This window comes from Bacteroides sp. AM41-16 (genome assembly GCF_003603495.1).
GTDB lineage: Bacteria > Bacteroidota > Bacteroidia > Bacteroidales > Bacteroidaceae > Bacteroides > Bacteroides uniformis.
Genome location: NZ_QTNE01000028.1, coordinates 1 through 57,671, shown reverse-complemented (window position 1 = coordinate 57,671; position 57,671 = coordinate 1). Strand labels below are relative to the sequence as shown.

At 46.3% G+C, this 57,671-nt stretch carries 56 protein-coding genes, 2 tRNA genes and 1 pseudogene (1 of these 59 running past the window's edge); 25 read left to right on the top strand and 34 right to left on the bottom strand.

Going from position 1 to position 57,671, the window contains the following annotated elements; all coding sequences use genetic code 11:
• The 8 genes from arsB to DW896_RS19615 form a co-directional block, all read right to left on the bottom strand.
• A protein-coding gene (arsB, locus tag DW896_RS19650) for an ACR3 family arsenite efflux transporter (protein WP_007216076.1) crosses the window boundary here: on the bottom strand, nt 1–88 show its 5' portion. 959 nt of this gene lie to the left of the window's left edge; the window shows 88 of its 1,047 coding nt (coding positions 1–88); the start codon lies at nt 86–88; its stop codon lies off the left edge, out of view.
• A 12-nt stretch (nt 89–100) separates the two neighbouring features.
• On the bottom strand, nt 101–529 hold the full coding sequence (locus tag DW896_RS19645) for an arsenate reductase ArsC (RefSeq protein ID WP_119993719.1): 429 nt from the start codon (nt 527–529) through the stop codon (nt 101–103).
• A gap of 4 nt (nt 530–533) precedes the next feature.
• A complete protein-coding gene (arsA, locus tag DW896_RS19640; RefSeq protein WP_119993717.1) occupies nt 534–2,246 on the bottom strand; it encodes an arsenical pump-driving ATPase in 1,713 nt (570 codons plus the stop codon).
• A 25-nt stretch (nt 2,247–2,271) separates the two neighbouring features.
• Entirely contained in the window at nt 2,272–2,598 is a 327-nt protein-coding gene (gene arsD / locus DW896_RS19635) for an arsenite efflux transporter metallochaperone ArsD (protein WP_005655270.1), read from the bottom strand.
• A gap of 34 nt (nt 2,599–2,632) precedes the next feature.
• Entirely contained in the window at nt 2,633–3,340 is a 708-nt protein-coding gene (locus DW896_RS19630) for an aromatic aminobenezylarsenical efflux permease ArsG family transporter (RefSeq protein WP_115484103.1), read from the bottom strand.
• Nucleotide 3,341: 1 nt separating this feature from the next.
• Nucleotides 3,342–3,785, bottom strand: coding sequence for a nitrophenyl compound nitroreductase subunit ArsF family protein (locus DW896_RS19625; protein ID WP_007665414.1), 444 nt, complete (start codon nt 3,783–3,785; stop codon nt 3,342–3,344).
• Between the two features lie 9 nt (nt 3,786–3,794).
• A complete protein-coding gene (locus DW896_RS19620; protein WP_005800948.1) occupies nt 3,795–4,028 on the bottom strand; it encodes a thioredoxin family protein in 234 nt (77 codons plus the stop codon).
• A 76-nt stretch (nt 4,029–4,104) separates the two neighbouring features.
• Nucleotides 4,105–4,431 (bottom strand): helix-turn-helix transcriptional regulator, encoded by a 327-nt coding sequence (locus DW896_RS19615; RefSeq protein ID WP_007216081.1) that lies wholly within the window; start codon nt 4,429–4,431, stop codon nt 4,105–4,107.
• A gap of 553 nt (nt 4,432–4,984) precedes the next feature.
• On the opposite strand from DW896_RS19615, the gene DW896_RS19610 reads away from it, so the two are divergent.
• The gene (locus tag DW896_RS19610; protein ID WP_009038164.1) at nt 4,985–5,521 is read left to right on the top strand and encodes a flavodoxin; all 537 of its coding nucleotides are present in this window, start codon (nt 4,985–4,987) and stop codon (nt 5,519–5,521) included.
• 29 nt (nt 5,522–5,550) lie between these two features.
• Nucleotides 5,551–6,626 (top strand): annotated as a pseudogene (locus DW896_RS19605) (alpha/beta hydrolase).
• Between the two features lie 6 nt (nt 6,627–6,632).
• Here DW896_RS19605 and DW896_RS19600 read toward each other — a convergent pair.
• Nucleotides 6,633–7,688 carry a winged helix DNA-binding domain-containing protein gene (locus tag DW896_RS19600; protein WP_005832513.1) on the bottom strand — a complete coding sequence of 352 codons (1,056 nt, stop codon included), beginning with the start codon at nt 7,686–7,688 and terminating at the stop codon, nt 6,633–6,635.
• Between the two features lie 188 nt (nt 7,689–7,876).
• On the opposite strand from DW896_RS19600, the gene DW896_RS19590 reads away from it, so the two are divergent.
• The 4 genes from DW896_RS19590 (at nt 7,877) to DW896_RS19575 (ending at nt 10,927) form a co-directional block, all read left to right on the top strand.
• Nucleotides 7,877–9,019, top strand: a complete 1,143-nt coding sequence (locus DW896_RS19590) for an NEW3 domain-containing protein (RefSeq protein ID WP_008664984.1) — start codon at nt 7,877–7,879, stop codon at nt 9,017–9,019.
• A 2-nt stretch (nt 9,020–9,021) separates the two neighbouring features.
• Entirely contained in the window at nt 9,022–9,765 is a 744-nt protein-coding gene (locus DW896_RS19585; protein ID WP_008664982.1) for an ABC transporter ATP-binding protein, read from the top strand.
• On the top strand, nt 9,758–10,714 hold the full coding sequence (locus tag DW896_RS19580; protein ID WP_008664980.1) for an ABC transporter permease: 957 nt from the start codon (nt 9,758–9,760) through the stop codon (nt 10,712–10,714). Before DW896_RS19585 ends, DW896_RS19580 begins: the two co-directional genes overlap by 8 nt.
• 125 nt (nt 10,715–10,839) lie before the next feature.
• Nucleotides 10,840–10,927, top strand: a tRNA-Ser gene (locus tag DW896_RS19575).
• A 226-nt stretch (nt 10,928–11,153) separates the two neighbouring features.
• On the opposite strand, the gene DW896_RS19570 is transcribed toward DW896_RS19575, so the two are convergent.
• Nucleotides 11,154–12,053 carry an AraC family transcriptional regulator gene (locus DW896_RS19570; protein ID WP_117706959.1) on the bottom strand — a complete coding sequence of 300 codons (900 nt, stop codon included), beginning with the start codon at nt 12,051–12,053 and terminating at the stop codon, nt 11,154–11,156.
• Between the two features lie 136 nt (nt 12,054–12,189).
• On the opposite strand from DW896_RS19570, the gene DW896_RS19565 reads away from it, so the two are divergent.
• The 4 genes from DW896_RS19565 to DW896_RS19550 are packed head-to-tail and all read left to right on the top strand — an operon-like array spanning nt 12,190 to nt 15,031.
• Entirely contained in the window at nt 12,190–12,969 is a 780-nt protein-coding gene (locus DW896_RS19565; RefSeq protein WP_005924041.1) for an MBL fold metallo-hydrolase, read from the top strand.
• 33 nt (nt 12,970–13,002) lie between these two features.
• Complete coding sequence (locus DW896_RS19560) at nt 13,003–13,467, top strand: cupin domain-containing protein (protein WP_005924039.1); 465 nt, start codon at nt 13,003–13,005, stop codon at nt 13,465–13,467.
• A gap of 23 nt (nt 13,468–13,490) precedes the next feature.
• Nucleotides 13,491–14,159 (top strand): radical SAM mobile pair protein A, encoded by a 669-nt coding sequence (locus DW896_RS19555; RefSeq protein WP_117706960.1) that lies wholly within the window; start codon nt 13,491–13,493, stop codon nt 14,157–14,159.
• Nucleotides 14,156–15,031, top strand: a complete 876-nt coding sequence (locus DW896_RS19550; protein ID WP_005924033.1) for a radical SAM mobile pair protein B — start codon at nt 14,156–14,158, stop codon at nt 15,029–15,031. The genes DW896_RS19555 and DW896_RS19550 overlap by 4 nt, the downstream gene beginning before the upstream one ends.
• Before the next feature lie 146 nt (nt 15,032–15,177).
• On the opposite strand, the gene DW896_RS19545 is transcribed toward DW896_RS19550, so the two are convergent.
• From DW896_RS19545 to DW896_RS19515, 7 genes are all read right to left on the bottom strand, one after another.
• Nucleotides 15,178–16,581, bottom strand: a complete 1,404-nt coding sequence (locus DW896_RS19545) for a mobilization protein (protein ID WP_117706961.1) — start codon at nt 16,579–16,581, stop codon at nt 15,178–15,180.
• Nucleotides 16,582–16,862: 281 nt separating this feature from the next.
• Nucleotides 16,863–17,819, bottom strand: coding sequence for a toprim domain-containing protein (locus DW896_RS19540; RefSeq protein WP_117706962.1), 957 nt, complete (start codon nt 17,817–17,819; stop codon nt 16,863–16,865).
• Between the two features lie 207 nt (nt 17,820–18,026).
• A complete protein-coding gene (locus tag DW896_RS19535; RefSeq protein ID WP_117706963.1) occupies nt 18,027–19,103 on the bottom strand; it encodes an AAA family ATPase in 1,077 nt (358 codons plus the stop codon).
• A gap of 14 nt (nt 19,104–19,117) precedes the next feature.
• Nucleotides 19,118–19,426 carry a DUF3853 family protein gene (locus DW896_RS19530; protein WP_008145895.1) on the bottom strand — a complete coding sequence of 103 codons (309 nt, stop codon included), beginning with the start codon at nt 19,424–19,426 and terminating at the stop codon, nt 19,118–19,120.
• Between the two features lie 223 nt (nt 19,427–19,649).
• Nucleotides 19,650–20,669 carry a hypothetical protein gene (locus DW896_RS19525; RefSeq protein ID WP_117706964.1) on the bottom strand — a complete coding sequence of 340 codons (1,020 nt, stop codon included), beginning with the start codon at nt 20,667–20,669 and terminating at the stop codon, nt 19,650–19,652.
• 7 nt (nt 20,670–20,676) lie between these two features.
• Nucleotides 20,677–21,972, bottom strand: coding sequence for a YhcG family protein (locus DW896_RS19520; RefSeq protein WP_117706965.1), 1,296 nt, complete (start codon nt 21,970–21,972; stop codon nt 20,677–20,679).
• A 69-nt stretch (nt 21,973–22,041) separates the two neighbouring features.
• Complete coding sequence (locus DW896_RS19515) at nt 22,042–23,325, bottom strand: site-specific integrase (RefSeq protein WP_117707019.1); 1,284 nt, start codon at nt 23,323–23,325, stop codon at nt 22,042–22,044.
• 617 nt (nt 23,326–23,942) lie between these two features.
• Between DW896_RS19515 and DW896_RS19510 the strand changes: the two genes are divergently transcribed.
• Entirely contained in the window at nt 23,943–26,480 is a 2,538-nt protein-coding gene (locus DW896_RS19510; protein WP_009038168.1) for a glycoside hydrolase family 2 protein, read from the top strand.
• A 243-nt stretch (nt 26,481–26,723) separates the two neighbouring features.
• On the opposite strand, the gene DW896_RS19505 is transcribed toward DW896_RS19510, so the two are convergent.
• Nucleotides 26,724–27,119 carry a hypothetical protein gene (locus tag DW896_RS19505; protein ID WP_117713543.1) on the bottom strand — a complete coding sequence of 132 codons (396 nt, stop codon included), beginning with the start codon at nt 27,117–27,119 and terminating at the stop codon, nt 26,724–26,726.
• 214 nt (nt 27,120–27,333) lie between these two features.
• Here DW896_RS19505 and DW896_RS19500 point away from each other — a divergent pair, with 214 nt between their 5' ends.
• The 3 genes from DW896_RS19500 (at nt 27,334) to DW896_RS19495 (ending at nt 29,228) form a co-directional block, all read left to right on the top strand.
• The gene (locus tag DW896_RS19500) at nt 27,334–28,248 is read left to right on the top strand and encodes an IS1595 family transposase (protein WP_117713590.1); all 915 of its coding nucleotides are present in this window, start codon (nt 27,334–27,336) and stop codon (nt 28,246–28,248) included.
• The gene (locus tag DW896_RS21560; protein ID WP_165852979.1) at nt 28,241–28,399 is read left to right on the top strand and encodes a hypothetical protein; all 159 of its coding nucleotides are present in this window, start codon (nt 28,241–28,243) and stop codon (nt 28,397–28,399) included. Before DW896_RS19500 ends, DW896_RS21560 begins: the two co-directional genes overlap by 8 nt.
• Before the next feature lie 274 nt (nt 28,400–28,673).
• On the top strand, nt 28,674–29,228 hold the full coding sequence (locus tag DW896_RS19495; RefSeq protein ID WP_117969056.1) for a hypothetical protein: 555 nt from the start codon (nt 28,674–28,676) through the stop codon (nt 29,226–29,228).
• 79 nt (nt 29,229–29,307) lie between these two features.
• On the opposite strand, the gene DW896_RS19490 is transcribed toward DW896_RS19495, so the two are convergent.
• Nucleotides 29,308–32,421 (bottom strand): ATP-binding protein, encoded by a 3,114-nt coding sequence (locus DW896_RS19490; protein WP_009038169.1) that lies wholly within the window; start codon nt 32,419–32,421, stop codon nt 29,308–29,310.
• Nucleotides 32,422–32,601: 180 nt separating this feature from the next.
• Nucleotides 32,602–33,306, bottom strand: coding sequence for a NigD-like protein (locus tag DW896_RS19485; protein WP_005832500.1), 705 nt, complete (start codon nt 33,304–33,306; stop codon nt 32,602–32,604).
• 181 nt (nt 33,307–33,487) lie between these two features.
• Here DW896_RS19485 and DW896_RS19480 point away from each other — a divergent pair, with 181 nt between their 5' ends.
• The 4 genes from DW896_RS19480 (at nt 33,488) to bglX (ending at nt 40,236) form a co-directional block, all read left to right on the top strand.
• Nucleotides 33,488–34,036, top strand: coding sequence for an RNA polymerase sigma factor (locus tag DW896_RS19480; RefSeq protein WP_009038170.1), 549 nt, complete (start codon nt 33,488–33,490; stop codon nt 34,034–34,036).
• Between the two features lie 12 nt (nt 34,037–34,048).
• Nucleotides 34,049–35,362, top strand: coding sequence for a porin family protein (locus DW896_RS19475; protein WP_369739474.1), 1,314 nt, complete (start codon nt 34,049–34,051; stop codon nt 35,360–35,362).
• Nucleotides 35,363–35,538: 176 nt separating this feature from the next.
• Nucleotides 35,539–38,001 (top strand): glycoside hydrolase family 3 protein, encoded by a 2,463-nt coding sequence (locus DW896_RS19470; RefSeq protein ID WP_005832495.1) that lies wholly within the window; start codon nt 35,539–35,541, stop codon nt 37,999–38,001.
• A gap of 30 nt (nt 38,002–38,031) precedes the next feature.
• Nucleotides 38,032–40,236, top strand: coding sequence for a beta-glucosidase BglX (gene bglX / locus DW896_RS19465; protein WP_005831660.1), 2,205 nt, complete (start codon nt 38,032–38,034; stop codon nt 40,234–40,236).
• 68 nt (nt 40,237–40,304) lie between these two features.
• Here the strand turns inward: bglX and pflA are convergent, their stop codons facing one another.
• Both pflA and pflB read right to left on the bottom strand, forming a co-directional pair.
• Nucleotides 40,305–41,030 (bottom strand): pyruvate formate-lyase-activating protein, encoded by a 726-nt coding sequence (pflA, locus tag DW896_RS19460; protein WP_005831659.1) that lies wholly within the window; start codon nt 41,028–41,030, stop codon nt 40,305–40,307.
• Nucleotide 41,031: 1 nt separating this feature from the next.
• A complete protein-coding gene (gene pflB, locus DW896_RS19455; RefSeq protein ID WP_005831658.1) occupies nt 41,032–43,260 on the bottom strand; it encodes a formate C-acetyltransferase in 2,229 nt (742 codons plus the stop codon).
• Nucleotides 43,261–43,814: 554 nt separating this feature from the next.
• Here pflB and DW896_RS19450 point away from each other — a divergent pair.
• The 7 genes from DW896_RS19450 to DW896_RS19410 all read left to right on the top strand — a co-directional run bounded on the left by DW896_RS19450 (nt 43,815) and on the right by DW896_RS19410 (nt 48,188).
• A tRNA-Ser gene (locus tag DW896_RS19450) sits at nt 43,815–43,899 on the top strand.
• 273 nt (nt 43,900–44,172) lie between these two features.
• The gene (locus tag DW896_RS19445) at nt 44,173–45,402 is read left to right on the top strand and encodes a site-specific integrase (RefSeq protein WP_007478215.1); all 1,230 of its coding nucleotides are present in this window, start codon (nt 44,173–44,175) and stop codon (nt 45,400–45,402) included.
• Between the two features lie 84 nt (nt 45,403–45,486).
• A complete protein-coding gene (locus DW896_RS19440) occupies nt 45,487–46,017 on the top strand; it encodes an ORF6N domain-containing protein (RefSeq protein ID WP_007754106.1) in 531 nt (176 codons plus the stop codon).
• A 634-nt stretch (nt 46,018–46,651) separates the two neighbouring features.
• Nucleotides 46,652–47,185 carry an antirestriction protein ArdA gene (locus DW896_RS19425; RefSeq protein ID WP_007754113.1) on the top strand — a complete coding sequence of 178 codons (534 nt, stop codon included), beginning with the start codon at nt 46,652–46,654 and terminating at the stop codon, nt 47,183–47,185.
• Nucleotides 47,186–47,237: 52 nt separating this feature from the next.
• Entirely contained in the window at nt 47,238–47,450 is a 213-nt protein-coding gene (locus DW896_RS19420; RefSeq protein WP_007754115.1) for a hypothetical protein, read from the top strand.
• Nucleotides 47,451–47,472: 22 nt separating this feature from the next.
• Nucleotides 47,473–47,694: a DUF3873 domain-containing protein gene (locus DW896_RS19415; protein ID WP_007754116.1), complete on the top strand. Its 222-nt coding sequence runs from the start codon at nt 47,473–47,475 to the stop codon at nt 47,692–47,694.
• A gap of 11 nt (nt 47,695–47,705) precedes the next feature.
• The gene (locus DW896_RS19410) at nt 47,706–48,188 is read left to right on the top strand and encodes a hypothetical protein (protein WP_028728958.1); all 483 of its coding nucleotides are present in this window, start codon (nt 47,706–47,708) and stop codon (nt 48,186–48,188) included.
• A gap of 203 nt (nt 48,189–48,391) precedes the next feature.
• Here DW896_RS19410 and DW896_RS19405 read toward each other — a convergent pair whose 3' ends face one another.
• The 12 genes from DW896_RS19405 to DW896_RS19350 form a co-directional block, all read right to left on the bottom strand.
• On the bottom strand, nt 48,392–48,712 hold the full coding sequence (locus DW896_RS19405; protein WP_007754121.1) for a hypothetical protein: 321 nt from the start codon (nt 48,710–48,712) through the stop codon (nt 48,392–48,394).
• Between the two features lie 12 nt (nt 48,713–48,724).
• Nucleotides 48,725–49,183 (bottom strand): DUF3872 domain-containing protein, encoded by a 459-nt coding sequence (locus DW896_RS19400; protein ID WP_007754124.1) that lies wholly within the window; start codon nt 49,181–49,183, stop codon nt 48,725–48,727.
• Nucleotides 49,184–49,196: 13 nt separating this feature from the next.
• Nucleotides 49,197–49,778 carry a conjugal transfer protein TraO gene (locus DW896_RS19395; protein ID WP_007754126.1) on the bottom strand — a complete coding sequence of 194 codons (582 nt, stop codon included), beginning with the start codon at nt 49,776–49,778 and terminating at the stop codon, nt 49,197–49,199.
• Nucleotides 49,779–49,781: 3 nt separating this feature from the next.
• On the bottom strand, nt 49,782–50,717 hold the full coding sequence (gene traN, locus DW896_RS19390) for a conjugative transposon protein TraN (RefSeq protein WP_007754128.1): 936 nt from the start codon (nt 50,715–50,717) through the stop codon (nt 49,782–49,784).
• Nucleotides 50,718–50,750: 33 nt separating this feature from the next.
• Nucleotides 50,751–52,064: a conjugative transposon protein TraM gene (gene traM, locus DW896_RS19385; protein ID WP_007754131.1), complete on the bottom strand. Its 1,314-nt coding sequence runs from the start codon at nt 52,062–52,064 to the stop codon at nt 50,751–50,753.
• Nucleotides 52,042–52,338, bottom strand: coding sequence for a TraL conjugative transposon family protein (locus tag DW896_RS19380; protein ID WP_007754134.1), 297 nt, complete (start codon nt 52,336–52,338; stop codon nt 52,042–52,044). Before DW896_RS19380 ends, traM begins: the two co-directional genes overlap by 23 nt.
• Nucleotides 52,339–52,342: 4 nt before the next feature.
• The gene (gene traK, locus DW896_RS19375) at nt 52,343–52,966 is read right to left on the bottom strand and encodes a conjugative transposon protein TraK (protein WP_004325451.1); all 624 of its coding nucleotides are present in this window, start codon (nt 52,964–52,966) and stop codon (nt 52,343–52,345) included.
• 20 nt (nt 52,967–52,986) lie between these two features.
• The gene (gene traJ / locus DW896_RS19370; RefSeq protein ID WP_028728967.1) at nt 52,987–53,982 is read right to left on the bottom strand and encodes a conjugative transposon protein TraJ; all 996 of its coding nucleotides are present in this window, start codon (nt 53,980–53,982) and stop codon (nt 52,987–52,989) included.
• A gap of 19 nt (nt 53,983–54,001) precedes the next feature.
• Entirely contained in the window at nt 54,002–54,628 is a 627-nt protein-coding gene (locus tag DW896_RS19365; protein WP_007566703.1) for a DUF4141 domain-containing protein, read from the bottom strand.
• Between the two features lie 11 nt (nt 54,629–54,639).
• Nucleotides 54,640–57,153 (bottom strand): TraG family conjugative transposon ATPase, encoded by a 2,514-nt coding sequence (locus DW896_RS19360; RefSeq protein WP_007478204.1) that lies wholly within the window; start codon nt 57,151–57,153, stop codon nt 54,640–54,642.
• Nucleotides 57,150–57,512 carry a DUF4133 domain-containing protein gene (locus DW896_RS19355; RefSeq protein WP_007566699.1) on the bottom strand — a complete coding sequence of 121 codons (363 nt, stop codon included), beginning with the start codon at nt 57,510–57,512 and terminating at the stop codon, nt 57,150–57,152. Before DW896_RS19355 ends, DW896_RS19360 begins: the two co-directional genes overlap by 4 nt.
• 10 nt (nt 57,513–57,522) lie before the next feature.
• The coding region (locus tag DW896_RS19350) for a DUF4134 family protein (RefSeq protein ID WP_118326110.1) at nt 57,523–57,671 on the bottom strand (149 nt) is incomplete at its 5' end.

Sequence of the window (57,671 nt, the reverse complement as noted above, 5' to 3'; positions counted from 1 at the left end):
GTCCCACAGCAATTCCAATAATGATGCACAATGCAACCCAGATAGTCAGATATTTTTCAAAAAATCCAATTCCTTGTTTCTTTTCCATAACAACAACTATTTAGCTTAATTGTGGTTTTAATTCGTTCAGGTAGAAATCATAGAAACGGGATTTTATTTCATCCCGTACCCGATGAAATTCACTATTTATAAACTCCGATGTTCCGGTTGCTTCCGAGGGGTCGTCAAATCCTATATGCAGCCTGTTTCTTACTTTACCCGTAAACATAGGGCAGCTTTCGTTTGCGCCACCACAGACCGTAATAACATAGTCCCATTCCTGCCCTATATATAGGTTTACACTTTTAGGGGTATGGCGGGTTAAATCTATACCCATTTCATCCATAACCTTTACTGCCATCGGATTAACCTTTTCAGCAGGTTTTGTTCCTGCTGAAAAGACATCCAGTTTATTGTCAAATGATTGTAAAAAGCCATGTGCCATTTGACTACGGCAGCTATTCCCTGTACAAAGAATTAAAATCTTCATGTTTTTAATTATTTTTCCAAGCTATCAGGGCAGCATTTCCCTTTGACAATTCTTCTACTTTCTTAATCCAAATCAATTCATTTTGCGCCTTTGCCCGCAAGAAAGAATTTTCGGTGTCAGTTAATGACAAGCAAGCATTCACTACCCACCATTTATTATTAATCCCGGCACGTTGTAAATCCATTTGCAAGCGTTCGGCTTCAAATACGGGGGTTGCTTCGGGCAGGGTCACAATAACGACTTCTGTTTCCTGCTGGTTTCTCAAACGTGGCAACAGTTTTCTAACCGAAGCGGGGGTATCGCCATGTGTACGTTGCACTTCTTTATGGTAACTTTCCGTTGCATCCAGCAATAACAAAGTGTGTCCGGTGGGTGCGGTATCAATTACTACGACTTCATTTTCCGCTTTATCGACAATTTCAGCAAAAGCCCGGAATACTGCGATTTCCTGCGTACACGGTGAACGTAAATCTTCCTCTATATATTCCATATCTTCGGCAGTCATTGTTTCCGCAGCCTTACTGCGAACCTCGTTTTTATAGGCTTCCAATACTTCCGCTTCATCAATACGGCTTACTGTAATACCCGCCTGAACAGCAAGGTTATAATTCAGATGATTTGCCGGGTCAGTGGTGGTAAGATGTACCTTTGCACCCAGTTTTGTTAATTTCAGGGCAATTTCAGTGGCTAAAGTGGTTTTTCCTACACCACCTTTTCCCATAGTAAAAACAACCCTTTTTCCTGATTGATAGAGGTCGTTTACCAGTTCATCTATCCCTTTGGCATCAGTAATCCGCTGATAGTTCGCATCATTTGTTAAATTATCATTGTAAAGCATCCGGCGGATATTCGCAATATTAGATAAATTGTATGACCGTAAAGGAACATAATAAGACGGATATTCCAACAGTTCCGAAGGGGGCTGTTTCAGGGCGTTTTGCTGCCTGTCATATATCTGTTTCGATACGTTATCGGCTTCATCTAATTGCAGCAAAAGACCATTGATTACCAATAGCTGGTTTTTAATTCCCAGTAGTTGTAATTCATGTGAAGAACGGGCAGCTTCTTTTAATGGTGCGATTTCAGGACGGCTAACCAATACTAAGCGGGTTGCGTTTGCATCCGAAAGTGTTTCAACTGCCTGCTTATAGATACCTTTTCTTTCTTCCAAACCGGATAATTGACCTAAGCAAGATGCACCGTGCGTACTCTCACTAATAAATGTACTCCACGCTGATGGCAGTTGTAACATTCGTAACGTGTGTCCCGTGGGGGCTGTATCAAAGATAATATGGTCGTATTCTTTTGCTTTATCGGCATCCGTGATAAAATCGGAAAACTGGTTGAAAGCCGCAATTTCTACCGTACAAGAGCCTGAAAGTTGTTCTTCCATATTCTGAATTACACTTTCGGGCAGTTGTCCCCGGAAAGGAGCAATAACGCTTTCCCTGTATTCGGCTGCGGCTTGTTCCGGGTCGAGATTAACGACCGTTAAGCCGGGTACTTCTTGAATATCCGTACCGTGTCCGTTCAGTGTTTGATTAAACACATCTTGCAGGTTTGAAGCCGGGTCTGTACTGATAAGCAGTATTTTCTTTCCATTATCTGCCAAGCCTACCGCAGTAGCACAAGCAATCGAAGTTTTTCCTACACCGCCCTTTCCGGTGAAGAAAAGGTATTTCGTCAAATCTATATCAGATAAATTAAATGTTTTCATTTTTATATAATTAGCTGGTGAATACTCATTTTACTGGCATAAAATCCAAATTGATACCCGTCCATTCACTCATTTGTTTGGTGGTAGGATAGGTTTTTGAAACAGCGATTTCGCCGTCCACTAAAGTAATAGGCAGTGCATCCGCCCCATGTTTTTGCAGATGCTCGTTTACTGTTTTATTACTTACATACACTTGCGGTTCGTCACGTAAATTGTGACGGGTAACGATGATACCCTGTTTCTTCAATGTTTCAATAACAACCGCAATACGCATTAATTCAGGGTCAATATTTGTTCCACAAAGACCCGTAGGGCAACACATTGCCGGGTCGAAAATTTCTATCTTTTTCATACTGTTTTTATTTAAAATGATACTCTATGTTTATTTATAGATAAAAGACTATTGCATAATAAATTCCTACCGCAATAAAGAGGATGGCAACTATTTTACGAAACCATTTCTCGAATATTTGCATCCGGTTATAAAACTTACCCAGTCCGGCAACACTGTACGCTAAAATCCATGCAACAAGGATTACGGGTAATCCCGTAGCAATAGCGTAAATTACAGGTAAGAGATACCCACCCGTTTCCGCTGCTGACAAAGGCATAAGCATACCGAAATAAAATACTCCACTGGTAGGACAAAAAGCAAGGGCGAATAAAATACCCAATAGCATAGCCCCCCAACCGCCTTTCGTCCTCTTTTTCAAACTTTCACCGCCGATATTGATTTTCGGTAGATTAAGTTTTATTATATCGAGCATAAATATTCCAATGATGATTAACGCCGGAGCAATCAGCATTTCCCCGTACTTGCTTACGGCTTTTTGAATCATAAACATACTTGCTCCCTCACGGAGAATAGGGATAAGGATAAAGCCAAGAACCGTATAGCTTACTATTCTGCCGAAAGTATAAAGCAATCCGTTTATAAATATCCGGTGATGGTTTTCTATGTCCTTACTAATAAATCCTATTGCTGTTATGTTGGTCGCTAACGGACACGGGCTGACCGCCGTTAAAATCCCCAATATAAAAGCTGTAATAGCAGGAATAGAACTGTTATCTAATAGCGATTGAAGAAAATCCATCTTACAACTGTTTTAACAATTCGTCAATCTTGCTTTTAATTCCCTCTTTAAACTTGTCCGGTGCATTTTTCGCATTGGAAAAACTAAACTCGGTCATGTTGTTTACATTCTCTTTGCCGTCTTTCCAGCCGTTTACAAACAAAGACGACCATGTAACTTCGTACTTGTCTGCAATCGCTTCATTTTCTTTCTTTGAAATATCTATCACTTTATAGATAATTTTACCGTCTGCTTTTTCTTTTGAATAAAGGCTATCCAAAAGGGCTACTGTATTTGTTTCTATCGCCCGGCAAGTGATACACCGTTGCGCTCCATGAAAATAAAGAACCTCTATGCGGTTAGACTGTATTTCTTCCGCTTGATTTTCTCCGGTCTTTTTCTTTGAACCATTACCACAGGAAACTAAGACCAGCGTTGCAATCAGTAGATAAAATAATTTTCTCATAGTTCATTTTTATTTGGTTATCAACTCTTTCACTTCTGCAAGGGATAACTTTTTTCCGGCTGATACGACTTTCTCGTCAATCACCAAAGCTGGAAGCCCTAAAATGTTATACTCCATGATTTTCAATAAATCTTCCTCTTTGATAAGGGTTGCATCGCAACCTAATTCTGAAATAGCTTGTTTGGTGGTTTCGTACAATGCTTTACAGCTTGAACACCCAGTTCCTAATACTTTAATTTCCATTGTCATTCTACTTTAAAGTTAATATAATAATCGTAATTCGTAGAACTACGAACAATTATTTCAAAAAAAGGTGCTGCTATTCACAGCACGATGTACCTTTACATTTGCAGTCCCCTAAAAAAGCAGCAAATAAGTTTCGGGCAAGTTCCCAGTTTTCCCGATTTATACAATACCGGACTTTTGGCGTTTCTATTTCACCTTGAATTAAGCCAGCTTCTTTTAATTCTTTCAAATGCTGCGAAACGGTTGCTTTAGCAATAGGCAGTTCTTCGTGTATATCACCGAAGAAGCAACTATCTTGTTTTGCCAAAAAAGCAAGAATAGCCATCCGTGCCGGATGCCCCATTGCTTTGGCAAAACGAGCAATCTGTTCCTGCTCTGTTGTGTACTGTTTCTCTTTCACTTCAATTCTCCTTTCTTATTTGTTGTTCGCAAAACTACGAACAATATTTTAAATAGCCAAATTTTGCAGCATATTTTTTTCGGATAGGTGCAAGGTGCAAGTATATATCTATATATATAGCTTGCACCTTGCACCTAAGCTGAAACATTTATATTCAGAGATTTGCGTAATTAAAAAATGTGTTGTATCTTTGAACCCGTGAGATAGGCAGACAAACAGCGGACAAAGCCGGACAAATAAACCCTGCAAAAATCGTTACTGTTTCGTTACCTATTTGAAATTTTGGAAATTAAAAGACAGACTTGTAGGCGGTTAGGTGTTTGGGTTCAATACCCTGTCTCTCCGCTGAGCTCCAAAGACAAAAAGGATTCAAAGTATGACAAATCCCGTAAAACCTTGATTTTACGGGATTTTTTATTTCTCTTCTCGGACATCTATCAGTAATTCGGGTTATATAATCAGTAATTTGGATACCTATATAATAAATAATACCCGCTACTTTTGTATCGCTATAACAATTGGATTTATATGTTTCAACTAAATAATATATCGTATGAAAAGATTGGTGTTGTTTATGATGGCAGTTATGCTGTTGTCTATTACTGTTAACGCACAGAAAAAAGGTGGTAAGACACTGGTAGCTTATTTCTCGGCAACGGGAACAACGGCAAGGGCTGCCAAGTTGGTGGCAGAAGCTGTTGATGGGACCCTCTACGAAATACAGCCTGCGAAAAAGTACACGGCTGCTGATTTGGACTGGCACGACAAAGCTTCGCGCAGCAGTGTGGAGATGTCGGATTCCAAATCACGTCCTGCATTGTATTCTAAATTGGGAAGTCTCGCGGAGTATGATACCATTTATATAGGTTTTCCTATTTGGTGGAATTTGGCTCCAAGAATCATCAATACATTTATAGAAAGCGGTGATTTTGTAGGTAAAACGGTTATTCCATTCGCCACTTCGGGAAGCAGCAGTATTTCTAATGCAGAAAAGGAATTGCAGACGAATTACCCCGGCATAAACTGGGGAAAAGGCAGGCTGCTGAATGGAGCGAGCCGGGAAACTGTCAAGCAATGGATTAAGAAATGAATTTCCAACCGAAACTTAAAGAAGTAGAGATGAAGAACATGGTAAAAAACATATGTGCGGCGATGGTTATTAACCTTTGTGCTGCAGGACATTTGTCTGCAACAGAAAATAATCCTAATAATGATAATAAATTTATGGAAGAGAATTTGAATCTGACTCAAGAGTGGGACAAGACATTCCCACAGAGTGATAAAGTAGACCATAAAAAGATAACTTTCCACAACCGTTACGGCATTACACTTGCCGCCGATTTGTATGTACCCAAGAATGTGACGGGTAAATTGCCTGCCATTGCCATCAGTGGCCCATTTGGTGCCGTGAAGGAACAAGCTTCGGGCTTGTATGCGCAGACATTGGCAGAACGTGGATTCCTGACGATTGCTTTCGATCCATCCTATACGGGAGAAAGTAGCGGCCAGCCCCGTTATGTGGCTTCGCCGGACATCAATACGGAAGATTTCAGTGCAGCGGTCGATTATCTTTCCACCCGTGACGATGTAGATGCAGAGCGTATCGGCATTCTCGGTATTTGTGGATGGGGAGGCATGGCGCTTAATGCAGCGGCTATCGATACTCGCATCAAGGCTACAGTTACGGCAACCATGTACGACATGAGCCGGGTCAATGCTAACGGTTATTTCGATTCTATGAATGCCGATGCACGGCATGAATTGCGGCGCCAGCTTAATGCTCAGCGTACGGAGGATTATAGAAACGGTACATTTGCTCTTGGAGGAGGTGTAGTAGACCCGTTGCCTGCCGATGCTCCACAATTTGTGAAGGACTACCATGCCTATTATAAAACACCGCGCGGCTATCATAAGCGGTCACTCAACTCGAATCACGGATGGAACAAGACTTCACCGCTTTCGTTCATCAATATGCCTATCCTTTCATATAGTGATGAAATCCGTAGTGCAGTGTTGATGCTGCACGGTGGAAGGTCCATTCACGTTATTTCAGTGAAGATGCTTTTAAAAAGTTGCAGGGTGATAATAAGGAACTGCTGATTATTCCCGGTGCAAACCATGTAGACTTGTATGACAATATAGAGGTAATTCCATTCGGCAAAATAGAGAGATTCTTCAATGAACATCTTCGATGACCGCCTTTAATGTGTTAGGAACCGGACGTACTTTTCTTTAGCCTGGTTCAGCAACTCCTCTTTCAGGCAGATGTCTTTCCGGAAAAGCGAATGCTCCGGGAAGATTTCTTTTTTCTTGGACGCCTTGTTCCAATTTCCTACTACATGCCCCTTATAGAGAAGTACCGGAAAGAACAATCCGTTGTTGGTGAAAGCTTTGGAATAGTCCTCTTTGGGTAGGACGTCCGTCCGGTCCTTGTATCCTATCAGGTATTCGTCGTAGGAGGGAAGAAGGTGCAGGTTGCCGGTCGCCTTTCCAGATGTCCGGCAGGAGTCATGGATGTACCATGTCTGGCTGTTCCATTGTTCGGACATCAGTTCCGGTTCTATCAGAGAAATAGATTGCCTTGCTTCCGTTAAAGGCAAACCGGACCACCAGGAGAAGTCTTGCAGGGTAGCGGGGGCATGGCTGCGGAAATAGGCTGTAGCCAGACGGGCCAGCGCTTCTTCTTTCGTCAGTTCGGGGGTAGGTGGAACTCTTTCGTCCAGAAGGGCATAGGTGTGTTGTCGTCCACGGCATTCTCCGCTACACACAATACCTTCGACTTCGGCACGCGACATAAAGCGGGTCATGTGGTAGTTGTCTGCAAGCAGTCCCGAACGTTCAAAATGTTCCGCAATCTCTTGTTTCGTCAGGCTTCGCTTCCCGCTGAGGATATTCCCGAGTACGGTATGGCTTCTGTCATATTGCTGTTCCGTGATTTCCAGACCATGTCCTTTTGCATAAGAATCATTGGCGGATTTGATGCGTTGTGCAGAGAGTTTCAGCATCCAACGAATGTCTTCTGCTGCTACCAGGTGCCATGTGGGACGCATTATGTGGGTTCTCAGTATTTCCCCTTGATGCAGGGCTTTTTCCACGGCTTGAATTCCCGGTGACTTCAGCCGCATACCTACGGCCCATTTCACCATTGTATAGTCTTGTGCCTGCATGGCGCCCATCCAGGAGACCAGCTCTTTCGGGTGGCCGAAGAGTGGAGTGGACAGTTGCTGGTTCTGTAAGCGTATTTCAGGGATTCTCATGTCGGTATGGTATTCGTTTGTATCAATAGGAATCGCAAAGATAAGAAAAGCAGGTCATCGCAGGGTATATTGTGTCCGCAATTATATTCTTTTGTTTCTTTTAACAGCTACTAATATAGCTATCTTTTATTTTTGCAACGCACAAATTGGGAAAATATTCATAATTAAATAACCATAAGAACTTTTTTATGACTATGAGAACAAATTGTATTTTATTGTTAGTTATTTTGTTGGGAGCCTTTCCCTTAAGTGTACATGCCGATGAATCTGGAAGCATAATTCTGTACACTCCTTACACAAAAATTTCCGTGACGCCCGGAGCGTCCATTGATTACAGCATTGATTTGATTAACAACACGGACGGGGTTACAAATGCAAATCTCTCGGTCAGCGGATTGCCGGGCAGTTGGAAGCATGAAATCAAGTCAGGCGGCTGGACCCTCAGCCAGCTTTCTGTACTGCCCCAGGAAAAGAAAACGTTCAATTTGAAAGTGGAAGTTCCTCTAAAAGTAAATAAAGGAAGTTATCATTTCACAGTATTTGCCGGAGAAACCAAACTGCCGCTGGAGGTGGTCGTGGCCCAGAAAGGAACTTACCAGACCGAGTTCACTACCGACCAGCCCAATATGCAGGGCAATTCCAAGTCCACCTTTACCTTCAATGCCACTTTGAAAAACCAGACGGCCGACCAGCAGCTGTATGCGCTGATGGCCAATGCCCCCAGAGGCTGGAGTGTCGTGTTCAAGCCCAACTATAAGCAGGCCACTTCTGCCCAGGTGGAAGCGAACAGCAGCCAGAATGTGAGTATAGAGATTGTCCCTCCCGCCAATGTGGAAGCCGGCAATTACAAGATTCCGGTACGTGCGGCTACCGGTACGACTTCTGCCGACTTGGAGCTGGAAGTTGTTGTCACGGGTTCCTACGAGATGGAATTGTCCACGCCCAGAGGATTGTTGAGTACCGAAATCACAGCGGGAGATGTGAAGCGTATCGAGTTGGTGGTCCGGAATACCGGCTCTTCATTGTTGAAAGATATCCAGCTTTCTGCCAATAAGCCCGTGGACTGGGAAGTGTCTTTTGAGCCTTCGAAGATTGATATGCTGAAGGCGGGGGAAACGGCCAATGTCGTAGCTACCATGAAAGCATCCAAAAAGGCATTGCCCGGAGATTATGTGGCTACCATGACGGCCAAAACTCCTGAAGTGAATACAGACGCCCAATTCCGCATTGCCGTGAAAACCCCGATGATATGGGGATGGGTGGGCGTTTTGATAATAATCGTTGCCATAGGTGCCGTATGCTATCTGTTCCGTAAATATGGAAGGAGGTGAGCATGGACGAGCGAGTGATTGCATTGACAGACTTGACCAAGCAGTATGGGCGCTTCACTGCCGTAGACCGCATTTGCTTGACTATCCGTAAAGGGGAGATTTTCGGATTATTGGGGCCAAACGGCGCCGGCAAGTCAACTACCATCCTGATGATGCTGGGACTGACGGAACCCACTTCCGGCTCTGTGGAGATTTGCGGTATCGACTCTACCAGGCATCCTATCGAGGTAAAGCGGAAGATAGGCTATCTGCCCGAAGATGTGGGGTTTTATGATGACATGACCGGTCCGGAAAACCTTATATATACTGCGCGTCTCAATGGCATTTCGGATGCCGAAGCGAAAGTCAAGGCGCTGGAGCTGATGGAGCATGTGGGGCTTGCCGGACAGATGAAAAAGAAGACCGGGAAATATTCGCGCGGTATGCGCCAGCGATTGGGACTGGCGGACGTGCTTATCAAAAATCCGGAAATTATAATCCTGGATGAACCTACTTCGGGAATAGACCCTGCCGGTGTTCAGGAGTTCATCGAGCTCATTAGGCAGTTGAGCCGGAAGGAGGGACTGACCGTCTTGTTCTCTTCCCACCACCTGGACCAGGTGCAGAAAGTTTGCGACCGCGTGGGACTGTTCAACAGTGGGAAGCTGGTCACCTTGATTGATATGTCTGATTTGAAGGACAAGCATCAAGAATTATCTGATATTTATAGCCATTATATGGAGGAAGGAGGAGAAAGGCATGAATAAAGTCAATTATCCTTTTTGGGTAGTCGTTAACAAGGAAATATCCGACCATGTGAAAAGTTGGCGGTTCATTATCTTGATGGGAATCATTTTGCTTACGTGCATGGGCTCACTCTATACCTCGCTTACCAACATAGGTGCCGCCATCAAGCCCAATGACCCGGACGGTTCGTTCCTTTTCTTGAAGTTATTCACAGCCTCGGATGGCACATTGCCTTCTTTTGTGCAGTTTATCAACTTTCTGGGGCCGTTGTTGGGGATTGCGCTGGGATTCGATGCTATAAATTCGGAACAGAACAAGGGGACGTTGAGCCGTATGCTGTCACAGCCTGTTCATCGTGATTGCATTATCAATGCCAAGTTCGTGGCTGCATTGATTGTGATAGGTATCATGCTGTTTGTACTGGGATTCCTCGTAATGGGCTGCGGGTTGATAGCGATAGGCATTCCTCCCACAGCAGAAGAATTTTGGAGGATTGTATTCTTTCTCATAATCAGTGTGTTCTATGTGGCATTCTGGCTGAATCTGGCCATTCTGTTTTCGCTTTGCTTCCGTCAGGCGGCCACCTCGGCATTGGCTTCGGTGGCGGTATGGTTGTTTTTCAGCGTGTTCTATACGATGATTGTCAATCTGGTTGCCAAGGCATTGAGCCCTTCGCAGCTGGCATCTCCTTATCAGATAGTCAGTTACCAGAAATTTATTCTCGGTCTGATGCGTCTGGCACCTAGCGAACTGTTCAATGAGGCGACCACAACGCTGCTGATGCCTTCCGTCAGAAGTTTGGGACCGCTTACTATGGAGCAGGTTCAGGGGGCCATTCCCAGTCCGCTGCCATTGGGACAGAGTCTTTTGGTGGTGTGGCCGCAGCTCACCGGACTGATTGCAGCTACTGTCATCTGTTTTGCTCTTTCGTATGTCATATTTATGAGACGGGAAGTCAGATCACGGTAATGATAAGTATGTTTTATTGAGTGTTGAAAGTCCGTTCCGGCATTGGTTGCTTGAACGGACTTTTAATATTTTGCCCGAACATTTGGTAATTCCAAAAACTTCCCTTACTTTTGCGCCCCGAACAAGGAGAGGTGCTCGAGTGGTTGAAGAGGCACGCCTGGAAAGCGTGTATACCCCTAAAGGGTATCGGGGGTTCGAATCCCCCTCTCTCCGCAATAAAGGGTGTAAATCAAGCATTTGCGAGATTTACACCCTTTTTTACACCCAAGAATGTAAAATTGGGTGTTTTTGTATTTTTTAAGATTCTTCAAAAGAATGTCAATTACAAAGCGATTGGTATTTCTATGGACTGGCAGAATGAACCTTTATGACGAAAAATATAGTTATTCAAAAAAATAAATATCTTAAATATGGAATTCATTTGCCAAATATGAAATTTCTATTCATATATTCCTCTTTTGTAATTCATTAGATATTGGGTAAAAGTCTTGCCTGTTTCTTTTTTGAAAAAACGCATGAGGTGACTGGGGTCGGAAAAGTGGAACTCGTCTGCCAGTTGGCTCACATTCAGATTGGAGAACAGTAGCTCATTTTTCAGCTCTTCCAAAAGACGTTGCTTGAGTAAGTGAATGGCTGATACACCAAATTGCGCCATGACAGAATTATTCAAGGTGATACGACTTACCCGAAGCATATCAGCATATTCTTGAACGCGCTGTGTCGTTCGGATATGTTTTTCGAGTAAGTCCTTGAATTTGAATGCGTAATTGTTTTTTGGCACTTCGACAGGTAGACGATAAGTTTGAGCGTATGCCCGGTTGATAATTACCAGTAGATAATAAAGCACTGACACAATGAGGTTGTAAGTGTCTACCACAGGATGTTGTAGTTCTTGTTTTATCTTTTTTAAGAGGCGCATATATTCCGTCAGCTCCTCCGGCTCGGCAAACAAGTAGGGCGGTGTATCAGTCTGATAATAATACAACAGCCGATATACGAAGAACTTGTCAGCAATGAACGTGCGCATAAAGTCTTCGCGGAAAATAAGAAAAGTGTAATCTAGTTCTACCTCGTTCACGTGCCATTCCTGTTGCTGGTGCGGCGACAAAAGCAGCACCATACCATCCCGTAACTCCACTTTTCGGAAGTTCAGCAACAAATATCCATTGGCACGACGAAAGAAATAGAAGCTGAAAAAATCTGTCTTAAACGCCTTATGCTCGGTCAAGACACCACAGATGTCCTTGCTTTCGCCTGTGTTAATGTAGAAATCTACGCCACATTGCGTTTTATTGAACGGAACGCTTACAAGTCTTTTGGGATTGATTATAGCTTTCATCACTCTTGTTTTTTGCTTTCTGCAAATATACATCATTCTTTTATCAAAATGGCATATATTCCTGTTTTTAAGGCATAGAGACATTGGGATATCCTTTCGAACTTTGTACCCGAAAAATAATACAAAACATAACATCATGAACGAAAAAGCAATTATTCGGTTGGTACGCAGTGCCACCTTGAAAATCAACTATGCAGGACATACCATTCTTATTGACCCCGTATTTGCCGACAAAGGAACCCTGCAATCAGCTCTCGGTGTATATAAGAATCCGAGGGTACATCTCGTAATGCCTATTAGCGACATTACTGAAGGTGTTGATATGGTACTGCTCACCCACAACCACATCGACCATTACGAACCAAGTGTAAAGCAGCATTTGCCGAAAGACATTCCTTTCTACACCCAGCCACAAGATAAGGCCGCCATCCTGAAAGATGGTTTCTCAAATGTAGAAGCGATTGAAGAGAGCATAACCTTAGGTCATCTGACCATCCACCGTGCTATTGGCCATCACGGTTTCGGTCAGATAGGCCAGATGATGGGACCTGTTTCGGGCTATGTGCTGATGTCCGAAGGGCTTCCGACTATTTATATCATGGGCGATTGCAAATGGGAAGAATGTACTCTTGCTACCGTGGAAAAGTATCGTCCTAATTATATTGTGGTGAACAGTGGCGGTGCGGTATTCCCCGAATTCTCTAAGACGGACGGTTGTATCATCCCCAATGAACAGGAAGTAATGGCGATGCTTGACACACTCCCCCCACACATCAAGCTGATTACCGTACACATGGATGCCATCGATCATTGCCAGACCACCCGTGCCATCCTTCGCAACGAAGCTCGCCATCACGGGACGGATATGAGCCGACTGATTATACCGGAAGACGGAGAAAGCATAACACTTAAATAACTGTATAAACAATCATTTCAAAATATTAGAAAGATGAAAAAGATTAGGAAAATCGCGGTAGAACAGAATTTCGCCGCGATCAGTGTCGGTAAGTTGAATGAACTGAATGAATACGAACTTCAGCTTGGCCCGGATGTGAAAATTCCCGGAAAAGTATTCTGCAGCACCGCTCTCGGAACTACGGGAAGCGAGTTTTCTTTCCAGTCATTCGCCCCGGGTACAGAAACCGGATTTCTGCATAGTCACAAGAGTCATGAGGAACTTTATTTTTTCCTCTCCGGTAAAGGTGAATTTCAAGTAGACGGAACAGTGTTCCCAGTGGAAGAAGGTAGCGTTGTCAGGGTATCTCCTGCAGGAAAACGAAGTGTCCGTAACAACGGAACGACTCCGCTCCTCATGCTCTGCATACAATATTGCAGCAATACATTCTCACAGGAGGATGCCACTGACGGAATCATACTGAAAGAACCGGTAAAATGGAAAGTCTCTCCGAAATGATTCTAAAAAGGAACTCTAAGCAGATGACTATCTGTATAAAATCCCTGATAAAGAATATGAACATAGTGGTAGGCTGCTCCATCGGGTGCAGCTACTGCTATGCCCGTAACAACTGCCGCCGCTTCCATATTACGGACGACTTCTCCGTACCGGAATATATGGTGCGAAAGCTGCGTATCATCGACACGCCCAAGCCTCACGTATGGCTGATGACCGGAATGAGCGATTTCTCCGATTGGAAGCCTGAATGGAATGCGGAAATATTCAGACGAATGAAAAGCAATCCGCAACACGCTTATATATTCCTTACGAAATGTCCGGACAAGATCAGTTTCTCTACAGATGACGAGAATGTATGGATGGGCGTGACCGTCACGCGCAATTCCGAAAAAAAGCGGCTAGACGATTTGAAAAGAAATATCAAGGCCAAGCACTACCATGTCACTTTCGAACCTATTTTCGATGAAATCGGCGATATAGATTTCGAGGGTATCGACTGGATTGTCATAGGTACGGAGACCGGACATCGGAAAGGCAAAGTGGATTCCCGTCCCGAATGGGTGCTTCACATTGCCGACCAAGCCCAAACACAGGGCGTCCCCGTGTTTATGAAAGAGGATTTGCTGCCTATAATGGGCAAAGAAAGGATGATTCAGGAACTGCCGGAACAATTTACAAAACGCTTACAATGAATACCGAAATAATCAAAGAAATAGACGTACAGAGCGTTATGACCAAATCCTCACTGCCGGTCGGAGGATATTCGGTCAACCCTTACGTGGGCTGTCCCCACGCCTGTAAGTATTGCTACGCATCGTTTATGAAACGATTCACCGGGCATACAGAACCGTGGGGTGCATTTCTGGACGTGAAGAACTGGAAACCGATAGCCAATCCGCACAAATATGACGGAGAGCGCATTGTGATAGGTTCCGTGACGGATGGTTACAACCCGTATGAGGAGCAATTTTGCCGTACCCACAGGCTGCTCGAAGAGCTGCGTGGGAGCAACGCCGAGATTATGATATGCACTAAGTCCGACCTTGTCCTGCGCGACCTCGACCTGTTGAAGCGTTTTCCCAAAGTAACGGTGTCATGGTCGGTCAATACGCTTGACGAGCGGTTTCGTACGGATATGGACAATGCCGTGAGCATAGAACGTCGTCTGAACGCAATGCGTCAGGTCTATGAGGCGGGCATCCGTACCGTGTGTTTTGTATCGCCCATATTCCCCGGAATAACCGATATGAAGGCGATTATCGAGAAAGTGAAAGGATATGCCGATTTGATATGGCTCGAAAACCTGAATCTGCGCGGGCAGTTCAAGGGAGGGATAATGACGTATATCCGTGAGAAGCATCCCGACCTCTTTCCGTTATACGAAGAAATATACAACAAAAAGAGGCTTGATTACTGGCAGGCATTGGAACAGGACATTTCCCAATACGCCAAGGCACAGGGGTTTCCATATAGAATAAATGATTTGCCTTACGGGCGCTCGGAAAAAGGCAAGCCGGTTATCGTAAATTATTTCTACCACGAAAAGATACGATTGACTAAATGAGGGAAAGATATTGACAATATGGTATATTAATAGTGAATAAGATATTCTTTTATTGCTTATTTTACTTTAGAATAGTTAGACAACTTAGATTTTGTACTATATATTACGATAGAAGTACAATCCATGATGAATTGTACTTCTCTATATTACATCCTGAATCCTCTGGATTTTTGTTCTTTCTGCACTGAGTTACGCAGATGCTGCTGTAACTTCTCCCATTGTTCCTTGAACCATTCGCTGATTGGCTGTTGGTTTATAGTCAGCATCAATTTATTCTTATCGATCGGGCTTCGTTCAATTTTGAAAATTACATTTTTTGTTTCAAATCTCTGTCTATATTCTTCGGAATAGATTTTTCCACTACATCTGAGAGCTTCCTTTTTGTATAAAAGAGAATCAACCATCCCCTTGGTAAAACCAGTGACATAGCATAATTTTTCCATTCTCAGCATTTCTTTGAGCAATGGGAACCAGCATAATGCTTTTTCGAGAATGGTATTCAATCGTGATATTTCCTTGTCTTTGGCTTCAAGTTCTTGATTGTGTATTCCTTGAAGATTACGAATTTGTCTGCCATGCTGTTCCTGTATTTGTTGTATCTGAATTTTCAATTCATCAGTAGCTTTGTCCCGTTTGGTAATTTCCTGATGTAGCTGCTCGATGTGATGTTCCAGTTCTTTCAGCTTACCGCTTCCGAAAAGAGAACCTACACTGCTGGTTATGGCTGTGGCTACATCGGTAGCTGCACTTTTGAGTTTGTCCGTACGTATCTCTGCTTTTACCTGTTTGAGTTCCTGTTCGGCAAGGCTTACCTGTTGCTCCTTGTGTCGCTTGGTTTCCTCTATACGTTGCAGTTCGGCTTTCTGCTTCTCAATGATGAAATCATTTCGTTCCAGATGCTCTTTACCTGTGACAGCTTTTGCCTGCCCACGTTCCATCAGGAGAATATCGGAAGCCAAGGTCTGCATGATTGCCATATCTTCGTCATTGAGTTTTCGGCTCTTTCCGGTTTCGTGGTTCATCCAGTCGAATACGATATGGGCATGATAGTTCGGCTTGAACCATCTGCTTCCTATTTGAAAACTCTCTTTGTCTTCCGCTTCCGGCTGACCGTTTAGCCAATGTCCTTCGTCTTTGTGCAGGAAAATTTGTAGTGGAGTGATGCCCCAACGCTTTTGACACTCTTCACCGAATCTGCGTACATCAGCCAGTGTGGTGTCCGGTCTGATAAGCAATACTCCTTCACGGATGGGTGAACATCCCGCCACTTTGATAATCCTTCCATTCTTTCCCTTGCGTTCCCTTTCCTTTTCCTGCATGGCACGGCCTGTCTTTTCCTTGACCATGCGTTTGATGTTCTCATAATGCGTCTGCAATTCGAGACTGCCGAAATCCGGATTTATCCACTGTTCATTATCGGCTGTGAGTTCGGGCACGATGTAGATTTTGGACTTGCCGATGTTGCGCATATACTCGGCAGTTCTTCGGTTGTGTGCCTCGCTCGATGCGATGTTGCAAGGCTTGATATGTATGCTTGATTTTGTTGCCATAGCTTCTTTTCTTTGTTTGCAATTGATTATTTTGCTCGCTTTCGCAGAGGGGTTATTTTATGAATCTCGGCTGCATTCGGCATAGGTCAAGCAAGCTTGCCTCTGCTCTCATTTGCACGAGATTTCTTAGGGGTAACCCATAAGCGGAGATTGCAAAGAGAGGGTCACTCTTTGCTCGGGGTTCTCAGGGGTGAAACGCCTTGAGTGGGTCATTAGGGCAAAGCCCTAATCCCCTCGGGAGAGCCCACAACTACGAAAGCGGAGCGTGTAGTTATAGTGGGCTATAACCGGAAGCCGTTCTTCTTCTCCGGTGATTGGCTGCGCACCCCTTTGGCGGACTGGAGCTGCCTTTTTCTTTCAATCTGTTTCTGTAAGTATTCGTTCAGGTCTTTGCACCCGCCATAAATCTGCGAAGCGTCCCGGATGTATCGGTCTCTGCCGTATTCCATGCGGATTTGTTGGAGTACTTCCAGTCCTGCATGGTCGTTGTCGAAAAAGCAGTGGATGCGCTCATAGTTGCCCAGCGGATAGAGAGCCTTGTTTATATTCGATACGGAGTTCAATACAATGTAGTCCTGCCCGTCCAATTCCGGATAATTCGGGCAGCTTTCCTGTCTCAATGTCAGAAAGGAAAGGTAGTCCATGAAACCCTCGAACACATAGCAGGTAGTCCTTGCTTTTCCCGACTGTCTGATGTGGGAGATTTCCTTGGGGGCGATGCAGCCCTTGAAATAGGGGTTACGAACCTCAAACCCACCCGAACCGTTAGGGAAGGCAATGGCAAAGTAACGCTTGCCGTTGTGGGTGTAACGGGCTTCTCTACATTCTCTTTTTGCCAGCTCCAGATTTATTCCTCTACCTTGTAAATAGGCAAGCAGGGCAGGGGAAGAAAGCGGCACGATTTCCAACTGTTGGAAACTCGGCTCCGTAAAGGACTGCTTGCGAAAAGAGAAAGAAACGGGGTGCACGTGCGGTGCCTGTTCCTCTATGCGTTTCAAAAGGTACGGCACACTGTCCGTTGCATAGAGGTGCGAAGCCAGTGCGATGATGTTGCCGCCCTTGCCAAGTGCAAAATCATACCATTGGTTCCGCTCGGTATTCACCTTGAACGATGCTTCGGTTTCTTCCCTGAACGGCGATTTGTACCAAAGATTGATGCCCTGCCGCTTCACCGGGCTATATCCCAAGCTGTGAAGATACTCTTCCAGCCTGATTTGTTTTGCTGTCTGTATATCCATAAATGATTGTCTTTATCGCTTATTGCTTGTTTTTCTTTTCGCCAGTACCTTTTCATATAGGTTACTGGCCGTATAACCACTTCACTTTATTGTCGTATATATAGGATACGGCTTAAAGTGAAGCGGTTTGATGCACTCCTGCAACCACTTCGCTTTATTCTAATATATAGACCCGGAGAATAAAGTGAAGTGATTGCGAGGATTGGGCTAATAGTGGAAATCCGGTTCGTACCTGTACTTTCTGCCGTTTTCCTGCACTATCATCCGCTTGTTCTTTAACACTGTGATGAGTTTGACCAGCTTGTTGTCACTTAACGGAATGCCCACCAAGGCATACGATTCTTTCAGCGCCTTGCCCAGTTCCTTATACCCATACTCGTCCTGCAACGAGAATGCGGCTTCCAGAGCTATCCGGTGCTGTTGCTCGGAAATGTCCTTGCAGGCATCGAACCTTTCACCTTGGGGTCTGCCGGGTGCTTTGGTTTCTGTCTGGTAGTCCTCCATCAGTTCAGGCAATGCCCTGTCATTGATGCGGAAGGCAAACGGCTCGAAGTCCATCGCACGGATGTGCATGGCGGAAACCTTGCTTATGTCCCCGTTGCTCTTGTCCTTTTCAACGAGCAGCACGGTTTCAGCCTTGTTGTTCAGCTCCGTGCCGATATGTCCCCTTGCGTTCTCATCCCCCTTGTTCTGATGGAGTATCGTGTGGATATGTATCTGCCTGTCGTCCGTCCACTGCATCAGCTTTGATATGATGCGTGTCGATTCACTGGGGCTGTTGATGTCATATACCATGTCACGGATGCCGTCTATTATCACCAGACCAAGGTTTGGCGTATGGTAGATTGCCTGTTCGACAATCCTTATGCGCTGCTCCGGCGTGTACTTCCGCAGGGCAAGGAATTCAAGGTTTTCGTTGTCCCTGTCATCGGGCAGCCCTGCCATACGCATGATGCGCTCCATCACATTCAGACAGTGGTGGGGGCTTTGCTCCGTATCCACATAAAGCACTTTCCGTTTGGCTTCGGGAAGTTCAGCCGCATACCTGAGCACCGTACCGTTTTTCAATGCCGCCGCCACGATAGCCGACACATTGAATGTCTTCTTGCTTTTGGCTTTGCCGATGGATGCGCTGAAATTTCCCAACGTGCCGATAACGGAACCTTTCACACTGAGGATTTCAGGGGCTTTCTCGTATTTTCCCGACAGGCTCAGCCGTGAGGCTTGCCAGAGGATTACCGCCTGTTCGTCCGATATTTCCCGGATGTCTTTCATATAGTCCATAGTGATTCCTCCCGTTACTTGCGTCCGCCTGTTTTCTTCCCTGCCAGTTCAAGGGCAAGTTCCGCGTCCACGATAATCTTGCGCCCTATCTGGGTGATGGCCTTGTCTATCTTTCCGCTTTTCTTTATGCGGTTGGCGGTAGGCAGGCTGCACCCGAACAGCTTGGCTATGCCGAGTATTCCGTACACATACTTCCTGCCTGTGTCCGTTACGGGCTGCGGCTGCGCTTCCGGCTGACCGGATGCGTGCCTGCTTAACATGATGAACTCTTCGCCTGTCATCTGCCAGACGGGTTTGGATAATAATTCTTGGATATTTGTCATAGTCCAATCTAATTAGTCGTTAAACAATCAGCCCTGCGCACTGGCTGTTATTTCTGTTCTCGAACGATGCAAAATTAGATATGGATACGGGTGGTAAGGATGGGGATGATATAATCCGAATTTCGTTGTATCTTATTGAATATCAGAAAATAAAAATACCACTCAAAAATTAATTTGAGTGGTAAAAGTGGAACTTTCGTAAAGAATCAGGATATATCACGGATTATCTGAATATATGTTCCATTTCCTTGGCGAAATTCTGGTTGCTGTCACTGGGGAAATCAGAAACTGGCTCCTTGTACTTTGACTTGTAGTAGCTGTCATCAATATCCAGCAGTTTCAGTATTCCGGCTTTCCATTTGTCCCTGTCCTGTTTGGGGAGCTTTTCGCTCATGAGGAATATCAGATAACATACACGTATCTTCTCTCTCGGTTTGGTTTTCAGCTTGCAGTTGCAGGGGTGCAGGTTCATGTTGGCATAGAAATCCGGTGCGGAAATTTCTTCGAACTGTTCTCCCACACATACCTCATGAATGAGCGAAAGTAATTTCATGCTGAAGTATTCGTGTCGTTCCGTTGTTGTTTCCTGCTGGCTGACCGGTTTGCCCGGCTCGTCCTGTCGTTTCCCGTCAGGAATGTATTTCTTCAATATATCCAGAAAAAGACAGCTTTGGCGGTATATGTCCGCACAACGGTTCTTCATATATTGGAATGCCTCATTTCTTGCAGCCTTTTGCAGGTCATAGAGTTCGTTCAGTCTGGCTTTTTCCCTGTCATATTCAGCCTTGCAGCGTTCATATTCTTTTTCTGCCTGTTTTTCCTCTTCGGCAGTATGTTCCCGGTAGCCAATGGAATCATACCTGTTGTTGGCTTCATTCAGCGGCTTGTTCAGACTTCTTGTGACATCCAGCTGGGCTTCAATTTCAAGGGAATACCTTTCCATGTGCTGATGGCAGACACGCTCTATGGCACTGTTACTTATGGGGCGTGTTTCATAAGCCTGTATGCTCTTTTCTATTTCAGTTTTCAGGCTGTTGAGTATCAGGGTGTATTGTTCTTTTTGCCTGTCAAGCACCAGTTCAAGGATGGCGGCTTCAAAAGATTTCATGTCATTGTACTGCTGACAGAAATCGGAAATGAATTTTTGCCTGTCAAAAGAAAAAGTGCTGTTGTCCATATAGTCCCTGTATATTCTGTTGAGTTCCCCGTATCGGGGAATCATCGTCTGTATATTGTCTGCCATAGGTGTCCTACTTTTGTCTGTTCTTTTCATTGTCAAGAAGCATCGTCAGTTCTTCTTCCACCTGTTCTATGCTCGGCAGTGCCGATTTCAGGTTTTCCGGCACAGCCTTGCTGAGCTGATAATCGCTGATGCCGATAGGCTGGTCATAGCCGGTCAGCGCATATTGTGCGACAATCTCATCCTTGCCTTTGCACAACAGCAGCCCGATGGTCTTGTTGTCATTCTCTCCCCTAAGTTTGTCGTCCACCACATTGATGTAGAAGTTCAACTGCCCGGCGTATTCCGGTTTGAACGGGGTAGCTTTCAGTTCCACGACCACATAGGCATGGAGTTTTATGTTATACAGGATTAGGTCGGCATAGAAATCGCTGTCGCCAATCTGGAAATGCTTCTGCCTTGCGACAAAGGCGAATCCGTTGCCCATTTCCAACAGGTAACGGGTGACGTGCTTCACCAGTTGTTCCTCTATGTCCCTTTCGTCCGCACGTTCTTTGGCTCCCGCCAAGTCAAAGATATACGGGTCTTTCAACAGGTAGTTGGCAAGGTCGCTTTGGGGCACAGGAAGCGTGGCGGTAAAATTATTGACCTTGTGGCTGTTGATTTGCCTTTCGTACAATTTGCTTTCAATCTGCGTTTTAAGAGTATTACTGCTCCAACCCATTTCCACGGATTGCTTCATATACCAGTAATCGACACCCAACGGAAGGGAACTGTTCAGCAGAATCACATGGCTTGCCCAATTGATTCTTGCAACAGGTGATGCCAGGAACAGTTTTTCTATGTCCTCAATCGCTATTTGGTAAGCGGCAGCGACTGTTTGGGCTACATCCTGAATTTGTGCAAGAGGTTCTTGCACAATTGCAACTTCCTTGTTGTCTGAAGATTGAATTTGCGCAAGAGGCTCTTGCGCAAATGTCATATTGTTCAGGCTTTGAAGTTCATCCGTGATTTTCTGCACACTTGGAGTAAGTAATTTCGTATCGGTTTCTATAAAACTCCGTAATGCGCCCAATGGATAGGAGCGTGCGAACTGGCACATATAAGCCAAGTTCCTGACCGAATATCCTTTCTTTTCGGGATAACTGAACCGTATCGCCTGCGCCAGTCTCTTGATGACCTTGCCGCCCCAGCCTTGTCGGTTCTGGTGGTACAATATGTAATTGCCCATCTTCCAGTAGTGGAACAGCATCTGCGCATTGGCTGCACTGATGAGCCGGACTTGCGCCTGCTCTATTTCCGAGCCGATGGCATTGACGAAAGCCTCGAAACTTCTTTTCTCTATGTTGTTATCGTTGTTGCTCATTGTTGTATGTATTGAAAGTTACAAAGATAAGCCCAATAACAGGCATACCATGAAACTTGCTGATTGTTTTTATAGTTGGTTGAATTTATTCATTGCATTTGCCTTAATGTCATCTGCGATGTCAATGTAAGGTTTCATGGCTTTATAATCGCTGTGTCCCGTCCATTTCATTACAACCTGTGCCGGGATGCCGAGAGCCAAGGCATTGCAGATGAAAGTTCGTCTTCCTGCATGGGTACTGAGCAATGCGTATTTGGGTGTCACTTCATCTATACGCTCATTTCCTTTGTAGTAGGTTTCCCGTACAGGCTCGTTGATTTCTGCGAGTTCCCCCAGTTCTTTCAAATAATCGTTCATTTTCTGATTGCTGATAACGGGCAGTGCCATGTTGTTCTCAAAGTGAATGTCCTTGTATTTTTCAAGTATGGCTTTGCTGTATTTGTTCAGTTCAATGTTTAGGCTGTCTGCCGTTTTGACGGTAGTAACTTCTATGTGGTCGGATTTGACATCACTTCGCTTCAAGTTACGGACATCTGAATACCTTAGACTTGTGAAACAACAGAACAGGAAAACATCCCTGACACGTTCCAGATATTGTTTGTCTTTGGGTATCTGATAATCTTTCAATCTATTCAATTCGTCCCATGTCAGAAAGATTACCTTCTTTGAGGTGGTTTTCAATTTCGGTTTAAATGTATCGTATGCAATGTTTTGATTATATCCCTTTTTGAAGCTCCATCGCAGGAACCATTTGAGAAATCCTATCTGTTTGCCGATGGTACTGTTTCTCATGTCTTTTTTGTCACGCAGGAAGTTTACATACTCGTTTAGTCCGAACTCATCGAAATACTCAAAAGTCACATCTTCTTTGAACTCTTTCAGGTGATTTTTTACGGCTGCAAATTTTTCGTATGTGGATTCTGTCCAGTTGTTCTGATTGCCACATTCCTTGACAAACTCATCAAATATCTCCCAAAAACTTATTTTAGTATCTTCCTGCTGCTCCTCGTTGTTATTTTTCATTTTCAGATTGAACGCATCTTTTAACTGTTGGGTGGTCGGCATGGTTTCCTGTACCTCAAATTCTTTGAATACGTTTTGAATTTCGGCATAGTATCTTAGCAAATCCGCATTGATTTCGGATGCGCTTTGCTTTAATTTATTGGTACATCCGTTCTTTACACGCTGCTTGTCTGCATCCCACTTGGCTATATCAATGCGGTAGCCGGTTGTAAACTCGATGCGATGGCTTGCGTATATGACACGCATACGGATGGGTACGTTCTCCACGATTGGAACGCCGTTCTTTTTGCGGCTTTCAGGTGCAAAAATGATGTTTCGTTTGATGTTCATGACTGGGTGTATTTGAAATTCCGCACCCAAATATACACCCAAAAATTGAAATAGCGAGCGATATTCGATAATATTTAGATTTAATTATGATTGTAATAAGTTGGTTATTAATAGGTATTTGCAATTGTGTGATATTTTGAGATAGCAAAGGTTCAAGAGCCCCTCTCTCCGCAACAGTTCTGAATAAGATGGAAAACTAGCGGGTAAAGGTCTACAAATCTATGATTTGTAGACCTTTTTTGCTTGTACTCCGTTTGCTTTGAAAGACTTGGAAACTATGTCTTTGTAAATTAATTATAGATAATGAAGCTGGATGACATCTCCTTTCATAATAAGGCGATGGGATAATGCATTGCCACTGCAAAGCAAGTGCATGCTTTTTGCAGTGCTACTGCATTCAGCTTTGCAGTGGCGCTGCAACACATATGCAGTGTCACTGCAGCATATATGCAGTAGCGCTGCAACACGTTTGCAGTCACACTGCAGCAGATGTGCAGCGACGCTGACCCGGTAGGTGTGTACGGGATTGTATCATGTTTCGTTAAGAAGATATTATAAAGTATCCTTTGAATGTCGTATTTTTGTCTATCCGTAATTTAGAGTAGTCAAAGAAAACTATGAAACACACTCGTATGAAACTAAAAACAGCGGTAAAGAACCTTCATGAAGGCTGGAAATTCCGGCAGGCGAGACTGACCAATTGGTATCCGGCTACAGTTCCGGGAGTAGTCCACACGGACTTACTGCAGAACAAGATTATTGAAGACCCGTTTTTCCGGTTGAACGAACGGGGATTACAATGGATTGACAAGGAAGACTGGGTTTATGAAACTTGCTTTACCCTTGCTGCCGGCATGATGCGGAAAGAGAATATGGAGCTTGTGTTCGAGGGGCTGGATACTTACGCTGACGTTTATTTGAATGATGAATGTATACTGAAAGCGGACAATATGTTTCGCCGCTGGTCTATCCCCGTCAGGCAGTACATTAGGGAGGAGAATAATATATTGAAGGTGTACTTCCATTCGCCGGTAAAGATAGACGTCCCCAAATGGGATGCACTTCCCTACCAGTATCCGGCATCCAATGACCAGTCTGAAAACGGGGGCTTGTTCAACAAGAAGATAAGCATTTTTGCCCGTAAGGCGGGTTATCATTATGGCTGGGACTGGGGCCCACGTCTGGTTACCTCCGGCATCTGGCGTCCGGTGTATATCAGGGCTTGGAGCGATTTGAGAATCAACGATGTGTTTATCGAGCAGAAGGAAGTCGGTGCAGGCAGGGCCGTGATTGCCGGACATGTGGAGCTGGATGCCGATAAGGATATGAATGGAGTGTTGGTCACGATAACGGATGAGGTTACTGGAAGAGTGCTTGGCGAGTGGCAAGCGGATTTGAAGCGAGGCACCAATCGGGTGACCGTTGATTTTGTCCTTCACAAGCCGAAGCTGTGGTGGAGTAATGGACTGGGGGAGCCTTTTCTTTATCGTTTCCGTACGGATATCATTGCAGGTGGGGAATTGTTGGACTCTAAAACCGAAAGGGTGGGCATACGCTCTTTGAAGGTGGTGCATCAGCCGGATAAGGACGGGCATACTTTCTATATAGAGTTGAACGGGCGTCCGGTTTTTGCCAAAGGAGCCAATTACATCCCTTCGGATAACTTCCTGCCGCGCGTCACTCCCGAGAATTATAAAAGGACGATTCTCGATGCCGCCGGTGTAAACATGAATATGTTGCGCGTCTGGGGTGGAGGTATCTATGAGAACGATGTCTTCTATGATTTGTGTGATGAGTATGGGATCATGATTTGGCAGGACTTCATGTTTGCCTGCAGCATGTATCCGGCAGAAGGCGCCCTACTCGATAATATCCACCAGGAGGCGGTGGACAATGTGAAACGTTTGCGCAATCATGCCTGCATTGCTTTGTGGTGTGGAAATAATGAATGCCAGGATGCCTGGCTGGGCTGGGGCTGGAAGTGCGAGATAGAACGGCAGAACAAGGAATATGCCGACAAGATTTGGGCACAGTACCGGCAGCAGTATCATGTCACCTTACCCGGGGTGGTCAGGGAGTATGCACCCGGAACCTTCTATTGGCCTTCTTCTCCGTTCGCATTCGAGGGAGAGATGTCCGGTACTACTGACGGGGACCGTCACTATTGGAGTGTCTGGCATGGTAAAGCACCCATTTCTGATTATGACAGCGAGAAATCCCGCTTTTTCAGCGAGTACGGTTTTCAGTCTTTTCCAGAGTTCGAGTCCGTCAAGCGCTATGCTCCTTACCCCGAAGACTGGGATATACGTTCCGAGGTGATGATGTCCCATCAGCGTGGTGGCGACCATGCCAACGGGCTGATTGAGACTTACCTGTTGAATGAATATAAAAAACCGCGTGATTTCCGGGCATTTCTTTATATGAACCATGTGCTGCAGGGAGATGCCATCAAGACGGCCATCGAGTCGCACCGCCGCCAGATGCCGTATAATATGGGGACGCTTTTCTGGCAGCACAACGACTGTTGGCCCGTAGCTTCCTGGGCGAGCCGTGACTATTACGGACGCTGGAAGGCGCAGCACTATTATGTCCGCAAGGCCTATGATGACATCCTGATTTCTTCGGTAGTGGAGGGGGATGATTTGAAAGTATATGCAGTGTCCGACCGCTTGGAGAATACTTCCGGCCGGCTGCAGCTCCAGGTCTGCCAGTTCGACGGAACCGTGGTTCATCACTGGGACAAGTCTGTCGGCATCTCCGGTAATGACAGCCGTGTCTGTTTTTCCGCACCGCTTGCCAAGTTGCTGGAGGGGGCAGATAGAGGAACGGTATATGTCCGCGTAGACTATACGGACAAATCGGGCAGGGTGTACCATAACAACTACTATCTGGGCAAGCAGAAGGATATGGATTATCCGAAGGTGGATTTGCAGACTGAAGTCCGTTCCATTGAAGGTGGATATGAAGTGATGGTTTCGGCAGACAAGTTTGCCCGTGCCGTATGCTTGTCCGTTGCCGACAATGAAAGTGTGTATAGCGACAATTATTTTGATGTCCAGCCGAAGGGCAGCGTGCAGGTGCAGGTCAGGACGCGATTGTCTGCCGAAGCGTTCAACGGTTCGTTGAGGCTGACTTGCCTGAACAATGAATTCTGATACTCGCCATCCGGACGTTGGCATGCTTCTTCCGTCCGGATGTTTTGGCACTTATATACAAAGTGACACTTGTCTAAAACTGATAACTAAAAGTAATAACTAATAAAAATAACGATTATGAAAGAAAATGAAGTATCATATAGAATTCTTTATATTGATGGAGAAAGAATTATATCAGAAGAATCAGTAATAGGAAGCAATTCAATCTTAGAACAATTAGAAAGTATAATTGCAAAAATTGAACTATCCAAACCAACGGGTCAACTGCAAAGCATTACTGATATTCCCAATAATACTGGTAATAGTTTCAATATTTTTAGGAAACTTAGATTTCAAAGAATCAAGTTCAAGCAAAAGCTTTTCAAAATTCTTTTTTATAAGCTCCTCTTGGGCTACAAACCCTCCTCGGAGAGCCATATCGCTTGCTTCTACGTTGAGAGAAATTATAACATCTCCCCCAATAGTATAATTTGTAGCACTTATAAGATTTAAACGATTAAAATAGTCTAAAATAGCTCTTATTGTATCACTGGAGCAATTTAGCTCATTGGCTAATTGTATAATGTTAAAAGTATAAGTTACATCATTATGACTAAGCAGATTGTTCAATACTTTATCTTTTAATTCGGGAGTTATCATAGTTTATATGTGTTTTGATTTTACAAAAGTATGATTAAAACTTCTAAACTCCAAATGATATAGTTGTTAAAAGATAATGTTTAAAAGCATGAGTGTTCTTTTACATATTGATTGGTCTTATGAAGCGAAATGCAGATGTTAATAAGTATTGCTTCATTCTCTTGGATAGTTACGAACTTATTGATTGTATTGTACTTTATTTAATAGTATGACTATGAAAAAGACAGATAAACAATTAATATTCTCTAAGTTATTTCCTGACGAGGAGAGTTGCATTAGATACTATGAGGACAAAAGATGGGGTGGAAATCCGGTTTCTCCGTTTGACCCTTCATCTAAAGTTTACAAGTGTCGCAATGGGAAGTATAAATGCAAGAATACTGGTAGATACTTTGACGTGAAAACGGGAACTAAATTTGCTAACACAAAGTTACCACTACGATATTGGTTCTATGCAATGTTCTTGTTTCTATCGCACAAACGTGGCGTTTCTTCTTGTCAGTTAGCGAGAGATTTGGATATTACTCAGAAATCAGCATGGAAAATGCTTCAAAAGATTAGGGAAACAATGGGAGTTGAAAATGAACATAAATTGAAAGGAGAAGTTGAGATTGACGAAACCTTTGTTGGGGGCAAGAATAAGAATCGGCATAAGGATAAGAAAGTTGAGAAATGTCAAGGTCGTTCTTTCAAGGATAAAGTTCCGGTATTTGGAATGCTGGAAAGAAACGGTCATTTAGTAGCAAAGGTAGTGCCCGATACCAAAGTAAGGACACTACTCCCTCTGATAAAAGGATATGTTAAATCTGGCAGCGTTATATATACTGACGGCTGGGACTATGGAGGAATAACCAGTGATTACATTCAAAGGTCAGTAGACCATGAGAAACATTACTATGGCTCTACCTACACAACAGATAAGGGAGAAGTCATACAAGTAAGTACAAATGGCATTGAAAATGCTTGGTCGCACTTCAAAAGAATGATAATCGGAACATATTACTCAGTTAGTAAAAAGCACCTCCAGCGATATATTGACGAATATGTTTTCAGATTTAATACCCGAAACATTAGTGATATTGAGAGATTTAATTACTTTTGTCTAACATTTATAAACTATCATGGCTAAAAAGAAAAAAGAAAAGGAAACAATTAAGGAGGCAGAAGTCACAGCCTCAGAGAAGGAGTTTAATACACTCCTTATGAAAATGAGCGTACCTCAAAAAGACGATAAAAAAGAGCATGATAAAGATATGAGATATTTGGAAAGTTCCAAATAAAGGAGTAATTTTGTATTGCATTAATTAAGTAGTTAATGCTTCTTATGAAATTATAGCTCAATCGCCTTCTGAATCACCACCTCGGAATATAACGAGCTATGAACCAATACATATTGGGTGAGTTGTACCTATTTAGGCGCAGACTTCCCCATAATGTATTGTGGTTTGTGGTGAACCAAGAAGGCGTATGGCAATAGTCTGCGCTTTTCATACTCTTACGTTAGGTTATTGCCCAATGATATGAAGTTGAGTATTAACCAATAAGAATAAGAGAATGGAGGAAAACACATTAGTATTTATTGTGATGATTACAATAATTGTAGTTGTTATAAGTATCGTTCAAGGATGGGGTCAAAATCAAAATGTAATAGATGAACATGAGTTATTTAAAAAACAGTTTGAAAGTGAATATGGCTCTCCTTCGCTTGAAATACGTAACACATGGCGTCCAAACACCAAAGACACCATACTGGTTTTCTCTAATTCGGAGAAGATAGTAATCAATGAATGTGTACACGCATTTTCTGATATTATAGACTTTTCTGTCAATGAGAAAAAATCTTATAAATCCAGTACATCAACTGGTAGTATAATCGGTCGTGGGATAGTCGGTGGTGTCCTTCTTGGCGGTGTAGGAGCATTAGCAGGAGCGACTACAGCAAAAAAGAATACTATAGAAAAAGTGGACGGTTATACCATTCGTATAACAATGCGAGGATTTGATAAGCCAGATATTAAAATTCATACCATGTTTGAAGATTATATGGAAGAAGTCACAAGCGTTTTGAAGAAAGTCATTGACTACAACGAAAAAAAGTATAATATATGATTTACATAATAGTCTAATTATAAACATAAGTTATACCCACCCGGCTTAGGGTCGGGTGGTATATAACTGCCGATGTTTTTTACATAAAGATAATATGCTGCTTCAGTATAGCTGATATTTGTGTCCTCAGCTGATTGGCATTGATAGGTTTAGCCATATATGCGTCGAAGCCGTTTTCCATGACCTGCTGTTCATCAGAAGCATAGGCAAATGCGGTGACGGCTATGATGGGGACTTGTGTAGAGTATTTGCGTATTTCCCTGGTCGCTTCGTAACCATTCATCACCGGCATGTTGATGTCCATCAAAATAAGCTGCGGGTCGTATTCCCTGAACATACTCACGGCTTCCTGCCCATTCCATGCATGTATCAGATTGTAGTCTTTTCGTAGGATGGACTCAATCAACCGGAAGTTGCTGTCATGGTCTTCGGCAACCAAGACGGTGATTTTCTGCTTTTTTACTTTTATAGGTTCGGTCTTGCTTTCTGCCTGCCAGATGCGGCTTGTCGGCACATAGGGGAGGGTGAACCAGAAGGTAGAGCCTTCGCCGGGCTTGGAAGTCAGTCCGATATTGCCTCCCATGTGCTGTACCAACATCTGGCAGATGGATAATCCCAGTCCGGTGCCTTGGGCAAAATTGTTGAGCTTGACAAAGCGGCCGAATATGCTCTCTTGTTTGTCTTCGGGGATACCGCATCCCGTATCGGATACGTAGAAATAAAGCATCTTGTCGTCTTGCAGCTTGTAGCCAAAACGGATACTGCCTTCTTGGGTAAACTTGATGGCATTGGTCACCAGATTGATGACGAGTTGAGACAAGCGGTTACGCTCGGAATGAATGTGGCATTCGGGCAGTCCGGGCTCAAAGGAGAGGGTGACATTCTTTTCGGGCGATAGCTTCAGGCAGAGCAAACTTTCCAGCTCTCTCATCACTTTGTTCAATTCAAAATCCGTATCAATGAATTCCATTGTGCCTGCTTCTATCTTTGACAAGTCCAGAATGTCACTGATGAGTTGCAGCAGCAAAGTATTGTTGTTCTCAATGATGCTGACGTATTCTTGTTTTTCTTCCTCCTCTTCGGTGGAAGCCAATATTCCGGAGAATCCCACAATGGCATTGAGCGGCGTACGGATTTCATGGCTCATGTTGGCGAGGAATGCGGATTTCAGTTTATTCGACTCTTCCGCACGGTTCTTGGCGGAAACCAGTTCCGTCTCCATCTTTTTCCGTTCGGTGATAACCAGCGAAGAGCCCACCAGGGTCAGCGGCTTATTGTTCTCGTCGTAGGTTTCTACGGCGGCCTGGGCCTCCACCCAGTCGAAGTGTTTGTGTCCGTCGGCATGATTGATGACGCGGTATTCCTCCTTGACTTTCTGGATACGTCCCTCAATCAGGTCTGTATAGGCTTGTTTCACTTTTTCCAGGTCTTCCTTGTGTATTTTGGAGAAATACTGGCTGTCGGGTACGGACAGCTGTTCATCGTCCATGATACCGGCATTATTGCTGAGCTCTATCGGCTTGTTGACATCGCAGAGTATGGTGTGTGTCCGGAGGTTCCATTTCCATGGTACGATGTTGGCAACGTCGAGTGCCATGGAAAGTTTCCGGTTTGTCGACCTCAACTGTATTTGGGTGTGGTGCAACTCGGTGCTGTCAACGCAGAAGACGTGCATGTATTCGCCATTGTCGCTTGCCTTGACTACAATGTCGTAGAAAGTGTCTATCTTCTTGTAATAATAGGGGAAAGTTACGGAACGTTTCTCCTTCAATGCGATATTCATGAAATGGAGGAACTCGTTCATGGATTCGGGAAATAATTCGCTTCCCCGCTTGCCGACAGCCTCTTTGCGCATGATAAATCTGTCTTCGAAGAAATTGTTGACATCTATATATAAGGTGTCAGTAATGCGCCCTTTTTCATCTTTTATAAGTTTCTCATACATGTATAGGATGGGCATGTTGTTTATCAGATTTCGGTATTTGAGATTGCTGTCCAGTTGTTGCTGCTGTAATCTTTTGATTCTACTCAGTGACTGTAGGCGGAGATATTGGAAAAAGAACAGCAGAGTTATGATTGCGGCAGTGATACTGATAATGACATATTCGTACTTCTCCCAGAAGGTGGGAGGCATGTTGTAGAATATGGTACCCTTGGGGCATAGCTTCGGATTCAGGTCACGCTGCAGAAGGGATTTATAGTTGAATACGGGGGCTCCGTCGTCGGGATAGTATAACGGGATGTTGCGTGCCGGGGTACCATCCAATATCTTGTGGATGGTTTCCAGTAGCCGGGCATTATATTTCTCTTTGTTGTAAATGTAGCCGCCTACAATCCCCCCTTCTTCTTCAATACCGATGGCCCTTAGCGAAAACAAAGGGATGGGGGCGGTAGAGATGACCCGGTGGGAATTACTCCTCATGATATTGTCATGGGGAGAGCTCTTGTACAGCCAGGATGAAAAGATGACTCCGGTAGTATGGGGATTCACGTGGTTCAGTATATTGAAAAGGCTGTCCGTTCGGATGTCCTTCGCACTAAGGAACTGGTAATCCAACTCCGGATACTTTTCACGGATAATCTCGGACAAGTCATAGTCGTTCTGCTGGCAGATGTATGTTTCATCCCCTATATACATGACCTTATCCATTTTGGGGATGAGTTGCTTCATGAGTTGCAGGTTCTCGTTCAGGTATACACTGGATTGCATTAAGGTCAGATTGTACTTCTTCTGTAGGTCACTGATGGGAATACGCTCTGTGCGGGGCAGGGCGTGCTCGCGTATCATTGTTTCCTTAGGACCGGTATAATCCCTCTCACCACATAATATCATGGGGATATCGGGCCACTGCCGGTTCAGTTCATCGCACATGATGAAACTTCCGCATCCGATAAGCACGATAAGTTTAGGGTTCTTGTAACTCTTGAACAAGCTCTCTTTGAATGTCTTCAGTTTATTTTCCTCGTCAAGTGTCAGCATTTTCATGTGTGCGGTGTATACTCCGATGTGGCTGTTCTGTGATGCCATGTTCACAATGGAGGTGATGAAATCATTACTCCAGGGATTGGCTTCTGTATAAGTGTTGATTATCAGAATATCGTCGACGTCTGTTGCGGGAGATTTTCCATATAGGGTGTCTGTGCAGGTGAACGAGCAGAGTATTGCAATTACTGTTCCCAGTATGTATTTCATATCCTTTGGACCGTTTTAATGTTTGCTATTGTGAAAATTCTTACAAATGTAGGGGTTTCCCGGTGGATAGACAAAGAAAAAGATGAATTTAAGCGGGATATGGAAAAATAAAGCGGAGCAACATATTGAAATGTCACTCCGCTTCTCATTGAGATGTTGAAAGATGTGTTTTCAGGAGATTTAGTTGTTTTCTTTTTTAATGTCTATGGTCATGAACCGTTCACCGTCATATAGACTTTTGACACGGATGTTCAGCCCTTTTTTCTCTTTCAGTTGTTCCGCTATATTGTCCAGCTTGAAGGAGGCCAGTCCGGTGCCCAGCGTGAGCTGGCTGTCATTGTAGGCATTGTGGCGGAATTCGAGATTGACGTAATCCGGTTTGTCGTTTTCGCCGGTGGATGCTTCATTGATGACCAGGTTCAGCATGTGCTTCTTATCTTCGTTGTTGCTGTGGTAGAATTGATATTTGATGTTCAGATACTCGCCCGTAATCCATAAATCCGTGGCGTTGATGTTGTCGTCTCCGATACTGTCTGCCTTTTCGGCAGGCATGGAGTAGATGTCTTTGGTCAGAATGTTTTCGATGTGCTTTATTTGGGCATTATATTCGTAGCCTGGAAGTTTCTCTTCCAGTTCGCGGAAGTAGATGAAAGCCCTCTGGCCGTCTATTACGGCATAGTCGTGAACATAGGTTGTGTCACTGGGATATAGTTTACTGCCTTCGTCCAGTGAGAAATAGTAGTCTTTTCCTTCGATGACCTTTACCGTACCTACGGCGAACAAAGTGTCATATTTGTCATCCCAATCGTCCAGGCATGATTGCAATACAATGGCAGTCAGGAATAAAAGCATGGATGCTGCCAATGTCATTCTCAGTTTCTTCATAAGTGGTAGGTTTTAGCTCTTTTTCTGTTTAAAACTTATTTTTGTATTCAAAAAATGCGGTGAAAAGCTAAATACTGCGTAGTATACTGTTAAAGAAATGAAAGTATGATTTTCTTCTCTGCCTGATGCAGTATTTTTGCGCCGATTGCATTTATAGGGTAAACACGTGTTAAAAGAGAGAATGGAAGAACAGGAATTGGCAGAACGCTGTAGGCAAGGAGACAATCTTGCCCGCAAAGAACTGTATGAGCGCTATGCGGGACGCATGCTCAGCGTATGCCTCCGTTATGCAGGTGACCAGGAGACTGCCCAAGACCTGATGCATGACGGTTTTCTGAAACTTTTTGATTCTTTCGATAAGTTCACTTGGCGGGGAGAGGGTTCTCTGCGGGCATGGATGGAACGCGTAATGGTGAATACGGTGTTGCAGTATTTGCGGAAAAATGATGTGATGAATCAGTCATCGGCCTTGGAGAATGCACCCGAAGCTTATGAGGAACCGGAAGGTTCGTCAATAGATGTCATTCCTCAAAAGGTACTGATGCAGTTTATCAGTGAATTGCCTGCCGGCTATCGTACCGTATTCAACTTATATATTTTTGAAGAGAAATCCCATAAGGAGATTGCTCGACTATTGGGAATTAATGAAAAATCCTCTGCCTCGCAGTTGACGCGTGCTAAAGCGACTTTAGCGGCAAAAGTACGTGAGTGGATGAAAAGAAATGATTAAATGAAGGAACGTATGGAAGATGAATTGTGGTTGAAAAAGATAAAGGACAAGCTGGAAGACTATTCCGAACCGCTGCCGGTTGCCGGATGGGAGCGGTTGGAGAAGGAATTGTCCGTTTCCGGAGCTCCGATAACCGGACCGCATAGGATGATACCTTTCCGTCGCTGGGCGGTGGCCGCGGCAGCTGTGTTGCTGGTGGCGGTTTCGTCCGTCAGTCTGTGGCTGTTGCAGAGTCCGGTAGGGAATGAAATGCGGCATACGTCAGTGCCCGCTTTGGCTGTGGCTCCGGACGTCTTGCCGGAACAGACAGTACCTGCCATACGGACTAATTCCATAGAGCCTGCTTATCGGGCACATGGAAATGCATCGGCGCCCAATAAGGAGGCAAGTCACCCTTTGGTTGCACAACATATCAGAATATCGGTTGGCGAAGAACAGCAGGAGGAAATGCTGCCGGTTGAAACTGCAGATGAGGTTGTCGGTATTGGACAGCAGGCGGAAGAACCGGTAGTGGAAGATACGGACCATGAAACTACAATGCAGACCGAGGAACCGGAGACAAGGGAAGACCGCTATCGTCCGTCAGGCCGGGACAAACTGCATCTTCCGGAAAAAAACAGTTCTGGTAGGGATGCTAAAGGATGGGCGGTTGGCTTGTCCGTAGGAAATACGGGAGGTTTTTCATTGGCGAATGAAGGGGAAGCGAATGTGATGTCGGACTACATGCCTGGAAGTCCTATTTATGGCGGTAACGTAGATTTATCCTCTACGGCCAATGGCATTGTTACTATTCCCGACGGGCAGGAACTGGTTTTTAAGGATGGTATGCCCTATCTGCAAAGACGCGAAAAGAAAATTGCGGATATAGACCATAAACAACCGCTCAGTTTCGGTGTTTCGGTGCGGAAAAACTTGGCGAAGGGTTTCTCTGTGGAAAGCGGGCTGACGTATACCTATCTTGCTTCTGACGTAAGGTATGAGGGCAGCTCGGAAAAGATAAGCCAGAAGCTGCATTATATTGGCATTCCGGTACGGGCCAACTGGAACTTTGTGGATGCAAAGAACTTTACGATGTACGTTTCGGCGGGGGGTGCCATTGAAAAATGTGTGTATGGCAAGATTGGTACTGAGAGTGAGACTGTGAAACCGGTACAGCTTTCTGTCATGGGTGCTGTCGGTGCCCAGTATAACATAAGCAATAGGGTGGGCCTGTATGTGGAACCGGGAGTATCTTATTTCTTTGATGACGGTTCGTCGATACAGACTATACGCAAGGAGAACCCGTGTAACTTTACGTTGCAGGCCGGTATACGTCTTACTTATTGATAGCAGGACAGACATGTTTTTGTCCACTTTCTTGTAGATTCAGAATTTTCTTAATAACTTTCGGCCGTGTTTCTTCGTTGGTGGATGAAGGGACACGGTTTTTTATTGATTGAGAAGAAAGAAAGTAGGTCGGGACATGCCCGGCAATATAACAAACACGTAGTAAAATAGACAAAATGAAGATTAAAAAGAAAGTAGCCTTAAGCGGGCTATTGCTTTGTTGTGCAATCACGGCAAAAGCACAAGTGTGTATTACTCCCCAGGTGGAGCAGCGTGCCAGGGAGTTGGTTTCTCAAATGACGCTGGAAGAAAAAATCGATTACATTTCCGGTCCCAAATCTTTTTATATCCGGGCTGTACCCCGGCTTGGCATACCCGAAATCAGGATGGCCGATGGTCCGCAAGGCATACGTAACAATACTCAAAGTACCTTGTATCCTTGTGGCATCTTGTCGGCTTCGACATGGAACCGTAAGTTGGCTAGAGAGCTGGGACATGGTTTGGCCCGGGATGCAAAGGCCCGTGGGGTAAGTATTCTGTTGGGGCCTGGAGTCAATATCTACCGCTCTCCTCTATGCGGGCGAAACTATGAGTATTTTGGTGAAGACCCTTATTTGACGGGCGAAACTGCTAAAGAATATATCTTGGGAGTGCAGGAAGAGGGAGTTATGGCTACGGTGAAGCATTTTGCGGCCAATAACCAGGAGTGGAGCAGACATCATGCCAGCTCAGATGTGGATGAACGCACGCTGCAGGAAATTTATTTTCCCGCGTTCCGAAAAGCTGTGCAGGAAGCAGGAGTAGGGGCGGTCATGGATAGCTATAATCCGCTGAACGGGGTACATGCCACCGAAAACAGCTGGCTGAACATTGATGTATTACGCAAGCAGTGGGGATTTAAAGGTATCCTGATGTCTGACTGGACATCTGTATATTCCGGTGTGGGAGCCGCTAATGGAGGGTTGGATTTGGAAATGCCCGTCGGTAAATTCATGACCAGGGAAATTCTTATTCCGGCAATAGAGAATGGTATCGTGAAGGAAGAGACCATTGACGCCAAAGTCCGGCATATACTCCAGACATTGATTGCTTTTGGAGCACTTGATACTCCGAGAGAAGATAAATCTATCGATAAAGACAATGCACAGTCTAAGGAAATTGCACTTGACTTGGCGAGAGAAGGAGTAGTCTTATTGAAAAATGATAACGGTACGTTGCCTTACCGGAACGGTAGAACATTGGTAATCGGGCCTAATGCCGATATTATTCCCACAGGAGGAGGAAGCGGATTTGTCACCCCTTATTCGGTAGTGTCACTCTATGACGGTATGGTTCAGTTGAAGGGCGGCAGACAGATAGAGCTGCTGTCTGACAGCATTCTTTATAAGGATATGTCCCAACAGATTTATACGGATGGCAGTTTTACGCAAAACGGTTTTAAGGGCGAATATTATAATACTCGTAATCTTACCGGAGAACTCTTTCAAGCTGCCATAGAGCCTGCCATAGACCATGCCTGGAAATACGGTGCACCGTTCGACGGCATGCCGGTAGATCAGTTTTCTGCCCGTTGGACGGGAGTTTACAAGGCTGACAAGGATGGAACTGTCAAGTTCCAGCTGGCTGGCGATGACGGATACCGTCTGTTTGTAAACGATAAGCTGATTACCGGAGATTGGGGGAACCATTCATTCAGTACCCGCAGTGCATTTATGCAGGTCAGTGCAGGGGAGATATACCGGTTGCGTATTGAATATTTTGATAATGTGGGTGAGGCGACTGTCAGTTTCCAGGCAGGAATGATGGATGAGGAGCGTTTGGCCTCTTCACTGAAGCATGCCAGGAATGTTATTGTATGTGCCGGGTTCAACAGCAGTACAGAAGGTGAAGGGTTCGACCGTCCGTTTGCATTGTCATACGGGCAGGAATATCTCATTAATAAAGTGGCTTCACTTCATGATAATGTGGCTGTGGTGGTGAATGCCGGAGGTGGAATAGATTTCCGCAATTGGGGGCAGAGTGTACAAGCTATTTTGATGGCATGGTATCCGGGGCAGGAGGGTGGAAAGGCCCTTGCCGAAATCATTACGGGCAAGCTTTCGCCAAGTGGCAAACTACCAGTCAGCATCGAGGAAAAATGGGAAGATAATCCGGTATATGGTAATTATTATGACAATCGCAATGTACCTCATAAACGGGTGCAGTATGCCGAAGGTGTTTTCGTAGGTTATAGGGGATATGACCGGAACGGAAAGCAGCCGCTCTATCCTTTCGGGTATGGACTGTCATACAGTAGTTTTGAATATAGTAATCTGAGTGTTGAGAAGACGGGGGGAAGCCGGGTTACGGTAAGCTTTGACATCAAGAATACCGGAAAGATGGATGCTGCGGAAGCGGCTCAGGTATATGTGCGGGATGTGGAATGTTCTGTTCCGCGTCCATTGAAGGAGTTGAAAGGCTACGATAAGGTTTACTTGAAGAAGGGTGAAACCAAGCGCGTTCGGATATTGCTGGATGAGGAAGCCTTTGCCTACTATGATGTGGAATCACATCGGTTTGTAGTGGAAAAGGGGACTTTTGAGATTCTGGCAGGTCCTTCTTCAGCTGATTTACCATTGAAGGCAACTGTTGTTTTATGATAAAATAAATATCAAAACAAGAATGGCAGTATGAAAAAGATAATAATACTGATGGTTTGTCTGTGGGGACTTGGTAACACCTTTACCTCGGCACAAACTACGGAGAAGGAGAAATTCATCTCAAGCTTGATGAAGCAGATGACGCTGGATGAAAAGATAGGCCAGCTTGCACAATGCACCTACCGAGGGAATTTTACCGGACCCGACGGTGGAAATATTCCTAAAGAAGAGTATGTCCGGCAAGGCAGAATAGGCTCTATGCTGAATGTGATAGGAGTAAAGGATATACGCCGTTATCAAGAGCTTGCTTTGCAATCGCGTTTGCGCATTCCTTTAATTTTCGGACTGGATGTTATCCACGGCTATCGTACCGGATTTCCGCTTCCGCTTGCCGAGGCTGCAAGTTTCGATTTGGCCATGATTGAGGAAGCTGCACGCTACAATGCTTTGGAAAGTGCCGCCGATGGTTTGAACTGGGTTTTTGCCCCGATGGTGGATATTTCGTGGGACGCACGTTGGGGACGCGTCATGGAAGGGGCCGGTGAGGACCCTTATTATGGTTCTCGGGTAGCGGAGGCGCGTGTCAGAGGCTTGCAAGGAGACGATTTGGCAGACACGACGACTGTCATGGCATGTATGAAACATTTTGCCGGATATGGTGCACCGATAGCAGGAAAGGAGTATAATAGTGTGGATATGTCAATGGGCCACTTTGCCAATTTTTATATGCCTCCCTATAAGGCGGCCATAAAGGTAGGAGCAGCTACCGTGATGAGTGCTTTCAATGATTTTAATAATATTCCTTGTACTGCCAATGATTTCTTGCTCAACCGGCTATTGAGAGAGCAGTGGGGATTTAAGGGATTTGTTGTGTCCGATTATAATTCGGTAGAGGAATTGGTGAACCACCGTTATGCTGTTGACAAGAAAGATGCCGCAGCCAAAGCGCTGAATGCTGGTCTGGACATGGAGATGGTAAGTACCTGCTACTTGACTTATCTGAAGGAGCTTGTTCAAGAAGGGAAAGTAAAGGAGAGTGTGCTTGATGATGCAGTACGGCGTATATTGGAGAAGAAATATGAGTTGGGATTGTTTGAGGACCCTTTTCGCTACTGTAATCCGGAAAGAGCGGCCAGAATACTCAATGCGCCCGAAGTCCGTAATGCTTCGCTCCGTATGGCCGAGCGTTCCGTTGTATTGCTGGAGAATAGGGAATCTGTGCTTCCGTTGACGGCACAGACGAGGAAGATAGCCTTGATAGGAGGACTCTCAAAATCCCAGTACGATATGGCAGGTGCTTGGGCTGCCACTACGGACCGGAACAAAGTGGTGACCTTATATGATGCATTGGTCCGGAAAGGACTGGAGGTGAGCTATGCTGAAGGCTATGATATGAAGAGCAATCAGTTGACCGGATTGCAGGAAGCATTACAGGCTGCTGAGGCTTCGGATGTCATTGTTGTGGCGGTAGGCGAGAGATTCGGTCAGAGTGGCGAGAAGGCTTCCAAAGTGAATATAGCCATACCCGAGGGGCAGCAGAAACTGGTGTCGGAACTGGCAAAGACTGGAAAACCTGTCATTGCTCTTGTCATGTGTGGGCGTCCGGTAATCTTCAATGAGATAAGGGAACATGCTGATGCGGTACTGTGTACTTGGTGGCTGGGAAGTGAGGCCGGCAATGCCATATGCAATGTGTTGTGGGGAGAGTATAATCCTTCGGCTAAATTGCCCATGACATTTCCTGCACACGTAGGACAGATTCCCATTTATTATCAGAATAAGAGCACCGGCCGCCCTACCGCATTGAAACAGACCTATAAGGCATCTTATATCGATGCTTCCACTGAGCCTGCCTATCCTTTCGGATATGGGCTTTCGTACACGGATTTTGGATATTCTGATTTGAAACTGCTGCCGGGCAAGGCTGCAGGCGTCCATACGGAGGTGTCGGTAAAAGTGACTAATACCGGTAAGTGTGCAGGAGAGGAAGTAGTTCAATTGTATGTGCAGGATAAGGTAGCCTCTGTTACGCGTCCGATAAAGGAATTGAAGGGCTTCAGGAAAATTCATCTGAATGTGGGTGAAAGCAAAACTGTAGCTTTTCAGATAACTGACGATGCACTGGGATTCTATGACAATGAGATGAATTATATGGTAGAACCTGGTGATTTCGTCTTTATGGTGGGTGGCAGTAGTGATGATGTACAGCAGATTACCTATAACTTGAAAGAATAGGATTCTTACCCTATAAATGAAAAGCAAGGCTGTCTGGAATCATATCCGGACAGCCTTGCTTTTCTGTTTTAGTTGGTTATCACATTCGTGAAATACTCTTTGAACAGTTTTTCTGCCCGTTCCAGTTGTTCCGGAGTATTTTCCTTCACTTCTTTCAATTTGTAATCCCATCCCATGGCTTCGTATTTGTGAACGCCCAGACGGTGATAAGGAAGTATTTCCACCCGTTGTATCTGCTGGTATTTGCCAAGACTTTCACCCAGCAGGCGGGTGTCTTCTTCCGAATCGCTGTAACCGGGGACCAGTACATAGCGCAGCCAGAAGGGGTGTTCATGTTCTTCGAGCCAGGCAGCGGTGCGGAGTGTCTGTTCGTTGCTTCGTCCCGTCAGCGTACGGTGGCGTTCGGGATTGAATTGCTTGATGTCCAGCAGCACGAGGTCAGTCAGGCTAAAGAGCTCTTCCACCTTTTCATTCCAGATGCCTCCGTTACTGTCCAGACAGATATGGATGCCGTTCGCCTTCAGCTCCTTGAAAAGAGGAATCAGCGCTTCTGCTTGCAGGGTAGGCTCACCGCCGGAGAAAGTAATACCTCCTTTCTTCCCGAAGAATGCCTTTTGGCTGATAGCCATTTGCAGAATCTCTTCCGGAGTGGTGGGAGTGCCTCCTTTTACATCAATCGTATCCGGATTGGCACAATACAGACAACGGAACGGACATCCTTGCAGGAAAACGACGAGCCGGAGACCCGGCCCGTCGAATGTTCCCATACTTTCGTAGGAGTGTACATTTATCATATTACATTCTTTCGTGGAATGAACGGCTGATGACTTCCAACTGATGCTCGCGGCTCAACTTCACGAAGTTCACGGCATAGCCGGAAACGCGGATGGTGAGTTGCGGATACTTTTCAGGATGTTCCATGGCATCTTCCAGCATTTCGCGGTTCAGTACGTTTACGTTCAAGTGGTGGGCACCTTTGGTGAAGTAGCCGTCCATCATGGTTACCAGGTTCTCTACACGTTCTTCCGGTGTCGGGCCCAGTGATTTGGGAACAATGGAGAACGTATTGCTGATGCCGTCCTGCGAGTCGCGGTAGCGCAATTTGGCTACGGAGCTCAAGGAAGCGATGGCACCGTTCTTGTCACGTCCGTGCATTGGGTTGGCACCCGGAGCAAAGGCAACACCTTTGGCGCGTCCGTCCGGAGTGGCACCGGTCTTCTTGCCGTACATCACGTTGGAGGTGATAGTCAGCAAGGAAAGGGTGGGACGGGCATTCTTGTAGACAGGCAGCTTTTTCAGTTCTTCGCTGAAATAGTAAACGAGGTCTACTCCCAGGTGGTCCACACGGTCGTCATTATTGCCGAAGCAGGGGAATGAACCTTCAGTGTCGAAACCTTCGGTCAGGCCGATTTCGTTGCGGCGTGCAGTGACTTTGGCGTATTTGATGGCAGACAGTGAGTCTATGGCGATGGAAAGGCCGGCAACACCGTATGCCAGATTGATGCGTGGGTCGGTATCGATGAATGCCATCTGGGCTTTCTCATAATAATACTTATCATGCATGTAGTGGATGATATTCATGGCCTCGTTGTAGACACGGGCTATTTCAGTCAGTACCTTCTTGTAGTTGGCCATAACTTCCTCAAACTTCAATGTCTCACCGGTCAATACGGGAATACCTTTCACCATGACAGTTCCGGTATTTTCGCAACGTCCACCGTTGATGGCGAGCAGCAGGGCCTTGGCAAGGTTGGCACGTGCGCCGAAGAACTGGATTTGTTTGCCGATGGCTTGGTAGGATACACAGCAGGCGATGCCGTAGTCGTCGCAGTTGCGCACTTCACGCATCAGGTTGTCGTTTTCGTACTGGATGGAGCTGGTATCTACAGAAACTTTGGCGCAGAAATCCTTGAAGCCTTCCGGCAGTTCGGGACTCCACAATACGGTCAAGTTCGGTTCCGGAGAAGGACCGAGGTTGTATAGCGTCTGCAAAAAGCGGAAAGAAGTCTTGGTGACCTTCACGCGTCCGTCATTGAAGCGTCCTCCGATGGCTTCGGTCACCCAAGTCGGGTCACCGGCAAAGATATCATTGTATGATTGCATACGCAGATGGCGTACCATGCGCAGCTTGATGACGAACTGGTCTATCAGTTCCTGTGCAAACGTCTCATTGATTTTTCCGTGAGCCAGATCGTATTCAATGAATATATCGAGGAACGAAGATACGTTACCCAGTGACATGGCTGCTCCGTCCTGCTCTTTGATGGCAGCAAGATATGCCATGTATACCCATTGCACGGCCTCTTGAGCTGATGTAGCCGGATGGCTGAGGTCGAGTCCGTAATATTCGCCCATAACCTTGATGTCCTTCAAAGCTTTGATTTGTTCTGCCACTTCTTCGCGTAGACGGATGCGTGCTTCGGTCATCGGGCCGGTGAGGTTGCGCAAGTCCTCCTGCTTGGCTTCAATCAGACGGTCGATGCCGTAGAGAGCCAATCGGCGGTAGTCGCCGATGATACGTCCGCGGGCATAGTTGTCGGGCAATCCGGTAAGGAATCCCAGTGAGCGGAAGGAACGGATTTCTTCGGTATATACATCGAATACGCCGTCGTTATGTGTTTTGCGGTAATGGGTGAAGATGTCTTTTACTTTATCGTCCACTTCCACTCCGTTTTCACGGCATGCTTTTGCTACCACGTTGATGCCTCCGAAAGGTTTGATGGATCGTTTCAACAGTTCATCAGTCTGCAAACCGACAATAAGTTCATTGTCCTTATCAATATACCCGGCTTTATGAGAAGTGATGGTAGATACGGTGGTATTGTCCAGTGAACGGACGCCATTGTTGTTCCTTTCTTCTTCGAGAGCCTTCAGACAGATGTCCCAGATACGTTTGGTACGTTCGGTAGGTCCCTGCAGGAAAGATGCATCTCCGGTATAGGGTGCGATGTTTTTACTGACGAAATCACTGACATTGATTTCTTTATTCCAAAGCCCATTGGTAAAGGTTTTGTTCAATTCCATAAAATTTGTTTTTGTTAGTAGGTTAGATAATGTTATCCTTTAGAGCGCGCAAAAATACTGAATAAATTCCGTAATTTTATAAGAGATACTTCTCTTTTTATGTTGAACAGCATAAAATAACTATTATTAGGTAGTGAATGTCCGGGGGAGTAGAGATGTTAATACTTTCTTTATATGTGGTTTATGAATTGAAACAAGAACCGAATAATAATCTGCATTATTTACAAATGATGTAGGTTTAAGGAACAGTCGTATTCTGAACCTAATTCAGTCGTATAGTGAATGCCATTCAGTCGTATACTGAATAGGGTTCAATCGTATACTGAATGTGGCTCTTTGTAAATATACTGATAGCCAGTAAGTTATAAAACTCTGTCTTGCCCTTGATAAATTTCAACAAATAGCCTAAATGCCGTTATGTTCGTTCCGTAGTGGGTATAAACAAGAATTTTGGTATAATTGCTCTGTTTTTGTGCAGAAAAGTTTGTAGAATAAAAAATGATTTGTATCTTTGCACCGCTTTAAAAGAAAAGCACTTCTGAAAAAGAAGTTTTGGAGAGGTGGCAGAGTGGTCGATTGCGGCGGTCTTGAAAACCGTTGTGCTGCGAGGCACCCGGGGTTCGAATCCCTGTCTCTCCGCTGAACGTGCTGGACAGAAATGGTCAGCAAACGGACAAAAAGCTACAAATCAATGATTTGTGGCTTTTTTTATTGCCCGAAAGTCCTGCTTCCAAGACTTCAAAAGTACGGTAAAAGACAAAGTTTCGTTACTAAATCGTTACCTATTCCCCGCCGGACAAAAACGGTAACGATTTGTCCATAAATGACCTGATAATGACTTGATTAGTCCATAGTCTGCATAACTCGAAAACGAGAGGTAAAAATTAATTTTGCAACTAAAAAAAGTGAGTTATGAAATCGACATTCAAGGTTCTTTTTTATTTGAAGAAAGGTTCTGAAAAGAAAAACGGCGAGGTTATGATTATGGCACGCATCACCATAGACGGCAAACTTTGCCAGTTCAGTACGAAACAGAGCATCCAGCCCGACAACTGGAGCATTACTGCGGGCAAAGCCAAAGGCAGGGATGCCGGGAGGATAAACGCCCTTTTGGACGACATACGTTCTTCCCTGAATACCATTTACCACGAAATGCAGCGGCGTGACAATTACGTGACCGCCGAGAAAGTGAAAAACGAGTTCTTGGGACACAGCGAGAGCCACGAAACAATCCTTTCATTGTTCCAAAAGCACAATGACGATGTGAAGCAGCTTGTAGGCATATCCAAGACGATAGCGACCTACCGCAAGTATGAAGTGACCCGCCGCCACCTCGCTGAATTTATCCAAAGCAAGTACAACGTATCGGACATATCCATAAAGGAGATAAGCCCGATGTTCATTACCGATTTTGAGTTGTATTTGCGTACCGCCTGCAAGTGCGGCTACAACACCACCGCCAAGTTCATGCAGTTCTTCAAGCGTATCATCATCATCGCCCGTAACAACGGCATACTGGTGGGCGACCCTTTCGCCAGCTACAAAATCCGGCTGGAAAAAGTGGACAGGGGTTATCTGACAGAGGACGAGATTAAAATTATCCTTAAAAAGAAAATGGTTTCCGAACGGCTGGAACACGTCAGGGACTTGTTCGTCTTTTCCTGTTTCTGCGGTCTGGCATACAGCGATGTCGCCAATTTGCGGCAGGAGAATATCCAAAAGTCTTTTGACGGCAACCTTTGGATAATCACCAAGCGGGTAAAGACCAACACGGACGTGAATGTCCCCCTGCTGGATATTCCCAAGATGATTTTGAAGAAGTACAAGGGCAAGTTGCCGGACGGCAAGATACTTCCCGTAATCAGCAATCAGAAGCTAAACGCCTACTTGAAAGAGATTGCCGATATATGCGGTATTAAAAAGAACCTGACATTCCACCTTGCCCGGCACACGTTCGCCACGACCACCACGCTGTCAAAGGGCGTACCCATTGAAACGGTGTCCAAGATGCTGGGACACACAAACATAGAAACTACGCAAATCTACGCCCGCATCACCAACAGCAAGATAGGCAGCGATATGCAGGGGCTTGACAAGAAGTTTGTCGGCATTGAGAAGATTTACAAGGAAGTTGCCATGTAATCTTGATTATATGGAACTGGTCACAATTTGTGACCAGTCCTTACTATTATTCCAACATTGCTAAATCTCCTAAAATATACGATTATGGATTTGCAGATTATCCAAAACAAGATTTTTGAGGTCAGAAGTTGCCGGGTGATGCTCGATTATCATTTGGCAGAACTCTACCAAGTGGAAACACGAGCCTTGAAGCAGGCGGTCAAGCGCAATATCGAGCGTTTTCCGGGTGATTTTATGTTTGTACTCACCCAAGAGGAAGCTAACTTGCTGTTATCCATAGGGGTATCACAAAATGTGATACCCCCTGCTTACAACTTCGGCGTTGCTATGCCTATGGCTTTCACCGAGCAGGGCGTAGCCATGCTTTCTTCGGTTCTCCGCTCCAAAGTAGCCATAGAAGTAAACATTTCAATCATGCGGGCTTTTGTCCTCATGCGCCAAATGGCAATCGGTTACGAGGAACTGTCAAGGCGCATCGAGGAACTGGAGGTAAGCACCGATGCGCAGTTCAACGAACTGTACCAAGTCCTTACCCAGCTTTTGAGCCAGTCGAAACAACAGAAAGAACGCCGTCCGGTAGGTTTCGTTACCTATAACCGTGGCAAGAACGAATAGGTAACGATTTCGGTAACGAAATTCCACTTAATAACCTATATCCCAGCATTGTACATTCTTCCACCTTGCGGGCAGTCTACCGACTACCCGCATTTTTTATATCCTTTTCCAACTGGCACATTTCCCGAAACGCCAGCCGTGCGTGGCATGGCTGACTGTATTTCGTGAAAAGAGCCGTTGGAAACCCGCACAAGCGTATTGCAAGCAAGCTCACAACACCCTTGCCTTTCCCGCCCGCATGGAGTGTTCCCTAAAAGATGAAAGAGAACAGGCACTTTTCCCCAGTTTCCCTATTTGTAAATCTTCCTCTTACGCAGTCCCCCAGCCGGGACAGTCGTTTTAATCATTTCAATAGGCAAAGGTAGTTACGTGTTCTTCACGATTTTGCAAGGTCGAGCCGTTCCGGTTTGGCGAAAAAATCTTCCCTGCCTTGCGAGGTATTTTTTGCCCAAAACCTTGCAAACTCTAAACACTACCCTTTTACGCCTATGTGAAACGAAAACGACCGACCCGACCGGAAGACGCATAAAAAAAAAGTCGGATTTACGGGAAACAGGAAAAAAATTCAGTGAAACTTCAACTCCCTCACCTCTCAAATCCGCATAAAATTAAAAACTTAAAAAATTACAGCAATATGGAAGCAAAGGTATTATCGGAAGCAAAAGTTTATGTAGGCACTTATGCCAAGTACAACAACGGTTCATTGTCCGGCGCATGGCTCGACCTTTCGGACTATTCGGACAAGGAAGAATTTTATGAAGCCTGCCGGGAACTTCACAAGGACGAGGAAGATGCGGAATACATGTTTCAGGACTGGGAGAACGTGCCGGAGGGCTTAATCGGCGAAAGCTGGATTTCTGAAAACTTCTTCGCCCTGCGTGATGCGGTGGAGGATTTGAGCGACACCGAGCAGGAAGCCTTTTTCGTGTGGTGCAACTATAAAAGCCATGATTTGGGCGAGGAAGATGCGGACGACCTTGTACGTGATTTCCGGGACGAGTATCTGGGTCAATATGACGATGAAGAAGATTTCGCCTATGAAATTATCGAGGAATGCTACGACCTGCCGGAGTTCGCAAAGACCTATTTCGATTATGAAAAGTTCGCCCGTGACCTTTTTATGTGCGATTACTGGTTTGATGACGGTTTTGTGTTCCGTGCGGCATAACAACCAATCCGGGCGGGGTGTCAAAGCCCTGCCCGTTAAAAACGACCAAGCGATGAAACGGAAAAGCATTTATAAAATCCTTTGGCGGGTGTTGCTGCTCTGCCTTGCATGGCGGTTTACCAGCGTAGCCGGAGCAGGCACGGCGATAACGGCGTATATCGTGTTTTGTGCCGCCCGTTTCCTGCTCCGGGTCTGCCTTTCAGCCCTTTATGCGCTGGGCGTGGCTCTGCTTTTCCTGCTGTTGCTTTCTTTACTGATATTATAACCATTAAAAAAAATAGAACATCATGCAGTCACTTAACAAAAACGGGGTAAGCATTACCCAAACACCGGGAGAAGAAAAGTTCGTGAAATGCTGTTTAGGGGCTTTCAGGGGACAAATTTATTATCAATATGACTACCGCCACACGGACGGCGAACTTTTCAGCACGGTAGCCAAAACGCTGGACGAGTGCCGCCGCAGGCGTGACGAATGGATAGCGAAGAAGAACGGAGTAATAAACAAGTAAATTTTAGGGACATGAAAACAACAGAAGTAAACAAGGAGCTTATCGGCAGGCGTTGCGAGTGCATTTTTACGGGCTTAATGGTAACGGGCGTTATCGAGGACACAGAAGAAAACGAACACACCATAGAGGTAAAAGTCCGTTTCGACCACCCGCACCAGTGGGGCGATGATTTGTATAATGATGTGTGGGCGTGGGGGCGCAAAATAGACGAGTTCGGCACGCTGCACCATTTGCAACTGTTGGAGGATAAACCGGACTTTCAGATAATGACGGTAGTTTTCGGCGAACCAATCAGCCGGATAGACCGCAGTGTTTTTGAAGATGTTGCAACGTGGGGTGTCTGTTCCCTGCAAGGCTGGGTAAACAGCTATGAAAGTGTCCGGTTTGTAGCTATAGACGACCATACGGCAATCATCACGGGCGAATATAACATGGAGCAGGTAAAGGTGTGGTTAGAGAAATACACGTCCATAAAGAGCCTTAAAACCAGTTGATAGAAAACGGCGGCTGCTTGCCGCCGTTACTTTCTTCCGTGAGCCTGCCAGCGGGTGAAGAAAGTAACAAAGAAGCCTTTCGTTTTCCCTATCATGGAAACATCCCGCCGATGCTTCCCGGCGGGATGTCTGCCCGATATTTACGCTTTGCGTATCATTCCATACCCGGTTTCCCAAGAGGATGATAAAAACGAATGTCGCAACTATAAATCCTCATAGTGAATAAATTTTACACCAAGTATGCACACGGTTTCTTCTTCCTCGATGTCATATTTCCATGTCCGTTTATTGACAAGCATTTCCGTGTCGCAATCGAACCATTCCATTACAGGCGCATCATCTTCTTCGTCCGCCCATTTGAAAACCTGATTGGACGGCGTTTTCCATAATTCAGCACTGTCACGTTCGGAAATACAGTCCTTGTCCATAATGATGATGTCACCTACTGCCGGAACTGTATCTGTTTCCAACGTGGTTTCTATGTACCACGAGATGCCTTCTATATCCAATTCTATTTTTACCATGTCGTTTTATTATTAGGGGGTTATTGTTTCCGTTTCTTCTTCGCTGTTGTCATTATTAAATGATAGTGTAAGTTGCTGCATCTGCCCGAAGCTGTCGATGATATAAATGTCAATCGTCTGCTGGTCGGTCGATGCCGAGGTGTAGTAGAGCCAGAACGTTTCTTTCTCCAGCGGGTAGAGGTCATTGGGCAGGAACACCGTGCCGTTATCCATTTCCAGCTTCCCTTTGCCGTCCGGCTGGAAATACCTTATCTGATAGGTAGTCGGCTGGTAATAGCCGCCACGCACCAGTCGGCAGCGTATTTCGGCGGTTTCCCCGACTTTCAGCCTTTTGGGTACTGGCAGTGTTTCGATGCTGAACGGGTACGCCTGCTGAATATCCAAGTTGTCATTACAGGCGGTGACAAGCACGAGGGCGGCCACGATGTAGCAGCCCATGATGATTTTATACATTACATTCTTCATATACATTATTATATAGCGGTCAGTTGATAATGAATTTCAGTCCCAAAGATACCTGCGTGTGGAACTTGCCTATGTCCGAGCCGAACAACGCCCGTTCCCTTGCACTGACAAGCAAGGCTATCCGGTCGGTCAGGTAGGCTTCCAGTTCCAGCGTCAGCGCACCGCCGTAGATGAAGCAATCCTTATCCAGCAAGGTAGAGCCGTCCGGCAGCAGCTTTTCGCTTCGGTTGCTTGTTTCGTACCCGGCGAGAGCCGACAATCCCAATGAAAGGAAAAAAGTCTTTCGCCTGTCCGATAGGAATTTCAGGTAATAGCCGCCCTCTGCGGTGAACTGTTCTACGGGTATCTGCATATCCTTGTAGTCATACTTCTTGTGCAGGTATTCGCCGCCAATCACCCAGCGGTTGGCGTTCTTGGTGTAAACGCTGTACGCCGCCCCGATGTGGTAGGCAAAATCCGTGTCGGAGTTCCAATGCACCCCGTCCGCCATGCCCGCCGTGACTTGCAAGCCTTTCATGCCCGGCAGGTATCTTTGCGCATGTGCCTGAAACGAGGTCAGGCACAGCGCAAAGAGCATCATTATAAAGATGTGTCTTTTCATTCCCTATTTGATTTTTAGTTCGTCAATCACTTCTGCGTTCACGATGTCGGCGTTCTCCACCCGTATGGTCTGATGCCGCCCGCCGTTCTTCTCGTAGAGTTCCACGACCAGCAGCTTGTCGTCAGGAATGGTGAACTTCGGCAGGGCGTACACCGTGCGCACGGTACTTTTTCCTGCAATCTCTATCACCTCGTTGTAGCTACGTACCGCATCCAGCACCGTTTCCTGAATAGCCGTGCGCTTGGGTACTTTCTTATCGGTTATCTTAAACTTGATGAAGTCGGTATCGAAAGGCACGTTGGAACTGTTCTTTGTCTGCGTGTGTACATAGAGCATCCCGTTATAGGTGTAAATCCCCTTGATTAAGAACTGTATGCCGAAACGCTTGCTACCCAAGTGGCGCACTTTCCGGTCATTGTTCTTGTAGATGCTCTGCATTATCAGTTTCACCAATAGCGGGCTTTCATTCCCCAGTTCCCGGAAATAGATGTTCATCCGGGTATGTGAGAAGTCGGACGTATCTTCATTCTCCAAGAAGTCTTTCATTTCGATGTTGAGCATTTCCGGTTCACGGGCGTACTTGGCGTTGAACGAAAAGAAACTGCCGTCCTCGCAGATAACGGAGAAGTTCGTTTCTCCCGGAAAGCCCTCTGTCGTGGCTTTCACCCTGATTACGTTCTCCGCACCGTCCGCCTTGCCCGCTATGATATGGTTGCTTCCCAAATCGACATAGCGGACGGCGGCGGGGAAGATGATATGCACCGTCTTGGCAAAGGTCACTTCCACGCCGTAGGGCGTAACCATTTGGCGGTACGGGAGTTTCCGGGTAATCCCCCGGTACAAGTCGTTGCCAGCCGCATACTTCACGGTGTCAGTGGTTTGTGCGTTTGCCGCACACACGCCCAGCAAGAGGGCGAACATTACAAAAATCTGTTTCATTGCTAATTGAAATTTTAACGGTTGATAAAATGGTTATTGTTGTTTGGCGTAAAGCATCACCCTGTACCCGGCTTTCAGCTTCACTTTCACGGTTCGGAACTTCTTGGCGAGGTAGCCGGACGTTCCTTGCAGCAATCCCCTTGTCACGTCCATAGCCACCTGCTGCCCGGCACTTTGGGCAAAGGAAATGCTTGTACCCAGCCCGCTTCCGATATTCGCCATAGCTTCGTTGAACGCTTCCTGCTCCATAGAGGACGGGACGGACAGCCCCTTTTGCCCGTCCGTGTCGAACACGGCGAGTTCCACCGGGATGATGTTGCCAGCGTACTCAATCGAGGACACCAGTATGTCAAGCCGCTCGCCCTGCACCTTTGCCGTCCCCGCCACGAGGGTATTCTTCGGCACGACTATGTTCCCCGCCTGCATGGGTTCGAGCAGCCGTAGTTTCACCGCCTGCCCGTCCGTCAGGGTTTGGTCTTGGTGGATGCAGGCGGCTACCGTGTTCTTTCCCATAGCGTACCCCGTGCCTACTGCCGTGTTGAAGCCGTAGTTTCGTGGCTGGCTGTAAGCCCGGATGAAGTCGGCATCGCTCATGGGCTGCCGCAATCCCGAAACGGTCGTTTCCCTGACAGCCTGCACCGCCACCGCATCCGGCTTGCGGTCAATGTCGCCCGTTACCGGGACTTGTGCGACTTGTCCCTGCCCGCCGTTCATGTACTTTGCCGCCAGCTCGTAGGACTTTTCCAAGAGTGCCATTTGGTCGTCAGCGGTGGGTGTGGCGTTCTGTTGTTGCAGCCTATCGGTCAGTTCCGCTACCTGCCGCTTCAAGTCCTCTTTTTCCTCGTCCACCGCCGGAGTTTCATAGAACGTGCTTAACTGGCGGTTGATGTCCCGGTAAGCGTATGCCGAAGAAGCACCGCCGCCCCTTTGGGGCTTCGCATCCTCTTCCGGCATCAGGTCGATTTCCGCTTGCGGTTCTTCCGCTTCATCGTTCCCGGTGAAACCGAAGTCCTGCAAGGACTGTATCTTCTCCTGCTGCCTGCGGCTTATCATCGCCTGTTCGTAAGCCTTTTGCTTGTCGGCTATAATCCCGTCCTCTGCGGGCAGGGGTATGTCGGCGTTGAAGCCGCCCACGCTTTCCACGTTCACGTCCTCTTTGCCGGAGGGTGCGAATATCAGGTACATGCACCCGGCAAAGGCAAGGAACATCAGCGGGAAGACTATCATTTTCCTGCGCTGCTGCACCTGCTGCGGGGTAAGTTCCCGTTTGGGTTTATCTTCCTTTTTCGGCTTCCCGTCCGCCTGCGGTACGGTCGTGCCGTTCTCATTCTTCTGTACTTCTTCCATATTGCGGTCTGTTTAAGGGGTTGATACTTTTGGTTGTGTCGTTGCCGTGCAACGGCAGTTGCCTGATGTGTTCTATTTGCAGCCGCCTGCCGTCCCGCTTCCCGATGTTGTAGATTGATGAAACGGTAATGTAGATAGACAAGCCGCCAAGGAAGAAGAACATCACGAGGATAACCGCCAGCCTTTTGCCCGGCGTAATCCGTCCGCACATTCGGCGCAGGCGGTCGTCCGCCCAGTCCCGCACCTTTCCGATGTAGTTTCGTTTTCTTTCCATAAGGCTATCTCTTAATGGTCTGCAAATCCTTGTTCTCGGTAATGGTGAACGCTTCGATGATGAAGCCGTGCGGGTTGTTGTCGCTCCGTGTGGCGTTGAGCAGGCGGCACGAGGTCACAAGGCTTCGCACCGTCAGGCTGCTTTCCCGGACAATCAACTGGCGGGCATACGTGTTCACCTTGTAGGGGTACTGGTCGAAGTCGCACTTCACGCTGTCAATCTCCACCGTCTGCGTGACGTTTCCGGAAATCACCCGGTTGTAGTAGCCCTTTTCCGCCAAGTCCTTGTAATAGTTGAAAGCGGTCTTGTCGGCGAGGAACAGCGAGCGTTTGATGTTGCTTTCGATAGCCCCCTTGTCGGGTGAGAGCGTGAAGAAAAGTTCGTGGAAACGCCGCACGTGCGACTTGGCTTCCACGGGTCTGTTCTGCGCCATGTCCTGCGAGAGTGCCAGCATCAGGCTTTTGCCGTTGTCGAGGACGTATATCTTCTGCCGCTGCTTTTCGGCGAAGCTGTACGAGTTCCACACGGCAAAGCCCGTCACCAGTGCGCACAGGCAGATGAATACCAGCGCAAAGAGCCTGATTTGCCGGAAACTCGTTTCGATGTTCGTTAATGACTTAAATTCCATATACTAAATATTGATGTTGGTTATTTGAGTAGTTTCCCGGTTACTTTCCCGCTTGCCGCACCGACCGCCGCCCCGGCGATTGACCCAGCCCGTGCCACGTTGCGGTTATAGGCAGACGTACCGCCAGCCGACACTATCCAGCTTGCCACCGTTGGAATGGTGAAGTAGCCCACGATGCCGATAATCATAAAGATTACATACACGGTGCTACTCCCGTCAGGAATGAAATTCGGGTCTGAAAGCTGCTCGATGTCTTTTTGTAGCATCAGGGTTTGTATGCGTGCCAGCACGCTGCTGAACAAGTCCGACACGGGTAGCCACAGGTAAATGGATATATAGCGTGAAATCCACTGGGTCAGCGTGCTTTGGAAACCGTCATAGACGGAAATCGCAAACGCCAGCGGACCCAGTATGCTTAACACGATTAGGAAGAACGTGCGCAGCGTGTCTATAATCAGCCCCGCCGCCTGAAAGAGCATTTCCAGCAGTTCCCTGAACCAGTCCCGGACGGACTTCTTTATATTGTACGCCGCCCTGTCCATATACATACCCGTCATAGTTACCATATCGGAGGGCGACCAGCCCAGTTCTTCCAGTTGCCTGTCAAATTCCTCGTCCGAAGCGAGGTAAGCCGTTTCGGGGCTACGCATCAGGGCTTCATATTCCAGTCGGTCTTTCTGTGCCCGGTATTCGTTCATGTCGAAAGTCTGCGTTTCCATAAGTTGGTTGCACCCTTTCACCACTGGCGACAATACCGTGTTGATAGTCCCCAGCACGAACGTGGGAAAGAACATGATGCACAGCCCCAGCGCAAAGGGACGCAGGAGCGGGTACACGTCTATGGGTTCGGCACGTGCGAGCGACTGCCACACTTTGGCGGCTACATAGAACAGCGCACCCAGCCCGGCTATTCCTTTGGCTACCCCCGTCATGTTGCTGCACAAGGGCATCATTTCATCGTACAGCACCCGCAACACTTGGTGCAGGTTGTCAAAATCCACCGCTGCTAATAACATAGGCATACCGATTTATATGTTACCAGTAGCGTTCATCCGCCGAGCCGTAAAGAGCCAGCACCCGGTCTGTGTCGTTCTTCTTCTTTGCCCGCAGGTAGGACACGGATATGTTCTTTCGGGTGTAGTAGTTCACGAGGTTGCGGTAGTTGAGCAGGCTTTTGTAGGCGTTGTTGATTACCGCCAGCCTTTCGGCATCCGTCAGCGACATACCCGTCACGTTCACTACATTCTTCAAGTCCTGCAACACGTCCGCACTTTCGGAGAGCAGCTTGGCATACCCGGCTGAAATGGCGGTGAGTTCATCCGGCGTGTAGTTCGGGTCAGCCAGCATGTTCTGGTAGTTTCGCACGTAGATTTCGGATATTTCCGCCACCAGTTCAATGGACTTCTTCACCTTGATGCCGCCCTTGACAACATCGTGTACCGCTTTGAGCGCATCGTAATAGACTTTTCCCTGCTGGAAAATCTTCTGCGCTTCCATGAAGCCGTCCAGCGTGTTTTTGGCTGTGGTGGAAGTCTGCACTATCTGCTTGGTGGTGTTGATGATGCCCTGTGCCAAATTGCCGGGGTCTGACACCACCCACTGTGCGGATGCGTTGCCGATGAAGCAAAGGCATACCGCCATAAGGAGAATTGTTCTTTTCATGTTCCTGATTTTTAAGTTGTTGATGATTGGGGATTACGTTTGCTTTCTGCAAGCCTCTTGATAGCCAGTTCAAGGTTGCCGCCCAGCTTGTCGGCAAGTGCGAACAGTTCCATTTTCTCGCTTTCCTCTGTCGTGAAGGTGTAATATTCTTCCAATGAAACTTCTGTGGCGTACACCGCCGACTGCGTGCCGCCCAGCGAGAAGAAAACTTCCTTGTACTTCCGTCCGGGGTGGTTCGCCATGTTGATAGACAATATCTGCGAACGCTCCTTGTCGGTCAGTCCCAAGAGGTTCTGTATGCTGTCAAACTTGTTGAGATATTTTCTTTGGTCTAACAGGATTTTGCAGTCCGAGTTATTGATGATACTCTCTTTCACGATAGGGGAAGAAATAATATCCTCAATCTCTTGCGTGACTACAATCGCTTCCCCGAAATATTTTCGGACGGTTTTGTAGAGGTAGCGGATATAGTCCGCCATGTTCGCCGATGCAATCGCTTTCCACGCTTCCTCGATTAGTATTAACTTCCTTATTCCCTTTAACTTGCGCATCTTGTTTATAAAGGCTTCCATGATGATGATAGTCGTTACCGGGAATAAAATCTTGTGGTCTTTGATGTTGTCCAACTCAAAGACAATGAAGCGTTTGTGCAACAAATCCAGTTCCTTGTCGGAGTTCAGCAGGTAGTCGTACTCACCGCCACGATAGTACGGTTCAAGCACGTTCAGGAAATTGTTTATGTCAAAATCCTTTTCCCTGACGTTCTTCTGTTCAAGCTGTCGGCGGTAATCATCCCGGACAAACTCGTAGAACGTGTTGAAGCAGGGCGTTACCGAATGGTCTTTGCCTGTCAGTTCGATATAGGCACTCACGGCGTTTGACAACGCCACTTCTTCCGACCGCTTCGGGGCTTCATCATCCCGCTTCCACAGGGTGAGTATAAGGGTCTTGATGCTCTCTTTCTTCTCTATGTCGAATACCCCGTCCTCGACATAGAACGGGTTGAACGCTATCGGGTTCTCGTTGGTGTAGGTGAAATAAATCCCGTCCTCGCCGTGCGTGCGGTTGTGGATAAGCTGGGACAGCCCCAAGTAACTGTTACCCGTATCTACCAGCAGCACGTGCGCCCCCTGCTCGTAATACTGACGCACCATGTGGTTGGTAAAGAAAGACTTACCCGACCCGCTCGGCCCAAGTATGAACTTGTTGCGGTTGGTCGTGATGCCTTTCTTCATGGGCAAATCCGATATGTCGATATGCAGCGGGCGACCGCTCACCCTGTCCACCATTTTGATGCCGAACGGCGAAAGCGAACTCTTGTAGTTCGTTTCTTCCACGAACAGGCAGAGAGCCTGCCCCAAGAACGTGTAGAAACTTTCCTCTGCGGGGAAGTCCGCTTCGTTTCCGGGTATGCCCGCCCAAAAGAGCGTGGGCGTATCGACCGTGTTGTGGCGTGGCTTGCACTCCATTAGCGCAAGCTGGCTTCCCACATCGTTGCGTATGCGTTTGAGTTCTTCCCGGTCGTCACTCCATGCCATGACGTTGCAGTGGCAGCGCACCGATACAAGCCCCTTGCTGTGCGCTTCGTTCAGGTACTCGTCTATCCATTCCTTGTTCACTTGGTTGGCACGGGAATAACGGGAGAGCGATTGCATGTTCCGGGCGGTCTGCTCGAAGTTCTTCAGGTTTTCGGCGTGGTCGTCTATGAAGATGAACTGGTTATAGACGTGGTTGCACGACAACAGCACGCCCACCGGGGCGGCGAATGACAGTCGGCAGTCGCTCCGGTCAGTGGACAGCTTCTCAAACCGTGTGTCCGTCCCGACCTTTCCGGGCAAATCTTCCACGTCCGAAAGCGTGTGCAGGCACAGTATGTCGTCCCCGACACGCATTTCTTCCGGGTACAGCCCGATGTCTTTCAGGCAGGTGGTATCTGTCTGCGATAGCGAGAAGTATTTCTCGATGATGCCCGCCTTTCCGTCCTGCCCGGTGATTTCCGATGCCGCCAGCCGGGTAAGGGTGACAAACCCGCTGTCGTTCATAATCCTTTCAAACTGCCCGACCGCTTCGATGAACTTTGCCGCCGCTTCCTTGTCGGCTATCTCCTGCGGTACAATCCTGCCCCGGCATAGGGTGGAGAAGTCGCTCTGTCGGCGGCTTCTCTCCCTTGTCGTCTTTGTCAGGAACAGGTAGCAGTAATGGTTCAGGAACGGGCGTTCATTGAAGTGCCGTTCAAAGGAGCGGCTTAAAAAACTAAGCTCGTCCCTTTCCGTGTCGGGCTGGTAGTTCTCCTTGATGAAGAAGTCCTGCTTGTGTACTATGGAGTAGTCGGGCAGCACCTTGATTGCCTTGTACCATGCCGAATGTATGGCTTCGTACTCGGCACTGGTGACGGTGAACAGTTCGGGCAGTTCCACCCTGAAAGCCACCGTTATGTCCGCATCCTTTGAAATGATGCAGCCGTTCTCCACCGCCAAAAGGGGGAATTTCCTTTCCAGCGTGGTAGCCTTTAACATATTTCTCATGGTCTTTCTTCCTTTCTTTTTTTGTAGGTGAATAATCGGGGTATCGCCTTTCGGCTGATAATGAAGCGTGGATGCCGTTTGCGTGCGGCGGCTTTCATCAGCCCGTGCGTGCCGTACTTGGCGTTGAGCCGGAACGTCTGCCACACGAGCAGCAGCGAAGCCGACACGATGAAACCGATACATAGCCACTGGTTCACGCCCGCCATGAACAGGACGATGAACACCACGAAGACGGCGAGCAAGCCGCCGCAAAAGATAAAGAGGTACTGGCTTTTCAGCCCCTTGAACTCCACGGGCTTCCCGATACCCCTGTTTACCTGATATTTTTCGGGCTTAGCCCTCAACAACTCGTCAGACATAGCCGCAGGTTTAGAGGAAGAACGAGCGCAGGATAGTGGCGGCTACAATCAGGAAGATGCACGCCCCGAACCAACTGGCGGCGGTCTTTGAGGTGTCGGGGTCGCCGCTTGAGTCGAGTAGGTCAGCCCCCTTACGGGAGCTTTCCCCTCTAAGAACCG

Coding starts and splice junctions, on each gene's coding strand:
- arsA (WP_119993717.1), bottom strand. CDS start 2,246: ATGAAAACATTTAATTTATCTGATATAGATTTGACGAAATACCTTTTC.
- DW896_RS19645 (WP_119993719.1), bottom strand. CDS start 529: ATGAAGATTTTAATTCTTTGTACAGGGAATAGCTGCCGTAGTCAAATG.
- DW896_RS19420 (WP_007754115.1), top strand. CDS start 47,238: ATGAAACGGAAAAGCATTTATAAAATCCTTTGGCGGGTGTTGCTGCTC.
- DW896_RS19600 (WP_005832513.1), bottom strand. CDS start 7,688: ATGAGAATCCCTGAAATACGCTTACAGAACCAGCAACTGTCCACTCCA.
- DW896_RS19585 (WP_008664982.1), top strand. CDS start 9,022: ATGGACGAGCGAGTGATTGCATTGACAGACTTGACCAAGCAGTATGGG.
- DW896_RS19440 (WP_007754106.1), top strand. CDS start 45,487: ATGGATTTGCAGATTATCCAAAACAAGATTTTTGAGGTCAGAAGTTGC.
- DW896_RS19500 (WP_117713590.1), top strand. CDS start 27,334: ATGAAAAAGACAGATAAACAATTAATATTCTCTAAGTTATTTCCTGAC.
- DW896_RS19485 (WP_005832500.1), bottom strand. CDS start 33,306: ATGAAGAAACTGAGAATGACATTGGCAGCATCCATGCTTTTATTCCTG.
- traM (WP_007754131.1), bottom strand. CDS start 52,064: ATGGAAGAAGTACAGAAGAATGAGAACGGCACGACCGTACCGCAGGCG.
- pflA (WP_005831659.1), bottom strand. CDS start 41,030: ATGATAAATGTACACTCCTACGAAAGTATGGGAACATTCGACGGGCCG.
- DW896_RS19425 (WP_007754113.1), top strand. CDS start 46,652: ATGGAAGCAAAGGTATTATCGGAAGCAAAAGTTTATGTAGGCACTTAT.
- DW896_RS19520 (WP_117706965.1), bottom strand. CDS start 21,972: ATGAGCAACAACGATAACAACATAGAGAAAAGAAGTTTCGAGGCTTTC.
- arsD (WP_005655270.1), bottom strand. CDS start 2,598: ATGAAAAAGATAGAAATTTTCGACCCGGCAATGTGTTGCCCTACGGGT.
- DW896_RS19625 (WP_007665414.1), bottom strand. CDS start 3,785: ATGAGAAAATTATTTTATCTACTGATTGCAACGCTGGTCTTAGTTTCC.
- DW896_RS19360 (WP_007478204.1), bottom strand. CDS start 57,153: ATGAGAAATATGTTAAAGGCTACCACGCTGGAAAGGAAATTCCCCCTT.
- DW896_RS19555 (WP_117706960.1), top strand. CDS start 13,491: ATGACTATCTGTATAAAATCCCTGATAAAGAATATGAACATAGTGGTA.
- DW896_RS19545 (WP_117706961.1), bottom strand. CDS start 16,581: ATGGCAACAAAATCAAGCATACATATCAAGCCTTGCAACATCGCATCG.
- DW896_RS19445 (WP_007478215.1), top strand. CDS start 44,173: ATGAAATCGACATTCAAGGTTCTTTTTTATTTGAAGAAAGGTTCTGAA.
- DW896_RS19505 (WP_117713543.1), bottom strand. CDS start 27,119: ATGATAACTCCCGAATTAAAAGATAAAGTATTGAACAATCTGCTTAGT.
- DW896_RS19580 (WP_008664980.1), top strand. CDS start 9,758: ATGAATAAAGTCAATTATCCTTTTTGGGTAGTCGTTAACAAGGAAATA.
- DW896_RS19415 (WP_007754116.1), top strand. CDS start 47,473: ATGCAGTCACTTAACAAAAACGGGGTAAGCATTACCCAAACACCGGGA.
- DW896_RS19565 (WP_005924041.1), top strand. CDS start 12,190: ATGAACGAAAAAGCAATTATTCGGTTGGTACGCAGTGCCACCTTGAAA.
- DW896_RS19540 (WP_117706962.1), bottom strand. CDS start 17,819: ATGGATATACAGACAGCAAAACAAATCAGGCTGGAAGAGTATCTTCAC.
- DW896_RS19395 (WP_007754126.1), bottom strand. CDS start 49,778: ATGAAAAGACACATCTTTATAATGATGCTCTTTGCGCTGTGCCTGACC.
- DW896_RS19495 (WP_117969056.1), top strand. CDS start 28,674: ATGGAGGAAAACACATTAGTATTTATTGTGATGATTACAATAATTGTA.
- DW896_RS19475 (WP_369739474.1), top strand. CDS start 34,049: ATGGAAGATGAATTGTGGTTGAAAAAGATAAAGGACAAGCTGGAAGAC.
- DW896_RS19355 (WP_007566699.1), bottom strand. CDS start 57,512: ATGTCTGACGAGTTGTTGAGGGCTAAGCCCGAAAAATATCAGGTAAAC.
- traK (WP_004325451.1), bottom strand. CDS start 52,966: ATGGAATTTAAGTCATTAACGAACATCGAAACGAGTTTCCGGCAAATC.
- DW896_RS19490 (WP_009038169.1), bottom strand. CDS start 32,421: ATGAAATACATACTGGGAACAGTAATTGCAATACTCTGCTCGTTCACC.
- DW896_RS19590 (WP_008664984.1), top strand. CDS start 7,877: ATGACTATGAGAACAAATTGTATTTTATTGTTAGTTATTTTGTTGGGA.
- bglX (WP_005831660.1), top strand. CDS start 38,032: ATGAAAAAGATAATAATACTGATGGTTTGTCTGTGGGGACTTGGTAAC.
- DW896_RS19610 (WP_009038164.1), top strand. CDS start 4,985: ATGAAAAGATTGGTGTTGTTTATGATGGCAGTTATGCTGTTGTCTATT.
- traN (WP_007754128.1), bottom strand. CDS start 50,717: ATGAAACAGATTTTTGTAATGTTCGCCCTCTTGCTGGGCGTGTGTGCG.
- DW896_RS19405 (WP_007754121.1), bottom strand. CDS start 48,712: ATGGTAAAAATAGAATTGGATATAGAAGGCATCTCGTGGTACATAGAA.
- DW896_RS19535 (WP_117706963.1), bottom strand. CDS start 19,103: ATGGACTATATGAAAGACATCCGGGAAATATCGGACGAACAGGCGGTA.
- DW896_RS19410 (WP_028728958.1), top strand. CDS start 47,706: ATGAAAACAACAGAAGTAAACAAGGAGCTTATCGGCAGGCGTTGCGAG.
- DW896_RS19560 (WP_005924039.1), top strand. CDS start 13,003: ATGAAAAAGATTAGGAAAATCGCGGTAGAACAGAATTTCGCCGCGATC.
- traJ (WP_028728967.1), bottom strand. CDS start 53,982: ATGTTATTAGCAGCGGTGGATTTTGACAACCTGCACCAAGTGTTGCGG.
- DW896_RS19515 (WP_117707019.1), bottom strand. CDS start 23,325: ATGAACATCAAACGAAACATCATTTTTGCACCTGAAAGCCGCAAAAAG.
- pflB (WP_005831658.1), bottom strand. CDS start 43,260: ATGGAATTGAACAAAACCTTTACCAATGGGCTTTGGAATAAAGAAATC.
- DW896_RS19570 (WP_117706959.1), bottom strand. CDS start 12,053: ATGAAAGCTATAATCAATCCCAAAAGACTTGTAAGCGTTCCGTTCAAT.
- DW896_RS19620 (WP_005800948.1), bottom strand. CDS start 4,028: ATGGAAATTAAAGTATTAGGAACTGGGTGTTCAAGCTGTAAAGCATTG.
- DW896_RS19550 (WP_005924033.1), top strand. CDS start 14,156: ATGAATACCGAAATAATCAAAGAAATAGACGTACAGAGCGTTATGACC.
- DW896_RS21560 (WP_165852979.1), top strand. CDS start 28,241: ATGGCTAAAAAGAAAAAAGAAAAGGAAACAATTAAGGAGGCAGAAGTC.
- DW896_RS19510 (WP_009038168.1), top strand. CDS start 23,943: ATGAAACACACTCGTATGAAACTAAAAACAGCGGTAAAGAACCTTCAT.
- DW896_RS19525 (WP_117706964.1), bottom strand. CDS start 20,669: ATGGCAGACAATATACAGACGATGATTCCCCGATACGGGGAACTCAAC.
- DW896_RS19380 (WP_007754134.1), bottom strand. CDS start 52,338: ATGGAAAGAAAACGAAACTACATCGGAAAGGTGCGGGACTGGGCGGAC.
- DW896_RS19530 (WP_008145895.1), bottom strand. CDS start 19,426: ATGACAAATATCCAAGAATTATTATCCAAACCCGTCTGGCAGATGACA.
- DW896_RS19365 (WP_007566703.1), bottom strand. CDS start 54,628: ATGAAAAGAACAATTCTCCTTATGGCGGTATGCCTTTGCTTCATCGGC.
- DW896_RS19480 (WP_009038170.1), top strand. CDS start 33,488: ATGGAAGAACAGGAATTGGCAGAACGCTGTAGGCAAGGAGACAATCTT.
- DW896_RS19470 (WP_005832495.1), top strand. CDS start 35,539: ATGAAGATTAAAAAGAAAGTAGCCTTAAGCGGGCTATTGCTTTGTTGT.
- DW896_RS19400 (WP_007754124.1), bottom strand. CDS start 49,183: ATGTATATGAAGAATGTAATGTATAAAATCATCATGGGCTGCTACATC.
- DW896_RS19630 (WP_115484103.1), bottom strand. CDS start 3,340: ATGGATTTTCTTCAATCGCTATTAGATAACAGTTCTATTCCTGCTATT.